Raw genomic sequence first — 43694 nt, 5'->3', positions numbered from 1 at the left:
AAATAATAAAATATTAGTATGATAAGAATATATTACATGAGCTTGAATATATTGTAAAATAGGTTTTTTGAGTAAAAAATAGTGTTATAAATTTTTAAATTATTTTTTACTGAAATATACTTTATAAAACACCTAAATCTATTGTAAAAATTTAATCTTATTTTCTAAAACACTTTTTGGGGTAAGTCCGATGAATTTTTCATTTATTTTGCCTTTTTCATCATAAAAAACTATCACAGGCACGCCATAAATTCCACCCACAGCTTTAGACAAAAATGAACTTGCTTTAGCTTCATATAAAAGTGGTAAATCTAACTTTTTTTCCAAAAGAATTTTTTGAGCTTCTTCTTTTAACTTAACTCCATTTAACACCGCTAAAATAGGAAAATTTCTTTCTCTATAAAGTTCATTTAGCATCGGAATTTGCGCATTACACGCACCACAATCTTGCGTGAAAAAAAATAAAGCATAAGCTTGATTTGCATTTTGTGTTTTTAAGGTTTTTTCAAAACCATCATATTTAAAAGTATAGTTTTGATTTGAATTTAGGGTTTGAAATTCATTATTTGAGCATGCACTAAAGAAAAAAATGCTTATTAAAGCCAAGAAGCAATAGAAGCTTTTAGTTGCGACCATGGTTTTTCTCCTATGATTTTATCTTGTACAACTCCATCTTTAATAACAAAAGTAGTTGGCACTGCAAAAACACTAAATCTTTGCCATGAGATATCTAAATCATCTTGCAAAAATATAATATTTTTATAATCATATTTTGTAGCAAATTCTTCAAAATCCTTACCCTTATCTATAGAATCAAGCGCTAAAATAGTCATTTTTTTAGGGTATTCGTTAGCTAGTTTTTCCAAAAGTGGTAAGTCTTTTAAACAAGATGCACAACCTTGCTCCACAAAAGTTAAAACGATAAGATTATCAAAATCAGCTAGTTTGATTTTCTCACCTTGTAAATTTTTTGCTGCGATTTCTGGTGCTTTTAGACCTATTTTACCACCATTTTTATTGTTGTTTTCAAAACACGCACTTAAAAAAACTAAACATAAACAAGCTAAAATTATACTTTTAATTTTCACTTTTCATCACTCCATGGCTTAAAATGATAGTTCTATCAGCAAAGGTAGCTAAGTCTGGATTGTGAGTGATTAAAACTATGGTTTTGCCATCTTGTTTCAATTTACAAAAAAGTTCTAGAATGTTTTTTTCATTTGCCTCATCTAAATTTCCAGTTGGCTCATCTGCTAATAAAATTTCAGGATCATTCACTAAAGCTCTTGCTATACATAGTCTTTGTTGCTCCCCGCCACTTAATTGGCTTGGTAAATGCGTAAGTCTGTGTGAAAGTCCTACTTTTTCTAGCGCCATTATAGCGTCTTTTTGTTCTATGCTTGAGTGATAAAACTGAGCTAGCATAACATTTTCTAAGGCATTTAAATAAGGTATTAAATGAAATTGTTGAAAAATCAAACCTATTTTTTCTCTTCTAATCACGCTTTTTTCTTCTTCGCTTAAATTTCCAACTTCTTTATCATCTAAAAAATACTCCCCACTACTTTGAGTATCCATCAAAGAAAGTATATTTAAAAGTGTTGATTTACCTGAACCTGATGGACCCATAATGGCTAGCCATTCGCCTTGCTTTACTTCTAGGTTGATATTTTGTAAAGCTTTAACTTCATTAAAATTACGATTTAAATTTGAAATTTTTATAATATTTTTCATCACTCACCCTTTAAATTTTCACAAACATTGATTTTTAAAGCTTTTTTTAGCGGTAAGATACTTGCAAAAAATGCAAATACCAAAGAAACAAGTACTGCAAAAAATACCGAAAGCAATCTAAAATCTATACTTGCATTAAAAATCAAATACCCAAAAATATTTGCCAAAAAATACCCGCAAAAAGCACCAAGCAAACTCGCACTTAAACTTAAAATAAATACTTCAGCTCCAAAGAGCTTGATGATTTCTTTATGCTTAGCCCCTAGTGCAAGGTGTAAGGCTATTTCTTTTTTTCTTGAAAAAATCACCGCACTAAGAGTGGTATTTACACTCAAAGAACTAATGAGTAAAATAGTTAAACTAATCAAAGCCATTAAAGCTTTGATCTTTTCTAAAATCACACCTTCACTAATGGACACTGAAGCTATGACTTTGGCTTCTACATTGCCCTTACTAAGTTCTTTTGCTTTTTGATCTAAACTTTCATAACCACCTAGCAAAATAGCTTGAGCATAATTTACCACTTCTTTAGCTGCTAATTCTTGCGCTTTTTTTAAAGAAATGATTAAAACCCCATCTTGCTCATCGTTACTTCTTAAAATAGCTTTGATTTTTACTTTGACTATTTTAGATATACTTGGGTTGTAAATTTGTAATTCTTGTCCTATTTTAAGCTCTAATTGTTTAGCTAAATCAGCCCCCACAAAGGCACTATCTTCACTAAAATCACTCAAAGAAAAACTTCCTTTTAAAACTTCCATAAAAGGTTTAGTAAGCTTTAAATTTGCAAAATCAACCCCAACTACCACTGCACTTGAGCTTTCAAGATTATAAAAACCATATAAAAATGGGGTTAAAGCCTTTGCTTTCAAGTTTTCTTTGGCTTGATTAAATTCATCCATGCTTAAAAACTCATCATCTTTTGGCGTGATGATAAAATTAGCCCCATAAGCTTTTAATTCTTTAGATAATTTTATGTCAATATCAAAATAAATATTAAAAAATGAAGCACTAACCATAGCACCCATAAACACAGCTATAAAGATAATACAAACTCTTTTATAAGAAAAAATAAGAGATTTAAAAACCTCTTGTATAAAAAAATTATTTGCCATATAAAACCTCTGAAGTAGAAAGTTTAGAAATTCCTTTGATAGAAAACAAACAACCTAAAAATACTATAAGTACTGCAAAAAATAAACAAATTGGTAAAATAATCCAAGATATAGCAATAATATGATCAAATATACTAAGAGCAATAACTTCTGAAACTCCCATGCCAAAAGCAAAACCAAAAACTGCTCCAACTAAAGCTACCACAACCCCTTCTAGTGCAAAAATCATATAAATTTGCAAAGTGCTAGCACCCAAAGCTTTTAAAAGTCCTATTTCACTTTTTCTTCTAAAAATATCTGCACTCATTAAAGATGATATAGCTATGGAAGCTACAATTAAACATATAATGCTAACCACTGCCATTAAAGATTGAATTTTAGATACTATCAAACTTTCTGCATCTGAAATAGCACTCACTACTTTTGTGCTAGCACCTTTAAAATCTTCTGCAATTTGATAAGCAATAGAACTTACATAAGCAGTGCAATACCACTGATCATATTCAAGCTGATCAAGACTATCTACATCGCGTCTTGCTTTTTGTGCTAAATCATTTTCAGGTATAGTCAAAGCTGAAACTTCTGCTTTAGCAAATAAACCTTCTTTTTTAGAAAGCTTTTGTGCTAAAAGTAAAGAAGTAATGATTTTATTTGAAAAGGCTTGAGTTAAGTCTATAATACCAACAATTTTTACTTTAAAAAATTGTTCATTTTGTATCAGGGTGATTTCATCATCTATTTTTAAATCATATTTTTGCGCTAAGTCTTTTCCTAGCATTATTTCATCTAAACTATCATCTTTTGGGTAATTTCCTTTGATTTGACTATATTTGTATAATTCTTTAATACCTGCATAAAAATCATCATCATCTTGCACCTTTATAGCCTTATCAAAATAAGTTCCCACTAAAGAGATATTTTCATAATTTGCATTTGGAGTTTGAATTTTTACTTGGGTATCTAAAAATGGTGCAAAGGCGTTGATATTATTTCTCCAAAAAATTTCTTTTATAGTATGGAGTTTGCTTTCTTCTAAAAAATTTTGATTTTTCAAAGGTTCATAGATTTTATTACCCACTTCCACACTTAAACTTGCACCTTTAGGTAAAACTAAAATATTTGATCCATAACTTCTTAATTCTTTTGTGATTTCATTACCTATGCCCAAAGTAAGATTTAACATAGTAGCCATAAGTAAAGTAGCTAAAAAAATCGTTAGTAAAGCTAGAGATTTTTGAATTTTATTTTGAAAAACGGAATTTTTTACAATCTTAATTTGCATAGTCATTTCCTAATAAATTATGAATTCTATATTTTGAAGTCTTATTCATATCGATGTATTTTAAAGGATCGTTTTTAAACTCTTCATAGTTTTTTTCATTCGCAAAAAAATATGTTCTTCCTTTATAAACATAAGATCTTGGTGCTTTTAAGTTAATAAGCTCGGTATTGTCAATAGGATCATAAACTTTCTTTTCTACTACTTGAGTGAAAAAATTTACCCCATCTAAAATTTCTGAAAAAGGTATAATAACCTTACCATTTTCAAATTTATATTTCATAGGGATAGGATTGCACCCACCTGCCTTACCTACACTTGGTAAGAAAATTCTAACATTACATGAGATACAAATTAACTCTCCACCTTTTTTAACATACCCCATATCCCCACATATACTACAAGCATCAAAAACCGCTACTGGCGAGTCTTTATCTTCTCTTTTGTTAATTAAGAAAAATCTCACTACCTTACCCTCATCGCTAATATAAGCAAAGCGATGTAAATTATTATCTCTTAAAATCGCTACATCAAAGACAAATTCATCATTTTCATTTGGCTCTACATAGGTTGGTTCATCTATGGTTACCGGTCTTGAAGCATGCAAGTCATAAAAGAGAAAAATACAAAGACTTAAAATCATAGCACTAAAAATACTTGCGCTAAAGCTAGTTATAGTTGAATTTTTTGCTTGATTTTTTCTAAATTCTATATCAAAATCTTTTTTCTTAGTATTTTCACTCACTCTTTGCTTTAGAGCTAAAACTATACAAATAAATAACAATAAAAACCATATGTATGTATAAAATTTAGCATAATATACACTTTTTGCCACATAGCTTAAATACAAACTTTCTGTTTCTATCACACCTTCTCTCATAAGGTGTAATAAAATTTGAGCTAAAGCTTCATTTAGATAAAAAATCACAATAATAAATAAAAATAAATTTAAAAACTTAAATTTAAATTCCCTTAACCATCTTGTAAAAAGATAAGTCCCAAAACACACAACAAAAGCAAGCAAAATAAGCCCAAAAGAACTAATCGCTAAAGAATCTAAAAAATTAGTGCTTAATATAGGAAAATCTATAGAAATATGTAAGTATTTTATACCAAAAGCAAAAGATAATAAAAAAAGCAATATTGCTTGAATTTTTTCTTTTAAAAAATTATTTTTCATAAAAGAAAAAACGATAATACCCAAAGACAATAAAACAAATAAAATATCATTAGAAAAATACAGCAAATCATAACTTAGTGTTTTAGCACTAATAAAAAAAGCAAAATAAGAAAAAACAAAACCCACAAAAGCAAGCTTAAACACTAAAGAATTTTTTAGATTATAAAAAAATAAAGCACTTAAAAGTGCGTAAGAAAAAAATACTCCAAAAAAATGTACAAAATAAATCGACATAGGCTCTTCTTTGATAGAATTTATTTATAAAATCAATAATTTCATAAATAAACCCTAGCAAAAGCTAGGGAAAAATCACTTAGGTTTTCCTGTGTATTTGAAGTTATATTTAACTGAAAATGGCTCAAACCACTTACCAACACCTGTTTCTTTATCAACATGGCGTCCAAAACCTTGTTTTTCTGGACTTTCTATTAAAAATACTAACTCATAATTTCCTATACCTGTATCCATTTTTAAATTTGCACCATAGTGAGGGCCATCATCTGCTACCATAGGCATAAGAGTTCCTGTTTTTACTTTACCATTATCAAGATTAGTTAGTTTATAAGCTATAGTTAAATAAGGGATCCAAAAGCCTTCTGGAAAGCCGTTTTTATTGCCCTTTAATGCATGAATATCTGCTTCAAGGTGAATATCTGCTAAACTTGCTGCAAGATCAATCCCTCTTGGCTCCATTTCGATTGGTTGTAAATAAACCGCTGCTATTTCCATACCATTTAACTCATAAGGATCGCCAATTGGCACCTCTGCTGCAAAAACTGAACTAGCTAAAATACTAGCTGCTGCGCCTAAACTTAATAAAGTTTTTTTCATATTTTTTCCCTTTTATTTGAAATTTGCTTTGTTATAAAAATACCCATAATGAGTAAGATTAAAACCATAAACTGAGGTATGATACTCTCATAGTAAGGATAAATTCCAAGCCATAAAATTCCTTCAAAATCAAAAGGAAGTAAGCTTGGTGTAACAACCTTAGCTTCTATGAGCTCACCAATGCCTTTGCCTGTAAAGACAAAGACCATGTAAAAAATAATGTATGAAGTTATATAGAAAAATTGTTTTACTGGTATTTTTAAAGCACCAGCTTTTAATAAATAATAAAGTATGATAAGTATAATTAATCCACTAGCTAATCCTATAAATATAAAACTATAATCTGTGCTTGTTTTTGCATCAAATAATAAAGCCTGATAAAAAAGAATAGTTTCAGCACCTTCTCTATATACAGCTAAAAACACACTAAACCATAAGGTTTTTGCTGAATTATTTGATATAGCTTCAACTGCTTGAGTTTTTATATGATTTGCCCATTTTTTATTTTGTGCATTTGATAAAAGCCAAAAACCCACATAAAATAATAATGCAACAGCCACAAGCATAGTAATGCCCTCTAAAAGTTCTCTGCTTTGTCCTGCTTGTTCTTTAAAAATCCATGAAATAAAAAATGCTGTTACAAAGCTTAAAAACACTCCACTCCAAAGTGCTGAATATACTATATTTAAACGCTTTTTATTGCCACTTTGAACTAGGTATGAAACTATAGCTACAATGATGATTAAAGCTTCCAAACCCTCTCTTAAGATAATACCCAAAGCCCATATAAATAAAGACATAGGTGAGGATTCTTGAATTTTATCCAAAGAGCCTTCCACTAAGGCACTAAGCTCGTCAAAATTTTGTTTTAATTCTTCTTTAGAAGCACTTGCTTTAATAAGCGCAACACCTTTTGAAAAATAACTTTCTATTTTTAATTTTAAAGCACTATCAATAGCGCCAATTTTACTTTCCATACCACTTGCTTCAAAAATATCTAAATACACATTTTGTAAAGCATCTATACTATTTAAACTAAATCCCTCATAATTTTGCAAAATATCATTAAGAGCAATTTTCATATCATCATATACTTTAGTATAGTTTTTAGTCCTCATAGTATTTTCATCAAAGCCTTTAACTTGAAGCAAAGCTAATTCTTCTTTAGGCAAAGCTAAAAACGCTTCATATAATAAATCTGATATATTTGAAATTTCATCTCTAATAGTTTTTTCATCTAAAGTATTAGCATTGATTTTTCTTATAATAGTTCTAAGTTTAGTTTGAATTTTTTTATCCACTCCTGCTTTAGTATATCTTGCTACTAAAACTTCTACTTTTGAGTTTCTATAATCTTCAAACAATGCTGATTGAATCAAATCTTTAGCTTTTTGATAGTCTTTATTTACAAAAGCTAATGCAGCCTGATCAAGCTTTGAAATCATAGAGTCCATTAAAAATTGCAACCTTGCATCCAAAGCTGAAGCTTCTTGCAAAGCTAACAATGTTTCATCTTTTTGAGTGTCTTGCTCTTGAATAGCCAAACCTTGAGTTGAGTTTTGTGAAGTTTGTTCTTTAACATTCTCTCCAAGTAAAGCAGCAAACATCGCTTCAGCTTGTGCTTGGCGCTCTTTTTCTGCTTTTAAAGATGAGTTTTCAGCTGCTTTTTTATCATAATTTACATCACTAGCTTCAGCTTTAAGCTGGAAGCCTTTTTCTAAAATAGGAACTATTTCATCTAAATCAAAATACAAACTACTAATCAAAGCTTCTATTTTAGAAAAATCTTCTTTATCTTTATATAACTTTCTTAAATTAACAAATTTACGCTCCATAACAATGGCTTTTCTACCAACATTACGCCCAATAGAACCTTCCATGGTTTCAAAATGCTGAAAATATGCATCTTCTGCTTTTTTCTTTGCTTCTAAATTTTTATTTTCTTTATATAAGAGCATACTTTCATTTAAAATTTGTTTGATTTCTTGGGCTTCTTTTTGATAATCAATCTCTCTAGCATAAACAATAGAACAAAATAAAAAAATCATTAACAAACTTATTTTTTTAAACACTATTTTACTCCGAAATGATATTCATTTTTAAAATCATAGTCGCAAGTATAGTACTAGCTTTCTTAAATTTAGATAAACATTATCATTATTTATTTCATAATAAATAATACAAAAATACTACAAAATGCTACTTTTAGCTACAAAATAAGCTAAAAAATTCTTATTTTTAAGAATATTGTTTATTTTTTATTTATTTTAATCACAAAAATAAGTTTTTATTTGCTAATATGTGTTGTTTTTAAAATTACAAGGAGTTTTTGTGCTAGTAATCACTCATGAAAAACCAAGCAAGCTCAAAAAAATGTTAAAAAATTTAGGTTTTTGGGTGATTATAGGAATTATAGCTGGCATTAGCCTTGGTTTATTAGATAAAGAACTTGCACTAGCTAGTAAAATCGGGGTAGATTATTTTATACAAGCTTTAAAAATTCTCATAGGGCCTATTATATTTTTAACTATTGTTTTAGGGGTTGTTAGTCTTGAAAGCTTAAAACAAGTTGGAAGTATAGGCGCTAAAGCCTTACTATACTTTGAAGTAGTAAGTACTTTTGCTTTAGCTATTGGTATTTTTATGGCAAATATTATGGAACCTGGAAAAGGAATGAACCTTGATCCAAGCACCTTAGATAAAGATAGTGTAGCTCAATTTGTCAATAACAATATAGAAATAAGCGCGCAAAATGAGATTTTGCATATTTTAAAAGACGCTATACCTACTGATATCATCACTGCTTTTAGCGAGGGAAAAACTTTACAAATCTTAGTTATAGCTCTAGCTTGTGCTTTCATTATTTCGCTTATGAGAATTGATGAGAGAAAAGCTATACAAAAAACCTTAGAAATAATGCAAAGTTTTGTTTTTAAAATTCTAGAAATCATTATGTATTTTTCTCCTATTGCCGCTTTTTCTGCGATGGCTTTTTTAGTGGCAAAATATGGGCTTGATTCTTTATTAAATTTAGGATATTTGCTTATTGTTATGTTACTTGCTTCTTTACTCTTTATCTTTGGGGTTTTAGGAATTATTTGTTTTATTGCTAAAGTTAATATTTTTAAATTTATGCGTTTTATTTCAAGAGAAGTTTTGATAGTTTTTGCTACAAGTTCTAGCGAATCAGCATTAGCTCCACTTATGAGAAAGCTTGAAAAAGCAGGAATTTCAAAAGCCACTGTGGGTTTGGTATTGCCAACTGGATATAGTTTTAATCTTGATTGCACTAATATTTATTTGGCTATGAGTTTGATTTTCCTTGCACAAGCTTTTAATGTAGAGCTTTCTTTAACACATGAAATTAGCATTTTAATCGTATTAATGATAGCCTCAAAAGGTGCTGTTGGTGTAACTGGTTCAGGTTTTATCATACTAGGAAGCACACTTGCAGCTTTATCTAATATGCATATAGCAGAAGCTAATAATGGCTTAGGTGCAAGCTTGGGAGAGGTTTTACCTGTGGCTGCTATTTCTATACTTTTGGGCGTAGATAAGTTTATGTCTGAAATTCGTGCGGTGGGAAATTTATGTGGAAATAGCGTAGCAGCTTTAATCGTAGCTATTTGGGATAAACAAATAGACTGGGAAAAATTCCACTACGCTCTTGATAATCCTAAAGAATTTACTAATGCGGGTTTTGATTAAAAAACCTCTTTTTGTATTTTTTCTACATATTTTTCTCTTAGCTTTTGAGTATAAAAACCTACCTTACCATCATTAATCACCTTGCTATCTGCTTTTATAACACCCAAAATCAAAAAAGTAGCTGCGGAAATAAACACCTCATCAGCTTCATACACTTCTTTCATGCTAAAAGCTCTTTGATCTACTTTAAGATCAAGTTCTTTGGCAAATTTTAATATATTTTTACGGCGAATTCCTGGCAAAATTTCATTAGAAAATGGCTTAGTGATTAAAGTTTTATCTTTTATAATAAAAGCTGAACTGCTAGAAGCTTCCGTTACCAAAGCATTTTCTACCATAAATGCTTCAAAAACCTTAGCTTTTATAGCTTCTTCTTTTGCAAGACATTGAGCTAATAAAGAAATTGATTTTATATCCCTTCTTTTCCACCTTAAATCAGCTGTTGAAATAACACTCACCCCGTTTTTAGCATACTCATGCTCAATCACCTTACATTCAAAAGCAAAAGCCATAATAGTAGGTTTTAATCCCTTTAAAAGAGCAAAATTTCTATTAGCAACTCCTCTAGTAACTTGCATATAAAGCCCGCCTTCTTTAAGAGAGTTTTTAATGATTAATTGCTCTAAAATATTTTCAAATTCTTCTTTTATATAAGGAATTTGTAATTCAATTTGAGCCAAACTGCGCTCAAAACGCTCCCAAAATTCTTCTTTGTCAGCTATTTTTGCATTTACCACAGGAACTACTTCATAAATTCCATCTCCAAAGATAAAACCTCTATCAAAAACACTCACTTTAGCTTCACTAGCTTTTACAAACTCATCATTTAAAAACACCATTTCCATTTCTTGCACAAATCCTCCTTTAATCAAATAAATCAATAATATCTTTTGGTAAATCAAGCTGATTAGAATAATAAAAATACTTAGCTAAAACTAAAATTCCTATATAAAATTCTATCTTTTCATCTAAAAATTGCTCTATGTAAGCATGGGCATTTTGAATGATTTCTTTTGCTCTGCATGGATTAGCTAAATAATAATCAAGCAAAGCTTCTACATTTTCATAATCATCATCAATCAAAGCAAAATGTTCATTTGGAACTAACTTTCCTTCCATAAACCAAGTTTCATAACGCATTTTGGGGGCTAAAACTAAAGAATTTGTTTTCATCGCCCACTTTAAGTTGCTTGCTACATCATTACCTTCTAATGAAAGTAAAAATTTAAACTGAGTTTGATAGGCTCTGCTAATTTTAAAATTTAAATTTTTAATCCATTTTTCGGCTTGAATTTTTCTACCACCAACATGAGCAATATCACAACGAGGATTATCAAAATACTTTTCAAAAAATTTAATACGATGAGGCTGATAAATCGCGCCTCTAAAAAAAAGCAAATCTTTTTTATCTTCAAATTGGTTTTTATCCTGTATAAAATCAAAATGTCTGTTTTTGTCTAATTTTAAAATGATATTATTAAAACCATTTTCAACCGGTCTTGATTTAGCTATACTTGGATATTTAAGATTATAACTAATATCCCCAAAACCTTTAATCCATAAAAAATCATCATCAAAATACTTACTGATTGCATAAGCATCATAAGCATAGGAAGTTTTTTTAAAAGGAAATTTTCCTATTTTTTCATAATTTTCAAATTTTTTTATATCAAAAAAATCATTTTGCAGATTATAATAATTTAAACGAGTAATAATGTTATCTATATTTTTTAATTTTAAAATTTCTTTTAAAATATTTTGTAATTGATTTTGATAAATTTTTCTAGGTATAAAACTCTTAGCTATGCCTTTTACATTCATCATAAATCTAGAATCTGCCATTTTTCTTCCATTTTGATATTAAAATAATATAAATTTTAACACAAGATTTCATTTACAAGACTTAAAAATTTAGCTTATTTAAAAACAAAAATGTTAAAATCACAAAAATCACATACTAATTTTGGGTAAAACAATGAAAATACAAGAATTTATTTTAAACTTTATTTTTAAAGTTTCAAACCAACCTGTTAATTTAAAAGATTTACTAGAAGCAAACGCCTTACTTAATGAAGGTATGATGGTAGATCCTGCGAAATTAAATTTTAAATTTAAGGTGTTTAATTCTTATCTTATTTATGCATTTTTTTGTGCTTTAATTATCATTCCTCTAATTTTAATTACACATTATTTTTTGACAATTATTGATTTTCATATTAGTATTTTAAGTGCTATTTTTGTCACCGCTTGTGTTTTTATTGGCTATGATATTTTTAAAATTTACACTAGAAAAGTAATAAGCAAAAGATTATTAAAAAAAGCTTGGGCTTTGCATTTTCCATATTTTGCTTATGAAAAATACTCAAAAATAGCAGAAAATATTTACAATCAAGCCATTAAAGAAGAAATTCCAAAAAATCAACTCGAGCAATATGTTTTAGAAAAAATCATTCAAACACAAGATTAATCTAAAAAGTCTAAAACTTGATTTTGAAAATATAGCGCTTCAAGCTGTCTTTGGAGCTCTTTGTTTTCTTCATCTAAAACAAGTTCTTGCGATCTTAAATCCGCTATATCTCTACTAACATAATAAATTTGATTTCTAATATAAATTTGTGGGAAAAATATCAACAAAGCAAATGCTATCATTAAACCTGCATATAATAAATTTTTAGGACTTAAATTTTTATTTTCCTCACTTACTATGCTATCTAAAAGCTCATATTTATCTTCTTGATTATACTCTTGATTTTCTTCAAGTCTTACTTTTTCTTCTAAAATTTTTTGTTCTTGTTTGGCTAATTTTTCTTTTTCTTTTAATTCTTCTTGAGCTTTTTTTATTTTTTCTTGTTCGATTTTTTTTTGCTCTTTTAATTCTTGTTTGAGTTTAGCTTTTTCTTTTCTTTTTTCTTTTAAATCTTGAAATTTTGAAGTGACGAAAACATTACTTTGAGTAAGAATTTTAGATATTTGAATAGGATCTTTATTTTCTTGCTTTTTTTCTGTTTTTTTTACTTCTTGTGGCAATTTGCCACTTTTAAGCGTTTTAGAATTTGCAATATTTTTTTTATCAAATTTTTCTTTTTGTTTTTTGAAAAAATTAAGTTGAAGTTTAAAAGGTTTTTTTTCTTCTAATTTAACATTAATCAAATCTTCTTTTAAATAAATTGCAGATTGTTTTTTAGGTTTTTCTTCATATTCTTCATCAAAATCTGTAAATTTGGGTCTTTTTTTGCGTTGTATTCTATTTTTTAATATACGATCACTTTCATTAAAATTTTGCTCATATTCTTCATAAGGCCTACCTTCTTTAATAGCCCTAGAATATTTCAACATTTTTTCACGTATATTTTGTTTTTCTTTTAAAAAATCATCTTCAACCATTATTTACCTAAAATAAAAAATTCTCATTTTTGCACAACTTGATCTGCTATTATAGCTTATTTCTTCTTTGGAGGCACTTATAGCTTTTTTACTTAAAATTTTCCCAAGACTATGATTTTTACCACATTCACATTTTATGGCTCTTTCATCACAAATACAGTCTTTTTCCCATCTTTTAAAAGTATTTTTTACTATTCTATCTTCTAAAGAATGAAAGCTAATAATAGCTAATTTACAATCTTTTAATTTTGCTTTTTCTATATTTTCTAGTAAGGATTTTAACTCACCAAGTTCATTATTTACTTCTATACGTAAAGCTTGAAATACAAGCAAAGCTAGAGATACATTGCGTCCTTTTAACTTAGCATTTCCTATAATTTGACTTAATTCTTTTGCGCTTACAATCTCTTTTTGACTTCTTGCATTGATAATTTTTTGAGCAAGCATTGAAGCAACCGGCGCTAGATCTCCATAGTCTTTAAAAATTCGTTCCAAAGCTTCCTTGCTATAAGAATTAACTATTTCTTTAGCACTTAAAGGATTATTTTGATCCATTCTCATATCTAAAAAATCAGAATTTAGTGAAAAACCTCTATCATTTTTATCAAGCTGCAAAGAAGATACACCAATATCAGCTAAAATTCCTCTTAAGTTTTGCGTTGGAATTTGAGTTAAAATATCTTTAAAACCTATATGATTAAAACTTATCCTATCTTGAAAATTTTTTAAAAACTCTTTAGAAAAATTTAAAGCCTCTAAATCTTTATCGCAAGCAATCAATCTTAATTTCTCATGAGTTTGTAATAATGCCTTAGAATGCCCTCCATAACCCAAAGTACAATCTAAAAAATCTCCACTATCAAAATCATCAAAAGCATTTAAAACTTCTTGTAATAAAACAGGAATATGTGGACTTTGCAAAATAAACCTTTTAATTTTTTTAGTATAATATCTTAGCAAAGTTTAAAACAAGGTTTTTAATGAATAAAGAAAATATTATTTCTCAAATTAAAATGCTTTCTACTTCAATGTTTAAAAAAAATTTTTTTGGGATTTGCCATGGTTCAGTTTCAGCAAAACTATCCCAAAGCTCTTTTATTATAAATAAAAATGACACTTTTTTAAATCAGCTAGATGAAAAAAATCTAAGCATTTTAAAATTTGCAAAAGACTATAGTTGGAATGAAGCTAGCAATGACTCTGAAATCCATAAAAGTATATATGAGAATATACCTGAAGCCAAATTTGTATGTTTTGCTTGCCCAGCTTATACCTTATCCATGAGTTTAAATCATGATTTTATAGCACCTCAGGATTATTTTGGTGAAATTTTTCTAGAAGAAATTCGAGTTTATAATCCTAAAAGTTATGAAGATTGGGAGGATAGATCACAAACTGAAATTTATCGTTATATGCTAGAACAAAAGCAAAATTTTGTCGTTGTAAAGGGTTATGGCATATTTGCTTATGGTAGAACAAGTTATGAATTAGGTAAAATTATAGATTTAATTGAAAATTCTTGCAAAATTATCCATTTAGCTGAAACAAATTTATCATAATCTATGTAAAATTAATTTTGTATTAATCACAAATTATCTATAATGTATGGTTTAATTTATTTAATTATGGATTGGGGTAAAAATGCTCACTTGGATGCAGCATCATAAAAAATATTTAGTTGTTACTATTTGGATTAGTGTTATTGCTTTTGTTGGAGCAGGTTTTGTTGGCTGGGGAAGTTATGATTTTAACACCGATAGATCTAATTCTGTTGCAAAAGTAGGCGATGAAAAAATAAGCTATGATGAGTTTAATCTCAAATATTCTCAATTATTTAGCTATTATTCTCAACTAAACAATGGCAATTACACACAAGAACAAGCACAAAAAGATGGCTTGGATACTCAAGCTATCAATGAACTTATACAAGAAAAATTACTACTTTCTTATGCTAAAACTTTGGGTTTAAATGTGAGCGAGGAAGAAATTGCTTATGATTTAGCACATCAAAAAATCTTTCATAATGCTTCAGGTGTTTTTGATAAAAATTTATACTACAATCTACTTGCAAGAAACAACTATACACCAAAAACTTATGAAAAAATCATTCATGATGAGTTGTTACTTAAAAAAATCAATGCTATTTTAAATTTACAAATCAAACCAAATGAGCTTGATATGTTTGGTGCAAGTTTTTTAATGCAAGATAGTTTAAAAGTCCAAGCTATAAAACTTGATAACAAAAATATAACAATTGATGAAAAAGAGTTAAAACAAACTTGGGAGAAAAATAAAGAACTCTATAAAACACAAAAAAGCTACGAACTTGCAACTTATTTTTTAAACCCTGATATAATCAAAGTTGATGATAAAGAAATCCAAGCTTACTATGAAGAAAATAAAAATGATTATAAAGATTTTGCAGGGAAAATTCTAAGTCTAGAACAAAGCAAAGATAAAGTGATAAAAGATTTAAAACTTTCTAAACTTAAACTTAAAGCCAATGAAAGCTATGTGGCTTTAAGAAAAAATGAGCTTAATTTTGATAAAAATATCACAATCAGCGATGCTGATATTTATTATCCTTTAGAAAATATACAAAAAGCTAAAGAAAATGATTTTATCAAACCTTTTAAATTTGAAAATGGCTATATGGTTGCAAAAGTTATAAAAATAAATCCTATACAAACTATGACTTTTGAGCAAGCTAAAAACGAAGTAAGTAAACTTTACATTAAAGAAAAAACTAAAGCCTTATTAGAAGAAAAAGCAAAACTTGCCCTAGATAATTTCCAAGGCATAGACATAGGAACTTATAGTCGCGACTCAGCTAAAAATGCAAAAGTAGGTGATATGATGAATGATACTGAATTTAGCGAGTTTTTAATGCATGTATTTGACTCAAACAAAGCTAAATCTTATGTATTGTTTGATGATAAAGCAATTGTTTATGAAATCACAAAACAAACTTTAGAAAATAAAAATAAAGAAGAAATTTATAAATTCATCATAGAGCAAAGTGCCAGACAAACTAAACAAGCTTTACTTAAGGAAGAATTATTAAAAAAACTTATAGAATTATATCCAATTCAACGCTATTATAAAGGAAATACAAATTGAATATTTTAGGAATTGATTTAGGCTCAATACAAACTTGCGCCATATTAGCACAAAAAAGCGAAGAAGGACTTAAAATCATTGGTTTTGGAAAGTCAAAATCAAATGGTATAAAAAAAGGAGCAATTACCAATATAGAACTTGCTTCAAAATCTATAGAAGAGGCAGTAGCCGATGCACAAATGATGTCAGGTGTGCATTATGATAAGGTAATTGTATCTATTTCAGGTGCTTATGCAAAAAGCGTAGATAGCATAGGTGTGGTTAATATACCAAATCATGAAATAGGTATTAAAGAAATTCACAGAGCAGTAAGCACAGCAAAACATACTGCAAATATACCTAGTGGATATGAAATCATTCATGTATTGCCTTATAATTTTAAAGTAAATGATCTTGAACATGTAGAAGATCCTTTAGGAATGAGCGGAAATCGCCTTGAAGTTTCTACACATATTGTAATCTCACAAGAAGTGCATATTAAAAATCTAAAAAAAGCCGTGGAGCTTGCTGATCTTAGAGTAGATAACATCGTTCTTTCAGGATATGCTTCTTCTATTGCATGTTTTGATGATAGTGAAAAAGAATTAGGTGCTATTTTAATCGATATGGGTGGAGCAGTTTGTGATATGGTCATTCATGCGGGTAATTCTATACGCTATAATGAATGCTTACAAATTGGTTCAGTAAATATCACTAATGATTTATCCATAGCTTTACATACCCCACCAAAAGAAGCGGAAAAACTAAAATTAAATTACGCATCTTTAGCACAAAATGAAAACTCGATCATACAAATTCCATACATGGGTGATGAAAAAAGAAAAAATGAAGTTTCAGTAGAAGTTATATCTAATGTAATTTATGCAAGAATTGAAGAAACTATTATTATTTTAGCTAAAATGCTAAGCGATAATGCTTGTGCAAATCAAGCAGGAGCAGGCATAGTATTAACAGGTGGAATGACAAAATTTGCAGGACTTGACAAACTTGCTTCAGCTTATTTTGATAATAAAGCTGTTAGAATAGCGACCGCAAAAAAAGATACTATGGATGGCTTTAAAGAAATTTTTGAAGATGCAGAAAATAGCTGCGCTATAGGTCTTTGTTTATATGGTGGTGGACATTTTACTCCTTATGAGTTAGACTCTAATGAGAAACTAAGATATAAAGGAGAACCTGAATTTATCAATAAACAGATTAAACAAAATCTCACCATAGAAGAGCACGAAAAAGAAAATAAAGATTTTGAAGAAATTTTCCAAGATCAAAAAGACTTTGAAGAGGAAAAAACAGAATTAGCAAAAGTTGAAACCAAAAAAGATAAAAAATCAGGTTTTATGCATAAATTTTGGAATAAACTAATAAACCAGTTCTAATAGGAGATACAATGAGCGAATATCTAGTAGAAGAAATGCAACACGCAAAAGGTGCAAAAATAAAAGTCATAGGCTGCGGTGGCGGTGGCGGTAATATGATAGATCATATGGTAAATATGGGCTTGCATGATCTTGATCTTATTTCAGCTAATACTGATGCACAAGCCATAGCTAAATCTTTAGCAAAAACTAGAATTCAACTAGGTGAGAAAAAAACCAAGGGTTTGGGTGCTGGAATGCAACCAGAAATTGGAGCAGAAAGCGCAAGAGAAAGTTTTGAAGAAGTAAAAGCTGCTTTAAGTCAAAGCGATATAGTGTTTATTTCAGCAGGTCTTGGTGGTGGAACTGGTACAGGTGCAGCTCCTGTTGTAGCACAAGCTGCTAAAGAAGTAGGTGCATTAACCGTTTCAGTTGTAACTATGCCTTTTGCATTTGAAGGAAAACAAAGAAAAAAATTAGCAGAAGCTGGCTTAGCTGAATTAAAAAAAGAAAGTGATTCTATCATTGTAATCCAAAATGAAAAACTTCTTAGTATACTTCCAAAAAAAGCAGGCATAAAAGAAGCATTTAAACTAGTTGATGATATCTTAGCTAGAGCTGTTAGAGGTATGGTTTCTATCCTTTTAGAAGATGGCGATATTAATGTTGACTTTGCTGATGTTAGAACTGTTATGAGCCACAGAGGTTTAGCGCTAATGGGCGTGGGTCATGGAGAAGGTGAAAATGCTATCATGGACGCATTATCAAGTGCTATAGAATCTCCATTATTAGATGGTATGACTATGAAAGGCGTTAAAGGCGTAATTATCCATTATAAAATTGGTCCTGAATGCTCATTGATAGAAATTTCACAAGCTACTCAAAGCATTAGCGATATAGCAGATGAAAATGCAAAAGTAATCTTTGGTGCAACTACTGATGAGAGTATGGGTGATCGTGTTGAAGTAACTATCATTGCTACAGGTTTTGAAGATAAAGCTGAAATAGAAAGTGCTAAAGAACAAGAAGAAAGTAAAAAAAATAGCTATATGAATTTGCGCAAAGCTAGCGGTGGATTTGATGAAGAAGTAATTTCTCAACTTGACGTTCCTGCTTTCTTGCGTCGCCAAATGGATTAATTTTTTAGTAAAAATCCTTATATGAATTCTTCATTATTATGTGATTTTTACGAACTAAGTATGGCTTATGCTTATTTTAAACAAAATATGCATAAGCAGATTGTTTATTTTGAAGTTTTTTTTAGAAAAGCTCCCGATAATGCTTCTTATGCTGTTTTTTGTGGATTAGAACAAATCATAAATTATATTAATCATTTTTCTTTCTCTCAAAGCGATATAGAATTTTTAAAAAATACTCACAAATTTGATGATGATTTTTTAAATTACCTTTTAACCTTAAAATTTAGCGGGGATATACTAAGTGTTAAAGAAGGTGAATGTGTTTTTGCCAACACACCACTAATGATCATCAAAGCGCCTATAATAGAGGCTTTATTATTAGAAACTTTCATACTTTTAACCCTAAATCATCAATGTCTAATTGCCACTAAAGCTAGCAGAATTACTCAAATTGCAAAAGAAAAATTACTCTTAGAATTTGGCTCTCGTAGAGCCCATGGAGAAAGTGCAGCTTTAAATGGAGCTAGAGCTGCTTTTATAGGTGGTTTTCATGCAAGTGCTTGTACTTTAGCTGGGAAAAAATTTAATATTCCTATTAGCGGAACCATGTCTCATGCTTGGGTACAAATGTTTGATGATGAGCTAAGTGCTTTTAGAGCATATTGTCAAATTTATAAAGATAATATAAGTCTTTTGATTGATACTTATGATTATAAAAAAGGTATTGAAAATGCTATTTTAGTTTTTAATGAGTTAAATGCGCAAAATTCTATGCAAAATTATTCCATCCGTATTGACTCAGGAGATTTGCTGAAAATCTCTAAATATATTAGAAAAAAACTAGATCTTGCTAACTTAAAAAAATGCAAAATCATAGCTAGTAATGCTTTAGATGAGTTTTTCATAGAAAAATTACTAAAAAACAAAGCTCCAATCGATGCTTTTGGTATTGGAGAAAAACTTATTACTTCAGCAAGCTCGCCTATTTTTGGAGCTGTTTATAAGCTTGTTGCATTAGAAAAAAACAATCAAATCATCCCTAAAATAAAAATCAGCGCAAGCTCAAGCAAAACAACCTTGCCACATTTTAAAAAACTTATAAGGTATTATAAAGAAAATAAAGCAAGTTTTGATATTTTATATACACATGATGAAAGTATTAAAAATTACCAAGGTTATACATATAAAAATTTACATGAGCTTATTTTTAAAGATGGAAAATTAATCTATGAGCTTCCTAACTTGAAAAATATTCAAGAGTATCATAAAAAAAGTGTTGGTAGTTTGGATTTTAAACTAAAAAAACTTCAAAATCCAAGTATTTATAAAGTAAAAATTTCTAAAAAATTACAAAATATGCAAAAAACTTACTTAGAAAAAAATTAATCTTTTTCTCTAAGTTTTACCTCATCTTCTACTTCAAGTAAAAATCTATCCACAAGTTCATCTTCTTTTAATTTTGCTACCACTTCGCCATGTCTTATAACTAAGCCTTGATTTTTTCCAAAAGCAATCGCCACATCAGCACCCTTAGCCTCACCCAAGGCATTTACAACACAACCCATAACACTTATATTTAATGGTTCTTTTATATGTTTGGTTTTTTCTTCTACTATTTTAATCGCTTTAATCAAATCACTTTGAATTCTTCCACAAGTTGGGCATGAGATGATATTTACTCCACTTTTTTGCACTCCACTATCTTGCAAAATCGCTCTTGCTACTTTAATCTCTTCTTCAAGTTCCCCTGTCATAGAAACTCTCATTGTATCGCCTATACCTTTTAAAAGTAAATTTCCTAAGGCAATCGAGCTTTTAACCGTGCTATGAAATTTAGTTCCTGCTTCAGTAACTCCTAAATGAAACGGATAATCACAAAGTGGTCTTAGAGCTTCATAAGCTTTTATGGTATTTTGCACATCTGAAGTTTTCATAGAAATTTTAATATCAAAAAAGTCTAAATCTTCTAGTAATTTTATATTATACAAAGCACTCTCGAGCATAGCTTCTATATTATAACCATATTTATCGCTAAATTGTTTTTCTATAGAACCATGATTTACCCCTATTCTAATAGGAATTTTTCTTTGCTTACAAGCTTGCACCACTTCTTTGATATTTTCTTTTGAGCCTATATTTCCTGGATTAATTCTCACCCCATCGATAAATTCAGCGCAAAAGACTGCTAGCTTGTGATTAAAATGTACATCCACTATTAAAGGCAAGGGGCTTTTTGCTTTGATTTCTTTTAAAGCTCTTGCATCTGCCATATCCAAACAGGCCAAACGCACTATATTTGCGCCAGCAAAATAAAGTCTGTTAAGTTGCTCTAAACAACCTTCAATATCTCTTGTTTTAGTAAAAAGCATAGATTGCACTGAAATAGGAGCATCACCACCTATTAGAACATCACCTACTTTTATTTGTCTTGTTTTATATCTTGTCATTAAAATCACTCTAAAATTATTTTAGAGTATTATAGCCCAAAAATGGGCTATATCATTAATCTTTTTTATTTTTATTAAGAGATTTGTATTTTATATCTGTATCTCTTGTTAAAAGAGTAAAAATTTGATTTGTTAAATCTTGAGTAAGTTTTTTAGCTTCCTTTTGATTTTGTAGTGAAAAATCAACTAAAATTTGCTTTGCTTTATTCTTATCTTTTTGATAAAAACTTAAATATTCTTTTTCCATAGCTTCTTGTTTTAAAGATGTATCTTTTTCAAATTTAGCATAAGCATTTTTTACAATAGGAGCATACTTATTATAATCACTCATTACAAGAGTTTGCAACTTGCGATAAATCCAATAAATTGATTCATCATCAGCTTCATTTGTTCCTTGTTGATATCCTGCAATAAACTCATCATTACCAAAATAATAAGGCAAATACACACTCAAATCAGCCATTCCTATTGCGACATAATTTAACCTACCTATTTCTTTAGGAAGCCACGGTCTAACTTGCATGATGTGAGATTCATAAGTTCTAAACACACTCACAACACGGTAAATGTTTTCATTTTCATTGAAATTTGTATATGGATCATATTTTGTTCCATCATAGTGTGATCTCAAAGCTTTTTTTAAATCATCCACACTAAGTTTTTGCTCAGGTTGTAAAAACACATTAAAATTAGCACCATTTTTTACATCTTGATTTAAAGATGGATTAAACATTTTTTGTATCCACCAAACTCTAGGATAATTATAAGTTAAATCTCTATCATCATTTCTTGTATAAACTTTAAAAAAATCAAAATCCTTATCTACTTTAGGATTATACGCTTTATGAATGACGGCAAAATTTATTAAATTTTTAGAATGCAAGGTATTTTCATCGTTAAATTTTAATTGCTTCAACCTACCCTGGTTTGCGCTAACAAAATACGAATTATTAGGAATTTTTACAGCCATCCACTGATGTGCTGTAGCACTTTCTAAATACCAAATTTCTTTAGAATCCACAAAAGCTACTCCAAAGCCCTCAGCAGCTCCTTGCTTTTCTATAATATCACCCAATAACAAAACACCTTCTTTTGCGCTTTTAATTCTTGGAAGCAAAACATCTAAAATATCATCTTCACTAATACCATTTTTCTCATTATAAGGATCAAATTTTAAAAGTTCATCTTTTGCATAAATTGATTCAGTAGCACTTATCCCAACACCCTTTTCATTAAAACCAGTAGCACCATGTAATTTACTTTGCCAATTAGCTATAGTGCTATATTGAAAAGATTTAGCAGGTAAAGGGTAGGTAAAATCATTCATTCCTTGATGTGCCTTAGTGCTATAAATACCTTTTTGATTTTCAACTCTTGGATGGATTAAAAAAACCTGTGCTTTATCTGCTTTACTATCAGCACTTCTTGCAACTAGCATAGAGCCATCTTTACTTGCTTCATTTGGCACTAAAATAGTAGTGCAAGCCAAAGCATTATTAAGCAAAGCACCAAAAAGTACACAACTTGTAAGAAAACTAAACTTTTTCATTTTCTCTCCTTTAAATTTAAGAAATTAAAAAAGTATATTCTTATCAAAATAAATTTAAAATTAAAAATAAAATATTGTTTTTATTATAAAATAATAATTATTTATAAATAAATATATTTTTTAAGAAAAATCAACCGGATCTATATCGCAAGTAATATTTTTAAAATTTAAAACAAAATGCTCAAATTTTACAAGTTCTTGATGAGTATTAGCACGCAATAATACATAAAAACGCCATTTTTTATTTAGCATTTCAATGCCACAAGCACCATGGCCTACTAATTGCACTTGTTTTAATTCTTGAACTTTATTAGCTATAAATTCACACAAATTTAAAGCTTTGTTTTTATCCTCATCCTCAACAATTAGCCTTAAAAGTCTTTTAAATGGGGGATAAAGCTCACTTCTAGCATTTAATTCATCTTTTAAAAAACTATCATAATCTTGTATATATTTTTCAAAAAAAGATCTATTTTTGGTTTGTAAAAGCACCCTACCCTCGCCCTTTCGACCTGCACGACCTGCTACTTGCATAGCAAGAGCCAAAGTCTCTTCTAAGGCTTTAAAATTAGGTCTAAATAAGTACTCATCAAGACCCAAAATCACACTCAAATCCACGTTGTGATAATCATGTCCTTTAGCAAGCATGGAAGTACCTACTAAAATATCAATTTTTTCTTGGTTAAAATCTTTTAAAATCATATCAAGCTTTTTTACACTGCTAATCTCATCACTATCAAATCTTTTTATGATAGGATTAAACTCAGCTAATTCTTTTTCTAAAAGCTCACAAAGCTCTGCTGTGCCCATTTTTTTAGCTTCAAGCATAACTCCATTGCAAGTTGGGCAGGTTTGATCGATTTCTTTAGTGAAATTACAATAGTGACATTTTAATGCATTTTTATTTTTGTGCAAACTCAAAGCAATAGAACAAAAAGGGCATTTAATAGTATTAGCGCATTCTTTACATAAAATTTGTCTAAAATTTGCCCTTGTAGGTAAAAATACCACGGCTTGCTTTTTATTTCTTAAGCTAATTTTTAATTCTAAAAGCAATTTTGATGAAACACTAAGCTCACTCTCATCGTATAAAAACTGCTTTTTGCTTTCAAAGAAAGTTCCTTTAAGTCTAAAACAAGGATGTTTATAAAAACTTACAACACTTGGAGTAGCAGAACCTAAAAGAACTTTTATATGCATTTTTTTTGCTATAAATAAAGCCAAATCTCTTGCATTGATTTTTGGATTATTAGAAGCTTTATAAGAATTATCATGCTCCTCATCAATAATAATCAAACCTAAATTCTCAAAAGGCAAAAACAAAGCCGACCTAGCTCCCACCACTAAAAGAGCTTTTGAATTTGCTAAATCTTGCAAACATTCTTGCTTTTTTTTCTTAGTAATTTTAGAATGCCACAAGAAAAAATGCTCGCCAAAATATACTTTTAATCTTTTTTGCATTTGTGGAGTTAGAGCGATTTCTGGCATTAAAAGCAAAACCTGCTTTCCTTGCTCTAGATATTCTTTTATCAAGCTAATATAAATTTCAGTTTTACCACTTCCTGTATCACCAAATAGCAAACTAGTTTGTTTGGTTTTTATAAATTCCAAAGCCTCTTGCTGGTTTTTACTTAAACTAGGTGTTTTTTCTATATGAATTTTTTCATTTTTATACTCTTTAATGCTTTCAAACATACCTAAAACAAAAGCTATTTTACTAGCATAATAATAAGCAATAAATTGAGCAAGTTCGTATTGATATTGCGTTAGTTTAAAACCTGTTTTTTCCTTTATGGCTTGGGTTTTAAAATCAGGCTTTGAACATTTTTGTAAAATTATAGCTTTGAGATTTTTTTTCCTTGCAAGATCAACTATTACCTCATCTAAAATTTCAAATTCTTCTTCACATTCATAAGTTAAGGTATCTAAATAATATCCTTTAATAGCAAGTTGATAAAAATTCAAAACCCATAATCCTTACAATTTAAACTCACACATTCTAAAAAAACTTTTTCACTATTATAAGAAAAATCTATGTAATTTTTAGAATTTATAAAAAATCTATATTGAGTATTTGCTATTTTCATCCACGATTTTTTAGATGAAATGATTGGTTTTTCTAAAACGCTGTAAGTGCATTGTTTCGTATTTTTATAATTTTGAGAATTAGAACATACAAATAATTTTTGATTTTCACTATTTATCAAAGCTTCATCTAAAATTGCTAGAAAATCCTTACTTTCTTTAAATAAAAACTGATTTCTAAGTAAAGACAAAGAAGCATTGATAAGTTCTACCTCACTTTTTACTTGAATGAGTTTAGCATCGTTTTTTCCAAAAGAAAAATACGGATAAGCAATTACGCTAAGAATAGCAATAATCATCATACAAAAAATAAGCTCTATCAAAGTAAAAGCTTTTTTTGTTTGCATTTATTTTATTTCTTCATCGATAGTATTGATAAGTTTATTGAGTTCTTTTTTTAAGATATAGTTTTCGTAGCTAAGTTTTACAAAAGCATTAATGAAATTTGCAAGCTCTATCTTGCCTGTACCTCCAGAAATTAAAGCAATTTCATCTTCAAGATGATTTGCAAATTCATTACTGCATGTTACAACAAAGTCTTTTGCATAGACATTAATTGTAACTTTTCTTTGGTTATTGTTTGCCAAGAACTGCCTCTATTTTTTTGATCACATCTTCGCTTTCAATATTTTTATTTTTAAGCTCTTCTTCTAAACGTGCGATTTGATTGTTTTTAGCTTCATTTTGTGCTTTTACACTTACTAATTCATTTCTTAAATTTTCATTGATTTCACATACTTCATTATATTTAGCCAAAAGCTCATTTACTTTATCTGTCATTGTGTTGATTATTCTTTCATCATACATATTTTCTTGCCTTTATTGATTTTATATTTAGAGTATTTTAAACACATAATTGTAACAAAAAAAAATTTAATTTTGCATAGCTTTTTGTTTTAAAATTTAAATTTTTACAAAAAATTTTGTGTAAAATTAGCAAAAATACAAGTTAGGAAAATTTATGTTTGAACTTACTAGTGATTTTAAGCCAAGTCCTGATCAAAAACAAGCCATTGATGGTATAGTAAAAAGCATTAAAGCAGGTAATAAATACCAAACCTTGCTAGGTGTTACAGGCAGTGGAAAAACTTTCACTATGGCAAATATCATTAAAAACTTAAACATGCCCACTCTTATCATGAGTCACAATAAAAGCTTATGCGCGCAACTTTATAGTGAATTTAAAGGCTTTTTTGCAAATAATCACGTGGAGTATTTTATAAGCTATTATGATTATTATCAGCCAGAAGCTTATATACCAAGAACGGATGTGTTTATAGAAAAAGATAGTTCCACTAATGAAGACTTAGAAAGATTAAGACTAAGCGCAAGTGCTTCGCTTTTAAGTTATGATGATGTTATTTGTATAGCTAGTGTTTCGGCAAATTATGGCTTGGGAAATCCAAGTGAGTATGTGGGTATGGTTTTAATTTTAGAACTAAATATGCAAATTTCACAAAAAGAACTTTTAAAAAAACTTGTAGATATGGGCTATAAACGCAATGATAATTTCTTTGATAGGGCTGATTTTAGAGTAAATGGAGATATAGTAGACATATATCCAGCTTATTATGAAGATGAAGCTATTAGACTTGAGTTTTTTGGCGATGAGCTTGAGGCGATGTATCATTATAATGTCTTAGAAAATAAAAAAGGTAAAGATTTAAAAAAATTCATACTTTACCCAACTAGTCAATTTAGCGTAGGTGAGGCTAGGCTTAAAGAGGCTATAAAAGGTATAAAAGCTGAATTAAATGAACGCCTTGCTTATTTTGAAAATGAAAATAAACTCGTAGAAGCACAAAGGTTAAAACAAAGAGTAGAATTTGACCTTGAAATGCTTCAAAGCACTGGAATGTGCAAAGGAGTTGAAAATTATGCTTTGCATTTAACAGGGCTTAAAAGCGGTGATACACCTTATACGCTTTTTGATTATTTTGCTATTAAAAACCAAGACTTTTTAGTCATTGTAGATGAATCTCATGTATCTTTACCACAATTTCGTGGGATGTTTGCAGGGGATAGAAGTAGAAAGCAAACTTTGGTTGATTATGGTTTTCGCTTGCCAAGTGCCTTAGATAATAGACCTTTGATGTTTGATGAATTTATTAATAAAAATTGTAAATTTTTATTTGTTTCAGCCACACCTGCACCTTTAGAACTAGAATTAAGCAAAGAAAATATTTTTTATCAAATCATGCGTCCAACAGGGCTTTTAGATCCTAAAATAGAAATCAAAGATAGTGAAAATCAAGTAGAAATTTTATACGATGAAGCTAAAAAAGTTATAGAGCGTAATGAAAGAGTTTTAATAACTGTTTTAACTAAAAAAATGGCCGAAGAGCTTAGTAAATACTACTTAGAACTTGGCTTAAAAGTAAAATACATGCATTCAGAAATTGACGCAATAGAGCGTAATGAAATCATCCGTGGTTTAAGAAGTGGTGCTTTTGATATTTTAATCGGGATTAATCTTTTAAGAGAAGGACTTGATTTGCCTGAAGTTTCTCTTATAGCGATTATGGATGCAGATAAAGAAGGCTTTTTAAGAAGTACCACTGCACTCATTCAAACGATGGGGCGTGCTGCTAGAAATGTTAATGGGAAAGTTTTACTTTTTGCCAAAAAAATCACAAAATCTATGCAAGAAGCTATCGATACTACTAATAAAAGAAGGGTTTTACAAGAAGCTTATAATAAAAAGCACAACATCACACCAACCTCAGTAAAAAGAAATATAGAAGAAAGTTTAAAACATGAACTTGAGCAAGGAGAAATTTATCGTAAAGGCAAAGAACTTGAAAAAATGCCTGCAAAAGAACGCGCCAAAATAGTAAAAGAATTAAGAAAACAAATGTTAGAAGCTGCTAAAAATCTTGAATTTGAAAAAGCAGCAATGCTTAGAGATGAGATTAATAAATTAAGAACTTTATAATCCCTTAAAACAAGGGATTATTTATTTGCTCTTTCTATATACTCTCCACGCACAGTATCAACGCGAATCACTTCCCCTTCTAGCACATGGAAAGGAATTTGCACCACTGCACCTGTTTCTAAAGTAGCTGGTTTTTTGTTTGAACCTTGAGTATCACCTTTGAAATTTGGTGCTGTTTCGATAATTTTAAGCTCCATTACTTGAGGCACTTCCACACCAATTGCTTTTCCATTGTGGAATAAAACATCCACCATGGTTCCATCAAGCATCCATTTTTTAGCTTCACCCACATCTTCATCACTAATTGCAACTTGCTCATAAGTTTGAGTATCCATAAATTGACAATTTTCACCATCATCATATAGATATTGCATTTGTTTTTCTTCTAAATTTGGAGATTCACATTTATCTCCTGCATGGAAAGTTTTTTCTAAAACCTTACCATCGATAAAAGATTTAATTTTAATACGTACAAAAGCAGGACCTTTTCCTGGTTTTACATGTTGATATTCTACGATTTTAAAAGGAATACCATCAATTTCTATTTTTAAACCTTTTTTTAAATCTCCCATTCCATAAGAAGCCATATATTTTCCTTAATTTTAAAATTAAAAAATAATTGTAACAATTAAGGCTTATAAAAAGCCTTAAATTTCTGCATATTCTGCAAAAATACAAGCATCAACAGCTCTTAATTCTTCAAGCAAAGCTTTTGAAATTTTTGCATCAAGTAAAATCACAGCTAAAGCTTTTCCAAAGCCATTTCTACCAAGTCTAAAATCAGCTATATTGACATTATTTTTAGCTAAAATTCCGCTAACATTAGCAATAACTCCTGGTATGTCATTATTGTTTAAAATTATCATTTTTCCTTTTGGTTTAAAATCTACATCAAAACCATTTAATTCTACTATTCTTTGTTCATTTTCACCAAAAATAGTTCCTGAAATAGAAAGGTTAGAATTATCTGTGATTACCTTTATGGTGATTTTATTACTATAACCACTACTTGGCAAAATACAAGAAGAAAGTTCTACGCCCTTATCTTTAGCTACAAAATGCGCGTTAATATAATTAATATTTTCACCTAAAATACCTCTTAAAACACTCACTGTTGCAAAAGTTAGTAAAGACTCATTATACTCGCTAATTTGTCCTTCACTTTCAAGCTTAATCGCTTTAATAGGAGTTTTATCAAGCTGAGCAGCCAAAAAGCCCATTTTAGAAATAAGCTCAATATAAGGTGCTACAAAACTTGGCAAATCTTCAGTTTTAATTGGTAAATTTAAAGCATTAGGATAAGAAATTCCTCTTGCAGCATTTAAAGCTTGCTCGCATGCTTGGATAGCTATATTTTCTTGACTTTCTAAAGTATTTGCACCAAGATGAGAAGTAACAGAAACATTTTCAAAGTCTAAAAATGGATGATTAGTTGCAGGTTCTTTATTAAATACATCTATGCCAAGCCAAGCTATTTTACCACTTTTTAATCCCTCGCACAAAGCATCTTCATTATAAAGGCCACCTCTAGCACAATTTATCAATCTTACGCCATCTTTCATTTTAGAAATTTCTTCAAAAGAAATCATATCTGTTGTTTCTTTTGTTTTTGGTGTATGTATGGTAATAAAATCACTTTGAGTTAAGATTGTATCTAAAGAATTCACGCACTCAATACCCAAATCAGTCATTTTAGAAGCTACCACATAAGGATCATAAGCTATAACTTTCATACCAAAAGCTTTTGCGCGTACAGCTACTCTTGAGCCTATATTGCCAAAACCTATAACCCCTAAAGTTTTGTTCATAAGTTCAACACCATACCACTTTTCTCTTTCCCATCTTCTTTGTATTTTTAAAAAATTATGAGCATTTACAAAAGATCTTGCAGAGCATAATAGATGATTCATAGTAAGTTCGACTGCTGCTATAGTATTAGCCGTTGGTACATTCATAACTATAATGCCTTTTTTAGAGCATTCATCTATATCAACATTATCAACCCCAACACCTGCTCTAACTAAAGCTTTTAAATTAGAACATGCATTGATAAATTTCAAATCCACATCTGTTGAACTTCTAGTAATAGCTACATCTACATCACTTAATTTTGTTAAAAGCTCATCTTTAGGTAAATGCGCTGCTTCAATAAGTTCTACATCATCAGCTTTTCTTAAAAGCTCCACACCTTTGTCTAATATTGCATCACATACAATAATTTTTTTCATAACCAAACCTCCTTTAATTTTGCATTTATGTTGTAAATTTTTAATTTGTCGATCAGTGCGTTTAAAACTTTTTCATTATTTGTATCTAAATAAATTGCCACTTCATCTTTGCTTTGTGTTAAAGTGTATTTGATAAAAAAAGAATGCAAAGTTTGCTTTAAACAAAACATAGAATAAACATCGTTTTTATTTACATCGAGCATATAAAATTTTTGTTTTGGTTTTACCACAGAATCATCCATATTAAAACTCATATAAAATTCATTCGCTGCTGGAGAAAAATCATTAATTTTAAGATTTGAAAGCTTATCTTGCCAAGTTTGTGGCAATTCTTTTTTTATCTCATCAAAAGAATATTTAACATTTTGTGAGATAGGTAAATTTCCAACATTTACATATCTCACCATAAAAACAAAAGCAACAATCAAAGCTAGGCTTAAAAAGCCTAAAATACCATAAAGGGTATATTTTTTCATTTGTTATTATGAAAGTTGATCTTTGATAATATCACCTAAAGTTACTTTATCATTATCATTGATTTCGTTTAACGCTTCTCTTTCTTTCATTCTTGCAAGACTTTTTACGCTTAAACGAATTCTATTTTTCTTTTCATCAATGAAAACAATTAAAGCTTCTATTGTATCGCCTACTTTTAAACTTGAAAAATCAATATTACCTAAATCTTCTTTGTGGATTAGCGCATCAACACCCTCTTCAAGCTCTACAAAAACTCCAAAATCTTTAATATCTCTAATTTTTCCTGAGATAATATCATTCACTTGGTGTTTTTGTGCATAAACTTGTACAGGACTTTTTTGCAATTCTTTAGTGCTTAAAGAAATTTTTTGATTTTCTTTGTCAAGCTTGATGATTTTAACTTCTATAACATCACCAACTTTATACATATCTTTGCATTTATCGTTTCTATTCCATGAAGCGTCTTCATTATGCAATAAACCTTCTAAGTTTGCAATTTTTACAAAGGCACCAAAATTAGTCACAGAAGTAACACTACCTTTTACCACATCACCTACTTTATGTGATTTTAAAAACTCATCAAAAGGTTTTGCTAATAAATTTTTTAAAGAAACTCTAAGTCTTCTTTCTTTAGCATTAATCTCAATTACTTCTACATCAAGCTCTTGGCCTTCGCTAATATAATCTTTTGGATTTTTAGCATTTTTATCCCAAGAAATTTCACTTATATGTAAAAATCCTTCTATATCATTTCCCAAATCAACAAAAGCACCATATGGCTCTATATTTGAAACTGTAACCTTAATAGTGTCACCAACCTCTAAACCATCTTTAATTTCATCCCAAGGATCAGGCATAGCAAGTTTGATAGATAAAGAAAGATGTTTTTTATCTTTATCATATTTAATCACTTTTACAGGAACCTTATCGCCCTCATTATACAATGAACTAGGATTTACTGGCCCCTTGTAAGAAATTTCACTATAGTGAACCAAACCATCAACACCGCCTACATCAACAAACATACCATAGGTAGTAATTTTTTTAACAATGCCTTCTATAATTTCTTCTTGGTTTAACACATTTGAGATAATCTCTTTGCGTTTTTTTCTTTCCTCATCTACTATTTTTTTTCTAGAAACTACTATGCTTTGAGCTTCTTTATCTATTTTGATAATTTTAACTTTGAAAGTTTTGTTGATGATGTTATTTGAATCTTTAAAGCTACTTTGTGATTTTGGCAAGAAAAATTCTACTCCATTCTCATCCACAGCTACAAAGCCACCTCTATTTTTACCAATGATTTTTACATCAAACATACTTTCATCATCTTTATAATTATCAATAAATTCTTTAACTTTTTGCTTTCTTAAAGCTTTTTTATGAGAAAGTAAAGATCTGCCACCGCGAGAACCCACTATAGCAACTTCTAATGTATCGCCTTCTTTGAAGATAAATTCGCCTTTGTCGTTTTGAATTTCTTCTATTGCTAAAATACCTTCTGATTTTTGCCCTACATTTACAAATACCTCATCGCCTTTAATCGCGACAATTATACCCTGTGTAGTTGCCTCCTCATCAGACTTGAAAGATTCCTCAAGCATTTGCTCAAAATCTTCTTCTATGATAATATCCTCTAGTCTGTTTTGAACTTTTTTGTTCACCTCGCTCATCGTGGTCCTTTGTTTTAAATTTTAATTCTTGATTATAGTATTGTTTTCTTTAAACTTAGTTAATTTTGGTGTATTCTTTGATTTTTTCCAAAACCAAATCAATTACCCAATCCGGTGTAGAAGCACCTGCGCTAATACCACATTTTTCTTTACCACTAAACCATTCTTTTTGAATTTCTTTTTCATTTTCGATTAAGTAACTATCCTCGCAGTAGTTTTTTGCTATCAAAAAAAGTTGCTTAGTATTAGCTGAATTTTTTCCTCCAACTATTATCATTACATCACTTTTTTTAGCAAGCTCATTGATTGCTTCTTGATTTTTAAAAGTCGCATCGCATATGGTATTAAAAACACGCACTTCCTTAACCCTAAGCATTAAAAAATTCACAATTTCCATAAATTTTTCTATCTTTTTTGTAGTTTGTGATACCACTGCAATTTTAGAAGGTAATTTAATATCAAATAATTCTTTTTCATCAAGCACTACATAAGCCTTAGTACTTACATAACTTCTCACCCCTTTTACTTCAGGATGATTTTCATCTCCAAAAATCACAACTTCATAGCCTTCATTGCTCATTTGCTCACAAATTTTTTGAGGTTTAGTCACAAAGGGACAAGTTGCATCAAAAATTTCTATATCTTTTTGCTTTAATTTTTCCAAATCTTGCTTTGTAATACCATGGGTTCTAATGATAGCTTTTTTTTCTGTGCTTAATTCGTTGATGTCGTTTAATGTTTTAACATTATAATTTTTCCAAAGTCTTGTGATTTCTTCATTGTTATGAATTAAAGGGCCTATGGTAGCTGCATCTTTAATCTGTTCAGCCTTTTTAATAGCTCTTTTTACCCCGAAACAAAATCCATAGCTTTTTGCTAGTTCAATCTCCAAATTTAGCTCCTATTTGCTTTAAAATCTCAATAAAATTTGGAAAAGAAGTTTTAATACATTCACTATCATCTACTTCCATTCCACATCTTAAACCTAAAATTAAAAAACTCATCGCGATTCTATGATCTCCAAAGCTTTCTATTTTAGCATTTTTAGCTTCGCCACCTTCTACTTCAAAACCATCTTCAAATTCTTTTACCTTTATGCCACATTTTTGCAAATTTAATACAATTGATTTGATTCTATCGCTTTCTTTTACGCGCAATTCTTTAGCATTTTTTATAATGCTTTTTCCTTTTGCACAAGCAAAAGCTATAGCCAAAGCTGGAATTTCATCAATCAACCATGCGATATTTTCACTCACATTTATCGCCTTTAAAGGCGCACTTTCAACATAAATTTCTCCAATACTTTCAAAATCTTCATTGATAATATTATAAGTGATCTTTGCACCCATTTTTTCTAAAATTTTAAAGGCCTCAATGCGTGTTTTATTTAACAAAACATTTTTTAAAACTACTTTTGAATGAGGTAAAATACAAGCAGCTAAGGCAAAATAAAAGGCCGATGATGGATCATTTGGTACACATACTTCAAATGCTTTTAATTTTTCTTTTAAAGGATTTATTTTGATAAAAGTTTTATCCTCATTTAAATATTCAATGCAAGCTCCCATTTTATTAAGTATAATCTCACTATGATCTCTTGAAAGCTCAATTTCTTTAAAATAACTTTCTTTTTTGGCAAATAAAGCTGCTAAAATTAAAGCCGATTTTATCTGAGCTGAAGCAATATTACTACTAAAATCAAAACCTTCTAACTTAGCTCCTTGTATACAAATAGGTGCTAAATTTGCATTAGCTCTTCCATAAATTTTAGCCCCTAAACTCATCAAAGGCTCGCTTACACGTCTCATCGGCCTAGCATTTAAATAACAATCCCCACTAAGTACAAAAATTTCATCTTCAATAGCGCTTAAAAGACCTATTAAAAGTCTCATAGCTGTACCTGAATTGCCACAATCTAAAACACAATTTGGAGATTTTATATATTTTGGAGCTTTAATGTAAATTAATCCATCAATTTCCTCAACCTCAGCTCCCAAAGCTTGAATAATTGCTAAAGTATGCAAAGTATCTTGTGCTTTTAAATAATTTTTAATTTTGCAAGTTCCTTGAGTAAGCAAAGAAAAGATAGCAAAGCGATGAGATATAGACTTATCAGAAGCTATATCTTCAAGCTCTACCCTAAAAGAACTAATAGGACTGATTTTCATCGAAGTTTTAAACCATGCTCATCATCTAAAGCTTTGATGATTTTATCAATATATTCAAGGATAATATTATCTTCTAAGGTTTTTTCAAAATCTCTAAATACTAAATTAATAGTCAAGCTATAAAAATCGCCTAAATTCTCATCTGTATATAAATCTACTACTCTAAAACTTTCTAATCTTTCAATATCTAATTTAGTAATAGTGTGTTTGATTTTTTCATATTCAAAACCCTTAGGTATAACTATACTTAAATCCCTGCTCATAGATGGAAATTTAGAATAAGCTTTAGCGGTTTTAAAGTCTTGTTTTAAGCCCTCTAAATCAAGCTCGCAAATATAAGTTTTAACCAGATCTCTTTTATTTTCTATACTTAAATGCACTCTACCTATAAACCCTAGGCGCTTACCATTTTTATATACATTTGCTTGCTCATATGGGCTTAAAAATGCGTATTCTGATTTTTGCAAACTAAACTCACCTATAATGCTTTTTAATTCTGCTAAAAAAGTATAAAAATCTACCAAAACAGGTTTAGCTTTATTTGTGATTTTAGCTTCTTCTTTGTAGCCACTAAAGATCATAGCAAATTTAGCATGCTCGTTTGAAAACTCATCAAAAACACTACCACATTCAAAAAGTTTGATTTTCTTTTTAGAATTTCTTAGATTAAAGCTTGCTGCATTTAAAAGATGATTTATCAAAGTACTTCTTAAAGTATTAAGTTCATTGGTGATAGGATTAATAAGCTTATTTTTAATACATTTAAATCCTAATTGACTTAATTCTTCTTCATTATCTAAAACATAATGCACACTTTCAAAATATCCATTACTACTTGCTTTTAATCTTAAATTTTTAAGCTCTTGATAATCAAAATATACTTTATTTAAGCGATTTTTTTCTTTAAATTCTAAAGCTTTTGATGGGATATTATCAATGCCAATAATTCTTACTATCTCTTCGCTAATATCAGCTATATTTGCTATATCACTGCGATGAAGTGGGATTTTGATATTAAATTGCTCATCATTTACTACACTTATTTCAAAGCCTAGTTTTTTAAGAATTTTTACTAAATTATTTTTATCTATAGGCATACCAATGATTTTATCAATCTCTGCACCAAAAATACCAATAATATTTGCTTCATTTTCTTTAAAAACTTGTTGACTTCCAGAAAAAACACTCATCGCGCTAATTTTTAAACACTCATTAAATAAATACTCCATTCCCAAAGAAAGCTTAGGCTCACTACCTCTTAAAGAACGATATATAGTGTCATTTTTCTTTTTATAAAAGGCTATTGCATTTGCTATAGTTTGAGGATGAGTATAGCTTGCTTCTATAATGATGATTTTACTTTCATCATTGATTTTAAATTTATCTTCTTGCTCTATACCTGCTAAAGCAATCAATTCATCTTTATAATAAACTCCATATTCTCCATGTTCTTGAGTTTTAATTTCTAAGATAATCTTTTCATCGATTTGACATTCTTTACAAAGCTTATGAAAATCATAAGCACAAAAAATCACCCCACTTGCATGAGTTGCATAAGTTAAAAGATTTTCTATGTTGTTGTTTTTATATAATTCAATCAAAGCAAGACGAATTTGTATCGTGATATTTAACTTAAACTCTTCTTTAATCTCTAATGCTTTATAAGCAAAAAAGCCTTCAACATCACTTTGATTTTTAACACTTAGTATTCTTCCTATACCTACGCTATTTTCACTTTCTTTTAAAGGATTTAATTCTTTTAAATTTAAATCAAGCGCTGCGCTTAAATCTCTAGCAACACCATATAAACTCAAGCAATCCCCGCGATTTGGAGTAAGTTCTATTTCAATTAATTCATCATTAAAAAGTTCATAATCATTTAAGGCTTTTCCTAGAACTAATTCCCCCATGCTTTCATCTAAAACCATAATACCTTCATTGCTTTTTCCAAAACCAAGCTCACTAGAAGAGCAAATCATACCCATAGATTCAACTCCTCTAAGTTTGGCAGGTTTTATCTCAAGTCCATTTGGAAGCACTGCACCCACTAAAGATACGGCTACAAATTGATCTTTATCAACATTTTTTGCCCCACAAACAATTTGTAAAATTTCATTCCCAACATCTACTTTACAAATATTCAATTTATCTGAATTTTCATGTTTAACTTTTTCTAAAACCTTACCTATTACAACTTTTTGAGGAGCTTTAACACTTTTGAAACTATCAACTTCTAATCCTATAGAATTTAAAGTATTTACTATAGTTTGTGTTGATATTTCACTTAAGTCAATCCATTCATTTAACCAATTTCTACTAATAATCATCTAAATTGCTCCAATAATCTTAAATCACCTTCAAACATAGAACGCAAATCAGGAATTTTATGTAAAAGCATAGCAAAACGCTCCACACCCAAACCAAAAGCATAGCCACTTACATTTTTATAACCAACAAATTTATAAACATTAGGATCAACAACACCACATCCTAAAACTTCAAGCCATCCTGTTTGCTTACAAACTCTACATCCACAACCTTTACAAAACACGCAAGAAATATCTACTTCAGCAGATGGTTCTGTAAAAGGAAAAAAGCTAGGTCTAAAACGCACTTTTACATCACCAAACATATGTTTTAAAAAATGTTCTAGCATATCTTTTAAATTTGCAAAATTTACCTTATCACCCTCTTCTACCACAAGTCCTTCTACTTGATGAAACATAGGCGTATGGGTAATATCAAAATCTCTTCTAAAAACTGCACCTGGTGCTATCATTCTAATAGGTGGTTTTTGAGATAGCATAGTTCTAATTTGAACCGGAGAAGTTTGAGATCTAAGCAAGGTTTTATCTTCAAAATAAAAAGTATCTTGCATATCTCTTGCAGGATGATTTTGTGGTAAATTTAATGCTTCAAAATTATGAAAATCATCCTCGATCAAAGGCCCTTTTTCTATACTGAAATTTAAAGCTGTAAAATATTCTATGATTTTATCCATAGTTTGCATGATTGGATGCAAAGCACCTGCATTTGAAGTTTCATCAAAAAAGCTAAAATCTTGCACACCTTGTTTCATTTTTTCATTTAAAGCTTTTTCTTCTAATTCTTTTAATTTTATTTGATATACTTCATTAAATTCATCTCTTGCTTTATTTAAACCATTAGCAAATTCTTTTTTTTCTTCACCTTGCAAATCTTTTAACTTTGCAAATTCCAAAGTCAAAATACCTTTTTTTCCTAAAACACTTACTTTTATATTTTCAAGTTCTGCTAAAGTATTTGCAGAAGCAATTTTTTCTATCATATCTTGCAATTTTAGCTCCAACTAAATTTTTTTTAAACATTCTAATGTAAAATTATTTAAAATTAGCAAAAATAACAAAAAAAGGACTACTAAATGAGAGAAAAAACCGTATTCGAACTAATCATAGAAGGAAAAATCCCTGCTAATAAAGTTTTAGAAAGTGAAAAATTTTTAGCTTTTCATGATATCAATCCTAAAGCACCTATTCATATTTTAATCATTCCAAAAGAGCATTTTGAAAACTTTCAAGAATTAAGACCTGAATTAATGAGCGAAATGACACAATTCATTCAAGAACTAGCTACTCTTTTAGGACTTGATAAAAGCGGGTATAGATTAATCACAAACTGTGGAAAAAATAGCGGACAAGAAGTTTTCCATTTACATTTTCATATGTTAGGTGGATTTGAGCTTCCAAAAAATAAAGAAACCCAAATCAATCCTGAATCACTATTCTAAAAAGAGCTTAACTCTTTTTAGATAGCAGGACCAGCTAATTTAAATTCTGCTCCTTCTTTTACATCTTCATAGCGTTTGAAATTTTCTATAAACATTTTCGCAAGCTTTAATTTAGTTTCTTCATAAGCTTTTTTATCCTCCCAAGTATTAATAGGATTTAATAGCTTACTTTCTACACCTGCTAATTCTTTTGGAACTGCAAGATTAAATAAATCATAGTTTTCAAACTCACAATTTTGTATGCTACCATCTAAAATCGCATTAATGCAAGCTCTAGTAGCTTTTATACTCATTCTTTTGCCTACACCATAAGCTCCACCGCTCCAGCCGGTATTTACTAGATAAACATTCACATTATGCTTGCTAATTTTTTCGCCCAAAAGTTTTGCATAAACAGTTGGGTGTAATGGTAAAAATACTTCCCCAAAACAAGCTGAAAAAGTCGCAACAGGTTCAGTAATACCTCTTTCAGTTCCTGCAACTTTAGCAGTATAACCACTTAGAAAATAATACATTGCTTGTTCTTTACTAAGTTTACTAACCGGAGGTAAAACGCCAAAAGCATCCGCTGAAAGGAAAATGATATTACTAGGATGACCTGCGCTAAGACTTGGCTCGTGATTTAAAATATGTTCTATCGGATAAGAAACTCTAGTATTTTCAGTTTTAGAACCATCATTAAAATCAACACTTAAATCATCTTTTAAAACTACATTTTCTAAAAGTGCATTTTGCTTTATAGCTCCATAAATTTCTGGCTCACTTTGAGGGTCAAGATTGATACATTTTGCATAACAACCTCCTTCAAAATTAAATACACCCTCATCATCCCAACCATGCTCATCATCGCCTATTAATTTTCTTTTTGGATCAGTTGAAAGAGTGGTTTTACCTGTGCCACTAAGTCCAAAGAAAAGCGCCACATCACCTTTTTCTCCAACATTAGCACTACAATGCATAGAAAGTTTATTTTCTAGTGGAAGCCAGTAATTCATCATAGAGAAAATTCCTTTTTTCATCTCTCCACCATACCAAGTTCCACCAATTACTGCTATATTTTTTTCTATGTTAAAAATAACAAAAACCTCTGAATTTAAACCATCTTTTTTATAGTCTTCATTCACACATTTACAAGCATTATATACCACAAAATCAGGCTTAAACTCTTTAAGATCTTCTTCTTTTGGACGAATAAACATATTTTTTACAAAATGCGCTTGCCATGCAATTTGCGTTACAAAACGCACAGCCTTACGACTTTTTAATGAAGCTCCACAATATGCATCTTGAATATAAATATCACTATTACTAAGTTGCTTTTTAGCTTTTGCTAAAAGTTTTTCAAATAATTCTTCACTAATAGGTTGATTAATCTTACCCCAAGCAATATATTTTTGTGAAGGATCTTGTTTTACAAAATATTTATCCTTAGGACTTCTTCCGGTAAAAATTCCCGTATCCACACTAAAGGTACCATTTTTAGTACAAACACCTTCATTGTTGTTTTTTTCATGTTTTAAAAGCTCATCATAACTAAGATTATGAAAAACTTGTCCGATATTTTCTAAACCTAAATTTTCTAAACCTATCATTTTTGCCTCCTTATTTATAAGTCATTAAAGCTTGGCCTTCACTTACACTCTCACCAGCATTTACTAAAAGTTCTGCAATTTCTCCATCTTTACTTGCGCTAACTTCAATCTCCATTTTCATAGCTTCAAGTACAGCTACAACTTGTCCTGCTTTTACACTATCATTTTCTTTGACTAAAATTTTAAATACATTTGCATTCATACTTGCAACGATAGCATTATCGCTCGTTTGGACTTTTTTAGCTTCTGCGTTGTTACTACTTACTTTTACAGCACTTTTAACATTAACATCTCTATCAAAACCTGCACTTACTTCCACATGGTATTTATTACCATTAACTGAAACGGTAAATTGATTTTCATTAACAAGACTTGGTTTTAATTTGCTATTTTTTCTAACATTAACCTTAGCTTCGCCTTTTAAGAAAGCTATGCCTTTTTCTTTACAAGCTGCAACGATAAAAATATTTTCTTCACTTGCTTCTAAATTTTCTTTTTCTAATAAGTTTTTAATATAAGCTATGCTTTTACTCTCATCTGCATCGGCAATATCTGTGGCTAATTTTGTAGTTGGCTCTAATTTTAATTGCTCGCTTGCAAGCTTAATTACTTCAGAATCTGGAGCAACAGGAGTTTTTCCAAAATATCCTAAAACCATCTTACCATATCCATCTGCTATTTTTTTCCAAGGACCAAACATTACATTATTAAAAGCTTGTTGGAAATAAAACTGTGATACAGGAGTAACCGAAGTACCATAGCCACCTTTTTCTACCACTTCTTGCATGGCTTTTATAACTTGAGGAAATTTATCTAAAATATTATTATCTCTCATCATTTGTGTATTAGCGGTTAATGCTCCACCTGGCATAGGCGAAAAAGGTATTAAAGGGTTTACCGCTGTTGCTTCAGGTGGTAAAAAATAATCTTTTAAACAGTCTTTTAGCACTTCTTCGTATTTTAAAATTTTTTCTTCATCCAAACCAAGATCAAAATTACTTCCTTTTAAAGCATGAAGCATGGTTAAAATATCAGGCTGAGAAGTACCACCACTAACAGGAGCAGCAGCTAAATCTATACCATCAACACCTGCCTCTAAAGCTGCTAAATAGCATGCTATACTCACCCCTGCAGTTTCATGCGTATGTAATCTTATATGCATATTTTCGGGCAAGTTTTTTCTAGCCATTTTAATAACTTCATAAATTTTATTTGGATTTGAAGTTCCACTTGCGTCTTTAAAACAAATACTATCAAAAGGAATTTGTGCTTGTAGGATTTCTTTTAAAATTCTTTCATAAAAAGGCACATCATGCGCGCCTTTACATTTTGGAGGTAAATCCATTAAAGTAATAGTAATTTCATGTTTTAAACCATGCTTAACTATACATTCTCCACTAAATTTTAAATTATTTACATCATTTAACGCATCAAAATTTCTTATGGTGGTTGTGCCATGTTTTGCAAACATTTTTGCATGCAAGTCAATAATTTCTTTACTACCTGTATCAAGTGCTACGGTATTAACCCCTCTTGCAAGAGTTTGCAAATTTGCTTCTTTTCCAACGATGGCTCTAAATTTATCCATCATTTCAAAGGCATTTTCATTTAAATAAAAAAATAAGCTTTGAAACCTAGCTCCACCGCCAAATTCAAAATGTTTAATGTCTGCTTCTTTAGCTGCTTCTAGGGCAGGAAAAAAGTCATTCATTAAAACTCTAGCACCATAAACAGATTGAAAACCATCTCTAAATGTGGTATCCATTACATCAATTAACTTTTTAGCCATAATTTTTCCTTATTTTTACATCTTTGCAATTATAACTCTACTTTCTTAAAAAATAAATTTATAAAATTTGATTTAACATAATGATAATAATCGCAATAGGTGCAACAAATCTAAGCAAAAAATACCATACTTCAAAAATAGCTTTACTCATAAATTTAGAAAATAAATTATAGATTTTCATTTTATCTACAAAAAATCCCACAAAAATAGCACTTGCAATAGCTCCAAGTGGGAGCATAAAATTAGAAGTTAATTTATCTAAAATATCAAAAAAACTTAAACCAAAAAAGCTAAAGCTAGCTCCATAACTAGCACTAAAAGATAAAATACAACTCATCCCTAAAAGAAAAACCACAAAGCCTATAAAAACCAAAGCTTTTTTTCTTGAAATTTTATATTCATTCACAAGATAAAAAGTAAAAGGTTCTATCATAGAAACTGCTGAAGTAATTCCTGCAAAAAATAAAGCCAAGAAAAAATAAAAGGCTAAAAAATGCCCAAAAATAGTGCCTAAATTAGAAAATAAAGTTGTTAAAGATATAAATACAAGTCCAGCACCTTCTGCGGGATTGGCATTAAATTTAAATATAAAAGTAAATACAATAAGCCCCATCATTAAGCCTATGCTGATATTTAAAAGCACAATTACAATTGAACTTGTAATTAAATTTGTATCATCTTTTAATGAAGCTGCATAAGTAGTAATACAACCTATACCCAAACATAAAGTAAAAAAAGCAAGACCTAAAGCTGTTAAAACCGAATTTAAATTAAGCTTAGTAAAATCAGGATAAAACAAATAAACAAAAGCTTCTTTAAAACCATCTTGAAAAAAACAATACACTAGCATTAAAACAAGCATGATAAACAAACTTGGCATAATCCAAACATTGAGTTTTTCTATACCACTTTTAACCCCTCTTGAGACAACAAACAAGGTAAGAAAAAAAGCAATTAAAAAATACAAACTACTTTCTAAAATACTATTTTGTACTAAATTTCCAAATAAAGCTCCTGCTTCTTGAGTATTACTAGGTAAATAATAAATCGAAGTTATCATGTATTTTAAAACCCAACCCATAATAACAAGATAAAAAGATAATACAAAAATTCCACCAAGCATAAAAAATCCCGCAAATTTCCATTTTTGAGCATATTTAGTTGCCAAGCTTTTATAAGCATTTACAGGATCACTTTGACTTAATCTTCCCATAGCAATTTCAGCCAAAAATACACAAAATCCCACGCTAATAGTCAAAAGCAAATACAAAAGCACAAAGGCAAAGCCTCCATTTTGTCCTACTAAGGTTGGAAATTTCCAAGCATTTCCAAGCCCTATAGCCCCGCCTGCAACGGCTAATACAAAGCCTATTTTAGAAAATTTATCATTCATTTTAATGCCTTAGAAAAAAAGCTGTCTAGCCATGATTAAAATCACTGCTAATGGAGAAATATATCTTAAAAAGATATACCAAATTTCAAAATATACCCCGCGCATAAATGGTTGAAATAAAATTTGCAAAGCTTCTTTTTTAAGTACAAAACCTACAAAAAATGCTGTAATTAAAGCAGAAATTGGCATTAATAAATTTTGTATGAAAAAGTCTAAAATATCAAAAAAACTTTTTCCAAAGAAATTTAAACTTGGCGCGCTTACATGATAAAAAGAAAGTATAGATAAACTTCCAAGAAAATAAACAATCACACCTACAAAAACCAAAGCTTTCTTTCTTGAAATTTGATAACGATTTATAAGATAAAAAGTAAAAGGTTCTATCATAGAAATAGCTGAAGTAATTCCTGCAAAAAACAATGCAATAAAAAAGGCTATGGCTAAAATATTTCCTAAAAATCCTAATTTTGCAAAAAGTGTTGTTAGTGATATAAATATAAGCCCTGGACCTTGTTGAGTAGGATCAGCTCCAAATTCAAATATAAAAGTAAATACAATAAGCCCCATCATTAAGCCAATGATAGTATTAATAATAATAATATTTAAAGCACTACTTATAAAATTTGTTTTATCAGGTAAGCTTGCTGCATAAGTTAAAATCACACAAACACCCAAAGACATACTAAAAAATGCAAGCCCTAGTGCATCTAATATAGAATTAACACTTAATTTTGAAAAATCAGGCAC

General features: G+C 29.6%; 39 protein-coding genes. 9 read left to right on the top strand and 30 right to left on the bottom strand.

All coding sequences use genetic code 11. From position 1 onward, the window contains the following. Positions 1-138: 138 nt before the first annotated feature. From L8V88_RS07015 to L8V88_RS06980, 8 genes are all read right to left on the bottom strand, one after another. Positions 139-636 carry a TlpA disulfide reductase family protein gene (locus L8V88_RS07015; protein ID WP_318529687.1) on the bottom strand — a complete coding sequence of 166 codons (498 nt, stop codon included), beginning with the start codon at positions 634-636 and terminating at the stop codon, positions 139-141. Next, a complete protein-coding gene (locus L8V88_RS07010) occupies positions 597-1088 on the bottom strand; it encodes a TlpA family protein disulfide reductase (RefSeq protein ID WP_257935924.1) in 492 nt (163 codons plus the stop codon). The genes L8V88_RS07015 and L8V88_RS07010 overlap by 40 nt, the downstream gene beginning before the upstream one ends. Beyond that, the gene (locus L8V88_RS07005) at positions 1078-1734 is read right to left on the bottom strand and encodes an ABC transporter ATP-binding protein (RefSeq protein WP_012661870.1); all 657 of its coding nucleotides are present in this window, start codon (positions 1732-1734) and stop codon (positions 1078-1080) included. The genes L8V88_RS07010 and L8V88_RS07005 overlap by 11 nt, the downstream gene beginning before the upstream one ends. Continuing rightward, complete coding sequence (locus L8V88_RS07000; protein ID WP_263727354.1) at positions 1734-2849, bottom strand: ABC transporter permease; 1116 nt, start codon at positions 2847-2849, stop codon at positions 1734-1736. Before L8V88_RS07000 ends, L8V88_RS07005 begins: the two co-directional genes overlap by 1 nt. After that, positions 2839-4131 (bottom strand): ABC transporter permease, encoded by a 1293-nt coding sequence (locus L8V88_RS06995; protein ID WP_263727353.1) that lies wholly within the window; start codon positions 4129-4131, stop codon positions 2839-2841. The genes L8V88_RS07000 and L8V88_RS06995 overlap by 11 nt, the downstream gene beginning before the upstream one ends. Continuing rightward, entirely contained in the window at positions 4121-5542 is a 1422-nt protein-coding gene (locus L8V88_RS06990) for a Fe-S-containing protein (RefSeq protein ID WP_263727352.1), read from the bottom strand. Before L8V88_RS06990 ends, L8V88_RS06995 begins: the two co-directional genes overlap by 11 nt. Before the next feature lie 75 nt (positions 5543-5617). Next, positions 5618-6139, bottom strand: a complete 522-nt coding sequence (locus L8V88_RS06985; RefSeq protein WP_012661874.1) for a ferrirhodotorulic acid transporter, periplasmic binding protein — start codon at positions 6137-6139, stop codon at positions 5618-5620. Further along, entirely contained in the window at positions 6136-8187 is a 2052-nt protein-coding gene (locus L8V88_RS06980) for an FTR1 family iron permease (RefSeq protein WP_263727351.1), read from the bottom strand. The genes L8V88_RS06985 and L8V88_RS06980 overlap by 4 nt, the downstream gene beginning before the upstream one ends. 325 nt (positions 8188-8512) lie before the next feature. Between L8V88_RS06980 and L8V88_RS06975 the strand changes: the two genes are divergently transcribed. Further along, complete coding sequence (locus L8V88_RS06975; RefSeq protein WP_263727358.1) at positions 8513-9847, top strand: cation:dicarboxylate symporter family transporter; 1335 nt, start codon at positions 8513-8515, stop codon at positions 9845-9847. On the opposite strand, the gene L8V88_RS06970 is transcribed toward L8V88_RS06975, so the two are convergent. After that, entirely contained in the window at positions 9844-10692 is an 849-nt protein-coding gene (locus L8V88_RS06970) for an aminotransferase class IV (protein WP_263727357.1), read from the bottom strand. The two genes, L8V88_RS06975 and L8V88_RS06970, sit on opposite strands and share 4 nt — an antisense overlap. 19 nt (positions 10693-10711) lie before the next feature. Further along, positions 10712-11689 carry a glycosyl transferase family 90 gene (locus tag L8V88_RS06965; protein WP_263727350.1) on the bottom strand — a complete coding sequence of 326 codons (978 nt, stop codon included), beginning with the start codon at positions 11687-11689 and terminating at the stop codon, positions 10712-10714. A 133-nt stretch (positions 11690-11822) separates the two neighbouring features. Here L8V88_RS06965 and L8V88_RS06960 point away from each other — a divergent pair, with 133 nt between their 5' ends. Beyond that, entirely contained in the window at positions 11823-12314 is a 492-nt protein-coding gene (locus L8V88_RS06960) for a hypothetical protein (RefSeq protein ID WP_263727349.1), read from the top strand. Here L8V88_RS06960 and L8V88_RS06955 read toward each other — a convergent pair. Then, on the bottom strand, positions 12311-13231 hold the full coding sequence (locus tag L8V88_RS06955) for a hypothetical protein (RefSeq protein WP_263727348.1): 921 nt from the start codon (positions 13229-13231) through the stop codon (positions 12311-12313). The two genes, L8V88_RS06960 and L8V88_RS06955, sit on opposite strands and share 4 nt — an antisense overlap. 3 nt (positions 13232-13234) lie before the next feature. Beyond that, a complete protein-coding gene (gene rsmH, locus L8V88_RS06950; protein WP_263727347.1) occupies positions 13235-14152 on the bottom strand; it encodes a 16S rRNA (cytosine(1402)-N(4))-methyltransferase RsmH in 918 nt (305 codons plus the stop codon). Positions 14153-14211: 59 nt separating this feature from the next. Between rsmH and L8V88_RS06945 the strand changes: the two genes are divergently transcribed. The 5 genes from L8V88_RS06945 to L8V88_RS06925 all read left to right on the top strand — a co-directional run bounded on the left by L8V88_RS06945 (position 14212) and on the right by L8V88_RS06925 (position 20231). Beyond that, positions 14212-14790 (top strand): class II aldolase and adducin N-terminal domain-containing protein, encoded by a 579-nt coding sequence (locus L8V88_RS06945; protein ID WP_263727346.1) that lies wholly within the window; start codon positions 14212-14214, stop codon positions 14788-14790. 82 nt (positions 14791-14872) lie between these two features. Then, positions 14873-16351: a peptidylprolyl isomerase gene (locus tag L8V88_RS06940; RefSeq protein ID WP_263727345.1), complete on the top strand. Its 1479-nt coding sequence runs from the start codon at positions 14873-14875 to the stop codon at positions 16349-16351. Then, a complete protein-coding gene (ftsA, locus tag L8V88_RS06935; RefSeq protein ID WP_263727344.1) occupies positions 16348-17727 on the top strand; it encodes a cell division protein FtsA in 1380 nt (459 codons plus the stop codon). Before L8V88_RS06940 ends, ftsA begins: the two co-directional genes overlap by 4 nt. Before the next feature lie 11 nt (positions 17728-17738). Beyond that, a complete protein-coding gene (gene ftsZ, locus L8V88_RS06930; protein WP_039626779.1) occupies positions 17739-18845 on the top strand; it encodes a cell division protein FtsZ in 1107 nt (368 codons plus the stop codon). Positions 18846-18866: 21 nt separating this feature from the next. Further along, positions 18867-20231, top strand: a complete 1365-nt coding sequence (locus tag L8V88_RS06925; protein ID WP_263727343.1) for a nicotinate phosphoribosyltransferase — start codon at positions 18867-18869, stop codon at positions 20229-20231. On the opposite strand, the gene ispG is transcribed toward L8V88_RS06925, so the two are convergent. From ispG to L8V88_RS06895, 6 genes are all read right to left on the bottom strand, one after another. Beyond that, on the bottom strand, positions 20228-21292 hold the full coding sequence (gene ispG / locus L8V88_RS06920; RefSeq protein ID WP_412175307.1) for a flavodoxin-dependent (E)-4-hydroxy-3-methylbut-2-enyl-diphosphate synthase: 1065 nt from the start codon (positions 21290-21292) through the stop codon (positions 20228-20230). The two genes, L8V88_RS06925 and ispG, sit on opposite strands and share 4 nt — an antisense overlap. A 55-nt stretch (positions 21293-21347) precedes the next feature. Then, positions 21348-22841 (bottom strand): C69 family dipeptidase, encoded by a 1494-nt coding sequence (locus L8V88_RS06915; RefSeq protein ID WP_263727342.1) that lies wholly within the window; start codon positions 22839-22841, stop codon positions 21348-21350. Positions 22842-22961: 120 nt separating this feature from the next. Next, positions 22962-24806, bottom strand: coding sequence for a primosomal protein N' (locus L8V88_RS06910; RefSeq protein ID WP_263727341.1), 1845 nt, complete (start codon positions 24804-24806; stop codon positions 22962-22964). Further along, positions 24803-25273, bottom strand: coding sequence for a type II secretion system protein (locus tag L8V88_RS06905; protein WP_263727340.1), 471 nt, complete (start codon positions 25271-25273; stop codon positions 24803-24805). The genes L8V88_RS06910 and L8V88_RS06905 overlap by 4 nt, the downstream gene beginning before the upstream one ends. After that, positions 25274-25513: a hypothetical protein gene (locus L8V88_RS06900; RefSeq protein WP_012661889.1), complete on the bottom strand. Its 240-nt coding sequence runs from the start codon at positions 25511-25513 to the stop codon at positions 25274-25276. It lies immediately after the preceding gene. Continuing rightward, positions 25500-25733, bottom strand: coding sequence for a hypothetical protein (locus L8V88_RS06895; RefSeq protein ID WP_012661890.1), 234 nt, complete (start codon positions 25731-25733; stop codon positions 25500-25502). The genes L8V88_RS06900 and L8V88_RS06895 overlap by 14 nt, the downstream gene beginning before the upstream one ends. Before the next feature lie 154 nt (positions 25734-25887). Between L8V88_RS06895 and uvrB the strand changes: the two genes are divergently transcribed. Then, positions 25888-27861: an excinuclease ABC subunit UvrB gene (gene uvrB, locus L8V88_RS06890; protein WP_263727339.1), complete on the top strand. Its 1974-nt coding sequence runs from the start codon at positions 25888-25890 to the stop codon at positions 27859-27861. Between the two features lie 17 nt (positions 27862-27878). Here uvrB and efp read toward each other — a convergent pair whose 3' ends face one another. From efp to L8V88_RS06850, 8 genes are read right to left on the bottom strand one after another with little or no spacing between them, the layout of a single operon-like run. Beyond that, positions 27879-28448 (bottom strand): elongation factor P, encoded by a 570-nt coding sequence (efp, locus tag L8V88_RS06885; RefSeq protein ID WP_039618934.1) that lies wholly within the window; start codon positions 28446-28448, stop codon positions 27879-27881. 60 nt (positions 28449-28508) lie between these two features. Beyond that, positions 28509-30089: an alpha-ketoglutarate reductase / D-3-phosphoglycerate dehydrogenase gene (locus tag L8V88_RS06880; protein ID WP_039618935.1), complete on the bottom strand. Its 1581-nt coding sequence runs from the start codon at positions 30087-30089 to the stop codon at positions 28509-28511. Next, positions 30086-30565 (bottom strand): hypothetical protein, encoded by a 480-nt coding sequence (locus L8V88_RS06875; protein WP_263675239.1) that lies wholly within the window; start codon positions 30563-30565, stop codon positions 30086-30088. Before L8V88_RS06875 ends, L8V88_RS06880 begins: the two co-directional genes overlap by 4 nt. Positions 30566-30571: 6 nt before the next feature. Then, positions 30572-32239 carry a 30S ribosomal protein S1 gene (locus tag L8V88_RS06870; protein ID WP_039618939.1) on the bottom strand — a complete coding sequence of 556 codons (1668 nt, stop codon included), beginning with the start codon at positions 32237-32239 and terminating at the stop codon, positions 30572-30574. A 55-nt stretch (positions 32240-32294) separates the two neighbouring features. After that, entirely contained in the window at positions 32295-33131 is an 837-nt protein-coding gene (locus L8V88_RS06865; protein ID WP_263682342.1) for a 4-hydroxy-3-methylbut-2-enyl diphosphate reductase, read from the bottom strand. After that, complete coding sequence (aroA, locus tag L8V88_RS06860; RefSeq protein ID WP_263727338.1) at positions 33121-34407, bottom strand: 3-phosphoshikimate 1-carboxyvinyltransferase; 1287 nt, start codon at positions 34405-34407, stop codon at positions 33121-33123. Before aroA ends, L8V88_RS06865 begins: the two co-directional genes overlap by 11 nt. Then, the gene (gene pheT / locus L8V88_RS06855) at positions 34404-36734 is read right to left on the bottom strand and encodes a phenylalanine--tRNA ligase subunit beta (protein ID WP_263727337.1); all 2331 of its coding nucleotides are present in this window, start codon (positions 36732-36734) and stop codon (positions 34404-34406) included. The genes aroA and pheT overlap by 4 nt, the downstream gene beginning before the upstream one ends. Next, positions 36731-37723, bottom strand: coding sequence for a phenylalanine--tRNA ligase subunit alpha (locus L8V88_RS06850; protein ID WP_263727356.1), 993 nt, complete (start codon positions 37721-37723; stop codon positions 36731-36733). The genes pheT and L8V88_RS06850 overlap by 4 nt, the downstream gene beginning before the upstream one ends. Before the next feature lie 84 nt (positions 37724-37807). Here L8V88_RS06850 and L8V88_RS06845 point away from each other — a divergent pair, with 84 nt between their 5' ends. Then, a complete protein-coding gene (locus L8V88_RS06845) occupies positions 37808-38173 on the top strand; it encodes a histidine triad nucleotide-binding protein (RefSeq protein ID WP_220555324.1) in 366 nt (121 codons plus the stop codon). Between the two features lie 17 nt (positions 38174-38190). Here the strand turns inward: L8V88_RS06845 and pckA are convergent, their stop codons facing one another. The 4 genes from pckA to L8V88_RS06825 form a co-directional block, all read right to left on the bottom strand. Then, positions 38191-39765 carry a phosphoenolpyruvate carboxykinase (ATP) gene (pckA, locus tag L8V88_RS06840; protein WP_263727336.1) on the bottom strand — a complete coding sequence of 525 codons (1575 nt, stop codon included), beginning with the start codon at positions 39763-39765 and terminating at the stop codon, positions 38191-38193. Between the two features lie 10 nt (positions 39766-39775). Further along, positions 39776-41554, bottom strand: a complete 1779-nt coding sequence (locus L8V88_RS06835; protein ID WP_263727335.1) for a biotin/lipoyl-containing protein — start codon at positions 41552-41554, stop codon at positions 39776-39778. 58 nt (positions 41555-41612) lie between these two features. Continuing rightward, positions 41613-42947 (bottom strand): sodium-dependent transporter, encoded by a 1335-nt coding sequence (locus L8V88_RS06830; protein ID WP_263690415.1) that lies wholly within the window; start codon positions 42945-42947, stop codon positions 41613-41615. A 9-nt stretch (positions 42948-42956) separates the two neighbouring features. Continuing rightward, a partial coding sequence (locus tag L8V88_RS06825) for a sodium-dependent transporter (RefSeq protein WP_263727334.1) occupies positions 42957-43694 on the bottom strand: 738 nt, incomplete at its 5' end.

Origin of the sequence: Campylobacter sp. IFREMER_LSEM_CL2101 (assembly GCF_025771825.1) — a bacterium.
GTDB lineage: Bacteria > Campylobacterota > Campylobacteria > Campylobacterales > Campylobacteraceae > Campylobacter_D > Campylobacter_D lari_C.
This window is presented reverse-complemented; position numbering and strand designations above follow the sequence as displayed.

Coding starts and splice junctions, on each gene's coding strand:
- uvrB (WP_263727339.1), top strand. CDS start 25,888: ATGTTTGAACTTACTAGTGATTTTAAGCCAAGTCCTGATCAAAAACAA.
- L8V88_RS07005 (WP_012661870.1), bottom strand. CDS start 1,734: ATGAAAAATATTATAAAAATTTCAAATTTAAATCGTAATTTTAATGAA.
- L8V88_RS06975 (WP_263727358.1), top strand. CDS start 8,513: ATGTTAAAAAATTTAGGTTTTTGGGTGATTATAGGAATTATAGCTGGC.
- L8V88_RS06830 (WP_263690415.1), bottom strand. CDS start 42,947: ATGAATGATAAATTTTCTAAAATAGGCTTTGTATTAGCCGTTGCAGGC.
- efp (WP_039618934.1), bottom strand. CDS start 28,448: ATGGCTTCTTATGGAATGGGAGATTTAAAAAAAGGTTTAAAAATAGAA.
- L8V88_RS06880 (WP_039618935.1), bottom strand. CDS start 30,089: ATGAAAAAAATTATTGTATGTGATGCAATATTAGACAAAGGTGTGGAG.
- ftsZ (WP_039626779.1), top strand. CDS start 17,739: ATGAGCGAATATCTAGTAGAAGAAATGCAACACGCAAAAGGTGCAAAA.
- L8V88_RS06875 (WP_263675239.1), bottom strand. CDS start 30,565: ATGAAAAAATATACCCTTTATGGTATTTTAGGCTTTTTAAGCCTAGCT.
- L8V88_RS06990 (WP_263727352.1), bottom strand. CDS start 5,542: ATGTCGATTTATTTTGTACATTTTTTTGGAGTATTTTTTTCTTACGCA.
- L8V88_RS06945 (WP_263727346.1), top strand. CDS start 14,212: ATGAATAAAGAAAATATTATTTCTCAAATTAAAATGCTTTCTACTTCA.
- L8V88_RS06895 (WP_012661890.1), bottom strand. CDS start 25,733: ATGTATGATGAAAGAATAATCAACACAATGACAGATAAAGTAAATGAG.
- L8V88_RS06905 (WP_263727340.1), bottom strand. CDS start 25,273: ATGCAAACAAAAAAAGCTTTTACTTTGATAGAGCTTATTTTTTGTATG.
- L8V88_RS06870 (WP_039618939.1), bottom strand. CDS start 32,239: ATGAGCGAGGTGAACAAAAAAGTTCAAAACAGACTAGAGGATATTATC.
- L8V88_RS06995 (WP_263727353.1), bottom strand. CDS start 4,131: ATGCAAATTAAGATTGTAAAAAATTCCGTTTTTCAAAATAAAATTCAA.
- L8V88_RS06965 (WP_263727350.1), bottom strand. CDS start 11,689: ATGGCAGATTCTAGATTTATGATGAATGTAAAAGGCATAGCTAAGAGT.
- L8V88_RS06980 (WP_263727351.1), bottom strand. CDS start 8,187: ATGATTTTTTTATTTTGTTCTATTGTTTATGCTAGAGAGATTGATTAT.
- pheT (WP_263727337.1), bottom strand. CDS start 36,734: ATGATTATTAGTAGAAATTGGTTAAATGAATGGATTGACTTAAGTGAA.
- L8V88_RS06845 (WP_220555324.1), top strand. CDS start 37,808: ATGAGAGAAAAAACCGTATTCGAACTAATCATAGAAGGAAAAATCCCT.
- pckA (WP_263727336.1), bottom strand. CDS start 39,765: ATGATAGGTTTAGAAAATTTAGGTTTAGAAAATATCGGACAAGTTTTT.
- aroA (WP_263727338.1), bottom strand. CDS start 34,407: ATGAAAATCAGTCCTATTAGTTCTTTTAGGGTAGAGCTTGAAGATATA.
- L8V88_RS06835 (WP_263727335.1), bottom strand. CDS start 41,554: ATGGCTAAAAAGTTAATTGATGTAATGGATACCACATTTAGAGATGGT.
- L8V88_RS06940 (WP_263727345.1), top strand. CDS start 14,873: ATGCTCACTTGGATGCAGCATCATAAAAAATATTTAGTTGTTACTATT.
- L8V88_RS06955 (WP_263727348.1), bottom strand. CDS start 13,231: ATGGTTGAAGATGATTTTTTAAAAGAAAAACAAAATATACGTGAAAAA.
- L8V88_RS06915 (WP_263727342.1), bottom strand. CDS start 22,841: ATGAAAAAGTTTAGTTTTCTTACAAGTTGTGTACTTTTTGGTGCTTTG.
- ispG (WP_412175307.1), bottom strand. CDS start 21,292: ATGACAAGATATAAAACAAGACAAATAAAAGTAGGTGATGTTCTAATA.
- L8V88_RS06970 (WP_263727357.1), bottom strand. CDS start 10,692: ATGGAAATGGTGTTTTTAAATGATGAGTTTGTAAAAGCTAGTGAAGCT.
- L8V88_RS06985 (WP_012661874.1), bottom strand. CDS start 6,139: ATGAAAAAAACTTTATTAAGTTTAGGCGCAGCAGCTAGTATTTTAGCT.
- L8V88_RS07000 (WP_263727354.1), bottom strand. CDS start 2,849: ATGGCAAATAATTTTTTTATACAAGAGGTTTTTAAATCTCTTATTTTT.
- L8V88_RS06925 (WP_263727343.1), top strand. CDS start 18,867: ATGAATTCTTCATTATTATGTGATTTTTACGAACTAAGTATGGCTTAT.
- L8V88_RS07015 (WP_318529687.1), bottom strand. CDS start 636: ATGGTCGCAACTAAAAGCTTCTATTGCTTCTTGGCTTTAATAAGCATT.
- L8V88_RS06960 (WP_263727349.1), top strand. CDS start 11,823: ATGAAAATACAAGAATTTATTTTAAACTTTATTTTTAAAGTTTCAAAC.